This window comes from Arthrobacter sp. 10T44 (assembly GCF_056393885.1).
In genome coordinates, this window is the sequence record NZ_JBFTGT010000001.1 from 677,552 (window position 1) to 731,871 (window position 54,320).

The window sequence follows — 54,320 nt, forward strand, 5'->3', positions numbered from 1 at the left end:
TGAAGAACCCGGCATCCTACCTGCTGGGGCCGTCCAAATCGCGCCCCGACCCCGTCGAGCTCGACTGGCCGCGGCTCCGGTCAGGCTTCGGCATGGGCGGCTGGGTGGATCTGACCAACCGCTGCCAGTCGCTCGTGATCAAGGGCCTGCGCGTGGACTTCTCCGGCGTCGACGACCCGCACCTTCGCCTCGAGCGCTACGCCGGCTGGCCGCGCGGCACCAAGGGCCAGGACGCCAAACCGCACCTGCGGATCGCCGTCGCGCATGCCCCCTACCAGCGGGTGCTGGACCACTTCACCGAGGACGCCGCGGACCTGCTGCTGGCCGGCCACACTCATGGCGGCCAGATCTGCGTCCCCGGCTACGGCGCCCTCGTGGCCAACTGCGACCTGCCCACCTGGCGTGCCAAGGGACTGCACGACTGGGAAAGCAACGGACGCACGACGCCGGTCAACGTCTCCGGCGGAATCGGCACCTCACGCTTCGCCCCGGTCCGGATCGCCTGCAAGCCCGAGGCCGTGCTGCTCACCCTCACCGCCCGGCCCTGAGCCCGTCGGCCCCTCCCCCGCGCCAGCTCCGGAGGGACATGCCCAATGTTCGCGCCCTGACTCTCCGCGGGACATGCCCAATCCCGGCACTTGCTCCCCGTGGGACATGCCCTGTCTTCCCGCCCAGGGATGGACATAACGGCATCTTGCCCACTCCCGGCGTCCAGGGATGGACATGTCCCCCAGGGGCGGTCGCGAAGAATGAGCATGCTCGACTGAGCGGCCGCGGAATGGGCATGTCCCGAACCCGTGTGCTCGAGGAGCGGGCATGCCTCGAACTCGTGCCATCGAAAAACGGGCATGTCCCGCCGAGCCGCCGAGGAATGGGCATGTCCCGCTGGCATGCCGAGCGATGAGCATGTCCCCAGGGAAAGCCCGCACCTCCCCGTGCCATTGCGGAACATAATTACTGGGACAGATTCCGGAACGGCCCGATATCCTGTGAACCGGGTCACGCGATGGCCTAGGGTAGTTGCTACAGGAAACTACATCCAGTTGCGTAATCCATTTCGCAGTTGCAGTTAAGAAGCAGGCATGGCCAAGCAGACTCCGTTTTTCTCATCAATCAGCCGTCTCTATCCGCACGTCAGACCGATCATGCCGCGGCTGGTCATGGGCCTGCTGTCCGCCCTGCTGGCCAGCGTCGTCGCCCTGGCCATCCCCCAGGTGCTGCGCGTACTCATCAACGACTGGCTGAGGCCCGGCGGCAGCAGCCAGGCCGTCTGGATCGCCTCGACCGTGATCCTGCTGCTGGGCATCGCCGAAGCCGGGCTGGTGGCACTGCGCCGCCAATTCGTCATCAACCCGGCCACCACGGTGGAAACCCGGATGCGGGTGTCGCTCTACGACCATCTGCAGGACCTGACCGTCTCCTTCCATGACCGCTGGGGTTCCGGTCAGCTGCTCTCGCGCGCCATGACAGACCTGAACTTCCTCCGGCGCTGGATGGCGTTCGGGGCGATCATGCTCGTGGTCACCACGCTGACCGTGGTGATCGGCGTCGTCGTGATGTTCTCCATGAGCTGGCAGCTGGCCCTGATCTTCCTGGCCGCCGCCGTGCCGATCATGATCTACGGCTTCCGGTTCCGGACCCGCTTCAGCAAGGTGGCCCGCCGCAGCCAGGACCAGGCCGGAGACCTCGCCACCACGGTCGAGGAGTCCGTCCACGGCATCCGCGTGCTCAAAGCCTTCGGACGCAGCCGCGAGGCGCTCGAAAATTTCAATGAACAGGCCGAGGAACTGCGCCAGACCGAGATCGCGAAGGCCAAGCACCTGGCCGCCTTTAGCCTCGTCGTCACCTTGCTGCCAGAACTCGCCCTCGGTGCCGGGCTCGTCGTCGGCGTCATGCTCGCGGCCGACGGGCAGCTGAGCATCGGCTCGCTCGTGGCCTTTTTCGCCACCGCCGCCGTGATCGCCGCACCGGTGGAGTTCTGCGGCATGCTGCTGGCGATGGCGCTCACCGCCAAGTCCGCCGTGGACCGGCACTTTGAGGTAATGGACTCGGTCAACACCATCACCAGCCCGCCGCAGCCGCGCCGGCCTGCCGAGCTCAAGGGCGCCCTGGGCTTCCACAACGCCACCTTCGCCTTCGAGGACGCACCGGACAAGCCGATCCTCAAGGACATCAGCCTTGACATCCGCCCCGGCGAGACCATGGCCCTGGTGGGCATCACCGGCAGCGGCAAGAGTGCCCTGCTGCAGCTGGTGCCGCGCCTGTTCGAGGTCACGGCGGGCTCCGTCACGATCGACGGCGTGGACCTGCGCGACTTCAGCGTGGAGGAGCTGCGCACCGTCGTCGCCGTCGCCTTCGAGGACACCACCCTGTTTTCCAACTCCGTCCGGGACAACGTGCTCCTCGGCGTGCAGGGGCACGAGACGGAGGAGCGCCGGGAGCAGATTCTGGCCGAGGCGCTGGACACCGCCCAGGCCCACTTCGCCTACTCCCTGCCGGAGGGACTGGACACCCTGATCGGCGAGGAGGGCCTCAGCCTCTCCGGCGGCCAGCGGCAGCGCATCGCCCTGGCACGGGCCGTCGCGGCCCAGCCGAAGGTGCTGGTCCTGGACGATCCGCTCTCCGCGCTGGACGTGAACACCGAGGAACTCGTCGAGGCAAGGCTCCGTGAGGTGCTCGCTGACACCACCACCCTGATCGTGGCCCACCGTCCCTCCACCGTGGCCCTGGCCGACCGCGTGGCCCTGCTGCAGGACGGCCGGATCTCCGCCGTCGGCACCCACACCGAACTGCTCGCGGAGAACAGCCACTACCGCTACGTGATCGCCAGCCTGGACCCGGAACCTAGGGACCTGGACTCCGAATTGTCCGCCCTCGAGGCCGAGGAGGTGTCGCGATGAGCACGGCCACCTTCGGCACCGCCAACGAGGACAACGCCCACCTTTCCAAATCCGAGAGCAAGGCCGTCCGGCGCCGCTCCCTGGCCCTGCTCGGCTCGCTGATCCGTCCCGTCCGCCTGCGTTTCTGGCTGACCATCGCCGCCGTCGTGCTGTCCCAGGCCGCCCGCGTCGCCGGGCCGGCCCTGATTGCCTTCGGCATTGACCACGCCCTGCCTGCCCTGCGCGCCGGGGACAACCTCCCGCTGGTGCTGGCCGGCGTCGCGTACCTCGCCGCGGCCGTCGCGACCGCCGGGCTCACCGCCCTGTACGTGACCTCGACGGCGCGCCTGAGCCAGGCGATGCTGCTGGACCTGCGCGTGCGGGTCTTCCGGCAGACCCAGCGGCTGAGCCTGGAATTCCACGAGAAGTACACCTCGGGACGCATCATCGCCCGGCAGACCTCGGATCTTGAGGCCCTGCGCGAACTCCTCGACTCGGGGGTCAGCTCGCTCGCCTCCGGGATGCTGTTCATGATCTTCACCGCCGTCACGGTGTTTGCCCTGGACTGGCGCAGCGGGCTGCTGGTGCTCGCGGCCGGCGTGCCGATGTACTTCCTGGCCCGCTGGTACCAGAAGCACTCGCAGATAGCGTTCCGCGAATCCCGCGTCGTCTCGGCCCGGCTGATTGTGCACTTCGTCGAGACCATGACCGGTATCCGTGCGGTCAAGGCCTTCCGCAAGGAGCGCCAGAACGCCGAGCGCTACGCCGAACTCTCCGAGGAGTACCGCAAGGTCACCGTCCGCTCCATCAACCTCAACGGCGTCTTCCAGCCCGGCCTGGTGCTGATCGGGAACGTCTGCGTCGCGGTCGTGCTGCTTTCCGGCGGCTTCCGCGTCCTCAGCGGCGAGCTCGCCGTCGGCGTGCTGCTGGCCCTGATCCTGTCCACCAAGCGGTTCTTCCAGCCGGTGGACCAGATGGCGATGTTCTACAACTCCTTCCAGAGCGCCCAGGCGGCGCTGGAAAAGGTCTCCGGGCTGCTGGAGGAAATACCCACCGTCCGGCCGCCGAAAAACCCCGTGGCCCTGCCCGAGGCGAAGGGCAGCATCGATTTCGAGAACGTCGAGTTCCGCTACGGCGACGGCCCGGTCATCATCCCGGCCATGGACCTGCATATTCCCGCGGGCCAGACGGTCGCGCTGGTGGGCCAGACCGGGGCCGGTAAGTCGACGCTGGCCAAGCTGATCGCCCGCTTCTACGACGTCTCCTCCGGCTCGCTCACGCTCGACGGCGTGGACCTGCGGCAGCTGACGACGGCGGACCTGCGCCGGAACGTCGTCATGGTCACCCAGGAGGCCTTCCTGTTCAGCGGATCGGTGGCGGACAACATCGCCCTGGGCCGGCCCGAGGCCTCCCGGCAGGAGATCGAGGACGCCGCAAAGGCCGTCGGCGCCCACGAGTTCATCTCGGCTCTCCCGGAGGGCTACGACACCGACGTCAACAAGCGCGGCGGCCGGGTCTCGGCCGGGCAGCGCCAGCTGATCAGCTTTGCCCGGGCCTTCCTGGCCCGGCCCGCCGTCCTGATCCTCGACGAGGCGACGTCCTCGCTGGACATCCCGTCCGAGCGGATGGTCCAGGCCGGGCTGGCGAGCCTGCTGCAGGGCGTCAGCTCCGGCGAGGCGGGCCGCACGGCGTTGATCATCGCGCATCGGCTCTCCACCGTGGAGACCGCGGACCGGGTGCTCGTGGTCCATGACGGCCGGGTGGTGGAGGACGGCACACCGGCGGAGCTGATCGGCGGCGGCGGGCGCTTCGCCAAGCTGCACGGCGCTTGGAAGGACTCGCTCGTCTGATTCCTCCGCTCCGGTGGCGCTTCGGCGAAGCTCGGGCGGCGCTTCGACGGCGCCGATTTCGCATCCGGGGCCGGAATCGGATACTCTTGTGAAGTTGCTTTTGAAGTAACGGATCGGGATGTGGCGCAGCTTGGTAGCGCGCGTCGTTCGGGACGACGAGGTCGCAGGTTCAAATCCTGTCATCCCGACCAATCTAAAGAGGGTCTTCCAATCGGAAGGCCCTCTTTTGTGTGCCGGCGATATTTGCGCCCTTCCGACGGCGCCCGCACCGTCCACCGCCGCCGTACCCCATCGACTGCTCCGCAACCGCCGTTTAGACCCGTCATAAGGGTCCGCTTCGGAGCAATCGACGGAGGGACCGGGGCAAAGAACAGCCCCGGGACACACCTTGGGTGTCCCGGGGCTGCCTGGAGCGTTGGTTACATCGGGTCCGGCCAGTTGCCGATGTTGGTGGAGTTGGACATCGGGTCCGGCCAGTTGCCGATGGCCGAGAGGGTGCCATTGCTCGAGCTCATGGGATCGGGCCAGTTGCCGATCGCCAGGGTGCTGTTGCTCATGGGGTCCGGCCAGTTACCGATGGCACTTACTGACAGCACTGCGGGAGCCGCTGCGGAGAACGCCAGAGCCCCAGCCAAGGCGACAGAGGCAGCAATCTTCTTAAACATGTGGGTTCCTCAATACGAGTCGGAAATACGATTCGGAAAGTTACAAAGCCAGCACCAGCCCTTGTTGACATACATTGTAAAATTACTTGCACAGAGACTGTCAAGCATTTAGTACATCGACTGTCCGGAATTAGGAGGATCCCGTGGGGAACGGATTCGGGGAAAAACTCCGAGCGGAACGGCTGGAACGCGGCCTCACCCAGGCCGAACTGGGTAAGGACCTGTTTTCACCCAGCTACATCTCGCTACTGGAGACCGGCCGCCGTGAACCGACCGCGGATGTCATCGAAGAGCTCGCCCGCCGGCTGGAGCTCGCCCCCAAGGCGCTGGAGGCCTGGAGCCAGCCCGTGTCCGTCAGCGACGCCGAATACGTGCTCGCCGGGCTGTATGCGCGGCAGGCCTGGGATCTGCGCGACTATCCGCTGGCCGCCAGCCACGCCGCCACGGCCGCCCAGATCGCGCTGGAGGGGAAGAACACCAGCGCCTGGTGGAACATGACCTACATGCAGGCCGAATGCCTGATGAAGCAGGGCCAGCTCAAGGAATGCCAGAACCTGGTACAGCGGCTGCTGGACCACCCGATGGCTGCCGAATCGGCCGGCCTCGGGGTGCGCGCCCGGCAGATGCTTGCCGCCGTGTGCCACGGCCAGGGCCAGCTGGCGGTCGCCGTCGAGCACGCCCAGGAAGCGGTGCGGCTCTGCGCCCAGCTGCCTAAGGGCTCCACCCTGATCATCGGCGCGCTGCGCGCCCTGATCGGCGCCCTCGCCGAAAGCGGCCGGCTCGATGAGGCGTGGCAGTACTGCCAGGACATGAACGACCAGATGGATGACCAGTCCATCTCCCAGCTGGCCGGAGAGGTCGCCTGGGTGATCGGGAACGTCGCGTTCATGCGGCATGACTACGCCGAAGGCATCAAGTACCACGAGAAGGCGGCCAAGCTGCTCTCCCCGGCGAACGACATCGACCTCTGGGCCCGGTTTAACAAGGCTTCCGCCGCGGTCCGTCTGTCCTCCGGGATCGTCGAACCGGAAACCCTGTCCTCGATCGAGCGCGCCGAGCTGGCCCTCTCGATCGTGGGCGGCAACAAGACCGACCGGCTCGAGGTGGCCTTCATCCGGGCACGCTGGCTGTACCTCACCGGGGACATCGTCGGCGCGGTACAGAAGCTGCGGGAAATCCACGCCGAACGGGATTCGCTGGCCAAACACGTCGCCGGCGAGGTGGCCCTGCTGCTCGGCAAGGCGCTCAAGGCCGCCGGCGAGTCCGAGGAAGCCCTCGTCTATCTCGAGGAAGCGCAAAAGGAGTTCAGCGCGGCCGGGGCCTCGGACCGGGTCCAGCAGGCCATGGACGCCGTGCTGGAAATCCGGCTGGCCCAGCGCCGCGCCGAAGCCGCCGCCGCCGGAAGCTAGGCGGACGGCCGGGCGCCAGGCGAAGGCGGACGGCTAGGCGAAGGCCCGGCCCGTCAGCAACTCGTAAGCTTCCACGTAGCGGCTGCGGGTGCGGGCGACGACGTCGGCCGGCAGCGCCGGCGGCGGCGTGTCGGAGGACTTGTCCCAGCCCGATTCGGCCGACGTCAGCCAGTCGCGCACGTATTGCTTGTCATATGACGGCTGTGCCTTGCCCGGCTCATAGGTGGCGGCATCCCAGAACCGCGAGGAGTCGGGGGTCAGGACCTCGTCGCCGAGCGTGATGACGCCGGTCGCGGCGTCGATGCCGAATTCGACCTTGGTGTCGGCCAGGATGATGCCGCGGCCGCGGGCGATCTCCTCGGCCTTGGTGTAGATCTCCAGGGTCAGCTCGCGGAGCCGGCCAGCGATGTCCGGGCCCACCAGCGCGACCACGGCGTCGTAGGTGATGTTCTCGTCGTGCTCGCCCACCTCGGCCTTCGCGGAGGGGGTGAAGATGGCCTCGGCAAGCCGGGACCCGTCCACCAGGCCGGCCGGCAGCGGAATGCTGCACACGGTCCCGGAGTGCCGGTATTCGGCCAGCCCGGAGCCGGTCAGGTAGCCGCGGGCGATGCATTCCACCGGGAACATGTCCAGCTTCTTGCAGATCATCGCGCGGCCCTCGACCGCCGCGGGAACGCCGCCGTCGACCGTGGACGCGAGCACGTGGTGCTCCACGCCCAGCTGCTCGAACCACCACAGGCTCAGCTGGGTGAGGATGCGCCCCTTGTCCGGGATCTCGCTCGCGAGGACATGGTCGTAGGCGCTGATGCGGTCGCTCGCGACAACCAGGACGCACTCGTGGCCGACGCGTTCGGTGATGGACGCGTCCGCCGGGACGTAGAGGTCGCGGACCTTGCCGGAGTAGACGTGCTTCCAGCCGGGCAGGTCCAGCGTCTCGGTGTGCAGGCCGCCGGTGGGCATCGCGGATTCAGTTGCGTTCATGCTCAGGCCTTCGCTTTCGCCGCGGCGGCCGCGGCAGCCGCTGTGCCGGGCGCCGTCACCTTGATTTCGCCGCGGGCGGCTTTGCCGCCGATGTCGGTACGGAACTGGCCGCCGTCGAGCTGGACGAGTTCGACGCCGTCGTACGCCCGTTCGCGGGCCTCCACGAGGTCCGTCCCGAGCGCCACCACGGCGAGGACGCGGCCGCCCGCGGAGACGACCTTGCCCTCGTCGTCGAGCTTGGTGCCGGCATGGATCACGTGCACGCCCTCAATGGCTTCGACCTTCTTCAGGCCGCGGATCCGGTCCCCGGTCCGGGGCGTGCCGGGATAGTTTTCGGCGGCGACGACGACGGCGACCGCTGACTCCTTGGACCAGCGCAGCGGCTGGACCTTGTCCAGTTCGCCCTTGGCGGCGGCCATCAGCAGGCCGCCGAGCGGCGTCTTGAGCCGGGCCAGGACGGCCTGGGTTTCCGGGTCGCCGAACCGGACGTTGAACTCGATGACGCGGGTGCCGCGGGAGGTCAGGGCGAGGCCGACGAAGAGCACGCCGACGAACGGGGTGCCGCGGTGGGCCATCTGGTTGACGGTGGGCTGCGCGACCCGGTCGATGACCTCCTGGACGAGGCCTTCGGGGGCCCAATCGAGCGGGCTGTAGGCGCCCATGCCGCCCGTGTTGGGGCCTTCGTCGTTGTCGAAGATGCGCTTGAAATCCTGTGCCGGGGAGAGCGCCACGGTGGTGCTGCCGTCGCAGAGGACAAACACGGAGACCTCGGGGCCGTCAAGGAATTCCTCGATCACCACGGTGCCGCCGGCGTCGAAGCAGCTCTGCGCGTGCGCCAGCGCCTCGTCCCGGTTGCGGGTGACGACGACGCCCTTGCCGGCGGCGAGCCCGTCATCCTTCACGACGTAGGGGGCGCCGAAGGTGTCGAGCGCGTCGGCGGCTTCCTCGGCGTTGGAGGCCACCCGGGCCATCGCGGTGGGCACGCCGGCCTCGGCCATGACTTCCTTGGCGAACGCCTTGGAGGCCTCAAGCTGGGCGGCGGCCTTGCTGGGGCCGAACACCGGGATCCCGGCGTCGCGGACGGCATCGGAGACACCCGCGGCCAGCGGGGCTTCCGGACCGACCACCACGAGGTCGACGGCGAGCTTGGTAGCCAGCGCGGCGACGGCGTCGGGGTTGTTCGCGTCGATGGCGTGTGTGGGGACCAGCTTGCTGATACCGGCGTTGCCCGGGGCCGCGTGGACCTCGGAAACATTGGGGTCGGCGAGCAAGGATCGGACAATGGCGTGTTCGCGGCCGCCGGGGCCGATGACAAGTACCTTCACAGTTCCCAAGGGTACTTTGTGGACCCTGCAGGCTCCTAAGCTGTGACTGCCACCGGACATGCCCACTCCTCACGCCGGATTTGCGCACAGGCCACGGTTGCAGCGGACATGCCCACTCCACGGGCCCGGGTTCCAGCGGACATGCCCACTCCACGCCGCAGCCACTGGACATAATGCGCATATGCCCATCCCTCACGCCCAAGGATGGGCATGCCCGTCCCTGGAAGCCGCCCAGTCCACACGACGTGCCATTCCGGACCCGAGCTCCACGGGACATGCCCACTCCACGCCGGAACCACTGGACATAATGCGCATATGCCCATCCCTCACGCCCAAGGATGGGCATGTGCGTCGCCGGGGAAGCCGCCCCGTCCACCAGGCATGCCCATCCCACGCCCCGGCCGGACAATCCGCGGGCTCCGCCGCTCCGAACATCCTGTATGAAGACGCCCAGCACCCCGCAGCCCGGCACTACCCCCCAGCCCGGGAACCAGAGAAGGAAGCGGCCCGCACTCTTCTCCGGCCCCACCGCCCTGGCCGCGCTGGCCGGGGTAGTCTCGGCCGCCGTCGTGCTGGCCGTCGCGGAGCTGATCGGCGCCTTCTTCACGGCCCGCGCGACGCCGCTGATCGCCCTGGGCTCGACCTTCATCGATTTCACTCCGCCGTGGATGAAGGACTTCGCCATCGCAACCTTCGGCACGAATGACAAGGCCGCCCTGTTCGTGGGGATGGGCCTGACCATCCTGCTGCTGGCCTGCGTGCTGGGCATTGTCGCCTTCCGCAAGTGGGCTCTGGGCGTGGCCGGCGTGTTGCTGCTGGGCGCGGTGATCGTGGCCAGTGTGGTGACCCGGGCCAGTGTGGAACCGCTGGACGCCATCCCTTCGCTGATCGGCACCGTGGCCGGCCTGGTTGTGCTCCGGTTCCTGATCAGCAAGCTGTGGCGGACCCGGGAATGGCCGGAGGTGGCGTCGGACCTCGGCGCCAAGGAGCCGGACCGTCCCGCCACCAGCCGCCGCGCCTTCTTCACCGCCAGCGGAATCACCGCCGTCGCTGCCGCCGCAGCTGCAACGGGCGGACGGCTCCTGAGCGCCGCCCGCAGCAACGTGGCCCAGGCCCGCGAAGCCCTGCAGCTGCCCGCCCCCGCCAAGGCCGCCGCCGCCGTGCCCGCCGGCGTCCAGTCCAAGGCCCCCGGCGTCACCCCGTGGCTCACGCCGAACAAGGATTTCTACCGGATCGACACCGCGCTCAGCGTGCCGGAAATCGACGCCCGGTCCTGGGAATTGCGGATCCACGGCCTGGTGGAACAGGAAGTGCGGCTCAGCTTCCAGGACCTGCTGGACGCGCAGCTGATCGAATCCCACGTCTCGCTGACTTGCGTCTCCAACCCCGTCGGCGGGAACTTGGCCGGCAACGCCAAATGGCTGGGCATGCCCATTCGTGACGTGCTGAAGATGGCCCGGCCCAAGGACGGCGCGGACATGGTGCTCTCCACGTCCGTCGACGGGTTCAGCGCCTCCACTCCGCTGGAGGTCCTGCAGGATGACCGCGACGCGATGCTGGCGATCGGCATGAACGGCGAGCCCCTTCCGCTGGAGCACGGCTACCCGGTCCGCATGGTGGTCCCCGGGCTGTACGGCTTCGTCTCGGCCACCAAATGGGTGGTTGACCTGGAAGTGACCCGCTTCGCGGACAACAAGGCCTACTGGACGCAGCGCGGCTGGTCCGAGCGCGGCCCGATCAAGACCATGGCCCGGGTGGAGGTCCCCAAGTCCTTCGCCAAGGTCGCCGCCGGAAAGGTCGCAATCGGCGGCACCGCCTGGGCGCAGACCCGCGGCATCACCAAGGTGGAGGTCCAGATCGACAACGGCCCGTGGACGGCGGCCGTGCTCTCGGCGGAGGCCTCCGTGGTGACCTGGCGGCAGTGGTCCTTCGACTGGGAGGCAACCCCGGGACCGCACTACATCAAGGTCCGCGCCACCGACGGCACCGGCGAGGTCCAGACGGACAAGCGCGCCGATCCCGTGCCCGACGGCGCTTCCGGCTGGCAGTCTGTCATGGTCACCGTGGAGTAACCGGGCTGGGCCCGCAACGCACCATAGACTTGCAGCATGCCCTTGAACCCGCATGCCACCTTCACTGTTGAGTCCGCCGTCGAACTGGCAGTTGTTGAACGCAGCGGTTTCATCGAGTCCCGCCACATCGGCTCCGCCGTCGTGATGGCCGCGGACGGCAACGTGGTCACCGAACTCGGCGACATAACGACGCCGATCTACGCGCGCTCCACGCTCAAACCCCTGCAGGCGCTCGCCTCGATGCAGTCCGGCGTTCCGCTGCGCGGCGCCCAGGTGGCGATCGCCTGCGGCAGCCACGTCGGCTCGCTCGACCACATGGACGTGGTGGAGGGCATGCTGAAGGCTGCCGGCGTCAAGGAGGACCAACTCCAGTGCCCCGCCGCCTGGCCCGAGGACGAGACGGCCCGGACCTGGCTGGTTCAGACGGAGCGCGGAAAATCCCGGCTGGCTTTCAACTGTTCCGGGAAGCACGCGGCTTTTCTGTGGGCCTGCACGGAGAACGGCTGGGACACGCACAGCTACCTGGAACCCAACCACCCCCTGCAGCAGCGCATCCGTTCCGTGATCGAGGAGTACTGCGGCGAGCGGATCGCCCACCTCGGCATCGACGGCTGCGGCGCCCCGGTGGCCGCGGTGTCGCTCACCGGCCTGGCCCGTGCCTTCTCGCGGCTGGCCAAGGCTCCGGGGGACAACAACTCCAACGCCCGCGCCGCCACGATCGCGACGTCCATGCTGGACTACCCGTGGGCCGTGCAGGGCCGGGGCCAGGCCAACACGATCGTGATGGACGAGCTCGGAATCATCGCCAAGATCGGCGCCGAGGGCGTGCTGGTCATGGCCACCCCGCAGGGCGTCTCGGTGGCGATCAAGGTCCTGGACGGCAACGTCCGCGCCACGACGCTCGTGGGCCTGACCCTGCTCGCCGCCGCGGGCGCCGTCGAGATCCCGGAGGTTTCTTCCGTGCTGGAAAAGGTGGTTGACCCGGTGCTGGGCGGCGGCCGGCCGGTCGGCAAGATCCGGCTCGGCCACGCCGTCTCGGCGCTGCTGGACTAGGCCGTGGCTGTGTCACGGCGCCGGATCCCGGTGGATGAGGGCCGCGCCGCGCTGGCCGCCTGGCGGAACGCCGCCGCGCCCGAGCCCTCCGACGCTGCGGCGCCCGAGCCCTCCGGCGCCGCTGCGCCTGAGGTCCCGGCAGTACCCCGCGATACGCTCGCGACGGCGGTGCGCTACTCCCTCGAGGAAGTCACCGCCCGGGCCCCCGGCAACTCGGTGGAGGTCCGCGTGCCGCCCTTCGGCGTCACCCAGTGCGTCGAGGGCCCGCGCCACACCCGCGGCACTCCCCCTAACGTCATTGAATGCGACGCCGCCACCTGGCTTGCCATGGTCACCGGCCGACTCAGCTGGGCCGACGCCGTCGAATCCAGCCGGGTGGCCGCCTCGGGCCTGCGGGCCGACCTGTCCGGGCTGCTGCCGCTCTAGGCACGCCGGTAGGCCAGGCGCCAGCGGCACGAGGCCCGCCCTAACGAGTCAGCCGCGGCCGATGAACGGCATCCCGGCGGCCGTGATGACGAGGGATCCCACACTGGCGGAGGCAGGCATGCCGGCCATCAGCAGCACGGCGCGGGCCGCGTCCTCGACGGGGAACGTCGGCTCCGGCCGGCGGCTGCCGTCGGCCTGGAGCGCGCCGTCGCCTACGCCAATCTCGTCCATTAGCTCCGTCGCGGCGTTGCCGATGTCGATCTGCCCGCAGCTGATGCCGAAGCCGCGGCCGTCGAGGTCAATGCTCTTGGTCAGCCCGGTAATGGCGTGCTTGGTGACCGTGTAGGCCACGGTGCGGGGGCGGGGTGAGTGCGCCGCGATGGAGCCGTTGTTGATGATCCGGCCGCCCTGCGGCGACTGCGCCTTCATGGCCCGGACTGCGGCGGCGGCGCACAGCATGGAGCCGGTCAGGTTCACGGCCACCGTGGCCTCCCAGTCCTCGACGCTGATCTCGTCCACCGAGGCCGCGGGGCCGAACACGCCGGCGTTGTTGAACAGCACGTCCACCCTGCCCCACTGCTCAAGCGCTACGGCGAAGAGCCGTTCGACGTCGCCGGGCCGGGAGATGTCGCAGGGAAACGCGAGCGCCTGCGCGTGCCCGGCCGCGGTCTCCAGCAGCGGTTTCTCCCGCCGGCCGGCCAGCACCACGCGGTAGCCGTCGGCCAGCATGAGCCGAGCCACCGCCCGCCCGATCCCGGAACCCGCTCCGGTGACGACGGCGACCCGGCCGAGGTGGCGCTGGTGTGTCATGCGGGGCTCCTAGGGTGGCGTGGTCGATTCCGGTCCCGGACAGCCTATGCCGAGATGGCACGTCGCGGCAGTGCCCGGGACAAACATTGCCGCGATCTGCCATCTCTCGGCCCTGCAGGGGCTTGCGCCAAGACGTAGAGTGAAGCGTGGCAACCACCGCGGGCGAAGCCTTGCTGGCCTATCTTGGACAGCAGCTCGCTGAACTGCGCCAGCATGCGCCCGGAGTCCGGTCGAAGCAACCCGAAGCCGTCCATCAGATGCGTGTTGCGGCGCGCCGCCTCCGCTCGCTGCTGGCTTCGGGCCGGCCGTTGTTCGACGACGACGCGGTGGAACCGCTCCGCGCCGAACTGCGGTGGCTCTCGGGACTGCTCGGGGCGGCCCGAGACCCTGGCGTGGTCCACGAAAGGCTGGCCACGCTGCTCGCCCAGGAGCCCGAGGCGCTGCGCTCGCTGTCCGGGCCGCAGGGCCCGGCCGCCATCCGGATCGACGAGGAGCTCGACGCACTTGAGGCCGCCGGGTTCGAAGCGGTCCTCGAGGCGCTCGGGAACGAGCGCTACCCCCGTCTGCTGGCGGCCCTGGACCAATTCCTGGCCGACGCGCCCCTGTCGCCGAAGGCCGCCGGCGCTCCCGGGACGAGGTTCGGCAAGCTGGTAGCCAAGGACCGGCGTCGTTTGAAGCGCGCGGTGAAGGCCCTTCCACCCACGGCCGACGACGGCGGCGCCGCCCGGAATGCGGGCCTGCATGAGGTCCGCAAAGCGGCAAAACGGCTGCGGTACTCCGCGGAGCTGGCCTTGTCACTGCCGAAGGTGGCCCCCGATGGATTGGCGCCGGACAGGAAGAAGCGCCGCGGCGCGAGGCGGTTGGCCAAGTCGGCCCGGCGGATCCAGCAGCTCCTGGGCCTGCACCAGGACAGCGTCGTGGCCCGCGAACGGCTGGCCGAGCTGGGCGGCCGGGCGCTGCGCAGCGGGGAGAACGGCTTCAGCTACGGCAGGCTGCACGCCAAGGAAGAGCACCTGGCGGCCGCCTCGGAGCGGGCCTTCCTGAAGCTCTGGAGGAAGTTTCCCGCCCGCTGAGGCGGCCGCGGGGCTCACCGCCAGGTCCGGTCAGGGCTTCAGCACCACCTTGATGCAGCCGTCCTGCTTCTTCTGGAACTTCTCGTACATCGCGGGGGCCTCATCCAGGCTGGCCTGGTGGGTCACGAGGTCCATGACACCCAGCGGGTCCGCGTCCGACTCCACCAGCGGCAGCAGGTCCTCGGTCCAGCGCCGGACGTTGCACTGGCCCATTCGCAGCTGGATCTGCTTGTCGAACATGTGCATCAGCGGCATCGGGGAGGCCGTTCCGCCGTACACGCCGCTGAGGGAGACGGTGCCGCCGCGCCGGACTGCGTCCAGCGCTGTGTGGAGCGCGGAGAGCCGGTCCACCCCGACGGTCTCGAAGGCCTTCTGGGCCAGCTTCTCCGGCAGCAGCCCGGCCGCGTGCTGGGCGAACGAGGCCACGGGCGAGTCATGGGCTTCCATCCCGACGGCGTCCACCACCGAATCGGCACCCCGGCCCTGCGTCATGGAGCGCAGTTCGTCGGCGACGCCCTTGGAGTAATCCAGGGTCTCGATGCCGTGCCGTTCCGCCATCGCCCGGCGCTCGGGCACCGGGTCGACGCCGATGACGCGCAGGCCGAAGTGCTTGCCGATCCGGGACGCGAACTGTCCCACCGGCCCCAGGCCCATCACCGCGAGGGTGCCTCCCTCGGGCACGTCGGCGTACTTCACGCCCTGCCAGGCGGTCGGCAGGATGTCCGAGAGGAAGAGGTAGCGTTCGTCCGGGAGTTCCGCCCCCACCTTGATGGGTCCGTAGTCAGCGTGCGGCACCCGCAGGTACTCCGCCTGCCCGCCCGGCACGGAGCCGTACAGCTCGGAGAAGCCGAAGAGCGAGGCTCCGGAGCCCTTTTCCTTGACCTGCGTCGTCTCGCACTGGGACTGCAGGCCCTGGCTGCACATAAAGCAGTGGCCGCAGGAGATGTTGAACGGGATGACCACGCGGTCGCCCTTGGCCAGGTTGGTGACGGCGCTGCCCACTTCCACGACGACGCCCATCGGCTCGTGGCCGATGATGTCGCCCTTGTGCATGTAGGGGCTGAGGACTTCGTAGAGGTGCAGGTCGGAGCCGCAGATCGCCGTCGACGTGATGCGTACGATCGCGTCGGTGGGTTCCTGGATCACCGGGTCGGGAACTTCTTCAACGCTCACAGAACGTTTGCCCTGCCAAGTAAGTGCCTTCATGTGCTTGCCTTTCGGTCGCGGTCTGGAGGGAAAAATTTGGAAGGAAGAGTCGGAGCGCAGCCCGGCAGGGCCGGTGGGTCAGCTGCCGCGGACGCGCGCGGCCAGCTTGCCGATGGCACTGCCGGCGAGGTTGTCCAGCAGCGCGCGCGGGCTTTCATAGACCTCCACGGCGCCGGCTTCGCGGAGTTCGGCTTCGCTGGTGCCCCCGCAGGTGAGCCCGATCGCCGGGATGTCCAGCTTCCCGGCAGCGTAAATATCCCAGACGGCGTCCCCCACGTATACGGCGTTGCCGGCGGGGACGCCGACGGCCTTGAGCGCCGCGACGAGGATGTCCGGCGCGGGCTTGCTTTCCTTCGCGTCAGCCGAGCTGGTGGCGGCGTGGATGTAGGCGTCGGCGTCGATGGTGGTGCGGAGAATCTCCAGGTCGCGGTCCCTTGCCGAGGACGCGAGGGCGACGGCGAGGCCGGCGTCGAAGCATTGCGCCAGCAGGTCCCGGGCGCCGTCGAGCCGCCGGAGCGAGGGCCAGAAGGTGGAGAACACCGCGGCGTGGGAGGTCATGATGTCGGCGTCGCCGTCGGGATCGCGGTCTTCCGGCAGCAGGCGGTCAAGGATCCTGTCCCCGCCCATTCCCACCGAGCGGTGGATGCTGGCCATCGGCACGTCGTAGCCGGCCTGCCGGAAGGCCTGCCACCACGCGAGCGTGTGGATGTAGGAGGAGTCGACCAAGGTTCCGTCGACGTCGAAGAGGACTGCGGCCTGGTGCTGCCCGGCCGACGACGGGTCAGTGGTGGGCACGGGTGCGCTTCGTGGCCGCCAGGGTGCCGCCGGAGAGCGAGGAGCCGCGTCCAGTGCCGCCGCCGGTCCGCCGCTTCGCCAGCGAGGCCATCACTGCGGACTGGCCGTCGCCGCTGCGGTCACGGATCAGGCCGGTTCCGGCGATCTCCCGCGCCTGGGCAATCCCTGCCACGGCCGCGCGTTTGGTGGGGAACGTGACCGAGACGGCCATCAGGCCGCCGGCAGCGTCCATCATCCGAATCCGGTAGCCGCCGTCGGGCGCATCCACGAGCTCGAAATATCCAGCCATTGCATACTCCTTCAATCCTGCACCCCGTGCGGGGATATTAGTAAGTATACTTATCTAAGCTCTGGAAGAAAGTCCGGCGGCCGGTCCCGGTCCGGCGGATTTCGCCGCCGTCAGCCGGTGCCAGGGCACCGTTGGAGCATGCCGTCAGTGGCCGTCGGCCTGCAGTTCGAGTGCGCTGCGCACCAGTGCGAAGTGGCTGAAGGCCTGCGGGGTGTTCCCCAGTTGGCGCGCCTCCTGAACGTCCCATTCCTCGCTCAGCAGCCCGACGTCGTTGCGCAGCGCCAGCAGCCGTTCGAACAGCTCCCTTGCCTCGCGGCGCCGACCCGCACCCAGCAGCGCCTCCACCAGCCAGAACGAACACGCGAGGAAGACGCCTTCGCCGCCCGGCACGCCGTCGTCGCTCTGTTCCTGCCGGTAGCGCAGCACAAAGCCGTCATGGGTGAGCTCCCGCTGCACCGCCTCGATGGTGCCGACCACCCGCGGATCATCCGGAGCCAGGAACCCCACGCGCGGGATCAGCAGCAGGCTGGCGTCCAGTTCGGGCCGGCCGTAGGACTGGACGAAGGTGTTGCGTTCGGCGTCGAAACCGTTGGCCATCACGTCGGCGTGGATCGTGTCGCGGAGCGCTTCCCAGCGATCCGCCGGGCCGGGGAGGCCGGAATCCCGGACGCCCTTGACCATGCGGTCCGCCGCCACCCAGGCCATCACCTTGGAGTGGGTGAAATGCCGGCGCGGTCCGCGCATCTCCCAGAGACCGTTGTCCGGCCGGGTCCAGGCGGTCTCCAGATGCTCCATCAGCGCCACCTGGACGTCCCAGGAGTCATCGCCGTCGTGCAGCAGTGAACTCCGGGTCAGGGCCAGGCAGTCCAGGACCTCGCCCCAGACGTCCAGCTGCAGTTGCCCGGCTGCGGCATTGCCGATCCGCACCGGCGCCGACCCCTCATAGCCGGCCAGCCAGTCCAGCGTCATTTCCGGCAGCCTTCGCTCGCCGTGCAGGCCGTACATGATCTGCAGATCGGCCGGATCCCCCGCCACCGCGCGCAGCAGCCAGTTACGCCACGCGGCGGCCTCCTCCGAGTAGCCCGAGGCGAGCAGGGCCTGCAGCGTCAGGGTCGCGTCCCGCAGCCAGCAGTAGCGGTAGTCCCAGTTGCGTTCCCCGCCGAGCTCCTCCGGCAGCGACGTGGTCACGGCGGCCACGATGCCGCCGGTCGGGGCGAAGGTCAGGGCCTTGAGGGTGATCAGCGAGCGCAGCACGGCATCGCGGTACGGGCCGGTGACCCGGCACTTGGCCGACCACTGCTGCCAGAACGATTCGGTGGCTTCAAGCACGCCTTCCGGATCCACCTTGCGCGGGCGGCCGAGGTGGCTGGGTGCCCAGGTCAGCACGAAGGGAATGCGCTGGCCAGCCTTGACGGTGAAGTCGCTGGCGGTCTGCATGTGCTCGCCCCGGAGCGGGGCCTCGGTGACCAGGTATGCGGCGTCGGGGCCGGCCACGGCGTGGATCCCGTGCTCGTCGCGGCGCACCCAGGGGACGATGTGGCCGTAGTCGAAGCGCAGGGCCAGCTCGCCGCGCATCCGTACCGTGCCGCGGATCCCCACCACGATCCGCACGATGTCCGCCGCGCCGTCGCGGGGCGACATGAAGTCGATCACCTTGACCTTGCCCTCGCCGGTTTCCCATTCGGTTTCCAGGATGAGGGTGTTCTTGCGGTAGTGCCGCCGGGTGCATTCGCCGCCGGACGCGGGCGCGAGCAGCCAGCGGCCGGCCTTGGGGCTGTCCAGCAGGGCGTTGAAGCAGGCCGGCGAGTCGAAGCGGGGCAGGCACAGCCAGTCGATGGAGCCTTCCGTGCTGATCAATGCGGCGGTGTGCAGATCGCCGACCATTGCGTAATCCTCGATACGTGCCATGGGTCTTACAGTGCCACACGCCGTGCTGGCGGCCGAGGACGACGTGGCAGATTGCGGGGCGGATTGCGGGGCGGATGTCGCTGCGCGGGCACCGGATGTCGCTGCGCGGGGCAACGGGTTCCGCTGCGTGGGGGCTGGGACGGGCGGCCTGCCGGCACTAGGATCCCAACATGCCGGAACAGGACTACGGGGTACACCGCCACGGCGTGGCGCACATCGGAACCAGCGGCTGGAGCTACGACCACTGGGAGAACGTGCTCTATCCGCCCGGGCTGCCGGCACGGGACCGGCTGGCCCATTACGCATCGCGCTTCACCACGGTGGAGCTGAATGCGAGTTTCTACCGCTGGCCGCGGGAGAGCTCCTTCGCCGGGTGGCAGCGCCGCCTGCCGGAGGGCTTCACCATGTCCGTCAAGGCGCCGCGGGGCCTGACCCACGGCAAGAAACTCTACGGCCCGGAGGTCTGGGCGGAGCGGATCACCCGCTGCTGGCACGAACTCGGTGACAAGCGGGCCGTGCTGCTGGTCCAGCTGCCGCCGGATTTCGCGCGCGACGACGCCCGTCTGGGCTACTTCCTGGCCGCCCTGCCGGAGTGGATCCGCGTGAGCGTGGAGTTCCGCCACCCCAGCTGGGACCACCCGGCGGTCTATGAGCTGCTCGAACGGCACGGCGCTGCCTACTGCGTCATGAGCGGCGCGCAGCTGCCGTGCATCCTGCGTGCTACCGCCGGGTTCGTCTACGTCCGGCTGCACGGGCCCGACCGGGACCACCTCTACGCCGGCTCCTACTCCGACCAGGAACTTGGCTGGTGGGCGGAACGGACCCGCGAGTGGCTGGCGTCGGGCAAGGACGTCTACGCCTATTTCAACAACGACGGCGGCGGCAACGCCGTGCGCAACGCCACCAGGCTGCGTGAACTGCTGGGCGACGCCTGACCGGCGGACCAATCGCCGGCAGGACGCGCCGCTGTGGGAGAGTGGAGTTATGGAATTGGCCTCGCAGGAACCAGCGCAGCAACCGCAGCCGGACAGGAAAGTCTCGGGCAGCCAGGCCTTCCGGCTGGCCCACTGGGTCTCGGACTCGGTCAACCACCTCCGCCTGAAGGCAGCCAGGCGCTGGAAGTTCAGCCCGCAAACCATCGCCTACCAGGGCTACGGCTCCACCGAGTGGGTCCGGGTACTGGGCCGCGTCCTGCTCACGAGCAAGCCCACACCCGGCAGCCGGGCGGAGCAGGCGGCGCAGAACGGCAACCAGAATGTCCGCGGCTGGCGCGCGTTTACGTCTGTCCCGATCCAGTTCATTGAGGTGGAGATCGAGATCGGCGGCATCACCACCCGGGTGCATGCCGACCGCGGTGGCATCGTGGACACCGTGGTCCCGGTTTCACTTACGCCCGGCTGGCACCGCGCCGTGCTGCGGGCCGAAGGGACCGAGCCTGCGGAGGCGATGATCTATGTCATCTCCCCGGACACCACCCTTGGCATCGTCTCGGACATTGACGACACGATCATGGTCACGGCACTCCCCCGGCCGTTCCTGGCCCTGTGGAACACCTTTGTGCTCAACGAACGGGCCCGGATGGCGACCCCGGGCATGGCCGTCCTGATGGACCGGCTGCTGGTGGAACACCCCGAGGCGCCGGTGATCTACCTGTCCACCGGCCCTTGGAACGCCGCCCCGACGCTGGCCCGCTTCATCACGCGCAACATGTACCCCTCCGGAACCCTGCTGCTGACCGACTGGGGCCTCACCCACGACCGCTGGTTCCGCAGCGGCCAGGAACACAAGCGCCGGAACCTGGAACTGCTGGCCAAGGAGTTCCCCAACATGCGCTGGCTCCTCTTCGGCGACAACGGCCAGCACGACGAGGCCATCTATTCGCAGTTCGCCCGGGAGCACGGAGACCGGGTCGCCGCGATCGGCATCCGCCAGCTCTCCACCGGCGAGGCCGTGCTGGCGGGCGGACATTCCGAGACCGGCGACCACACGGGCTCCAGCGTCCCGTGGGTCTACTCGCCCGACGGCGCCGGCATGGCCAAGCGCCTGCAGGAGCTGGAGATCCTCTAGCCGGCCGCCGGGGCTTCGGCCGCGGTTCCTGCTTCGGGGGTTTCGACGTCGGCGGTGGCGCTGTCCGCCGTGCCGCCGTCGCCCGCGACCATCGCAGCTGCCCCGGCGTCCCTCTTCCGGGCCGCCATGAGCTCCCGGATCCAGTAGTAGGAGGCCTTCGGCGTGCGGATCATGGTGTCACGGTCCACGTGCAGCAGGCCGAACTGCTGCTTGTAGCCGGCGGACCATTCAAAGTTGTCCAGCAGCGACCACACGTAGTAGCCGCGCAGCTCGATCGACTCTGCGGAGCCGCCGGGTGAGGTCGCCTCGATGGCCGCCCCGATGTGCTCGGCAAGGTACCGCACGCGGCGCTCATCCGGGACGATGAGGCGGCCTTCGGCGTCGTGGATCTCCAGATCCTCGAAACTTGCGCCGCCCTCGGTGATGTAGACCGGCGGCAGTTCCGGGTAGCGTTCGGCCATTTCCGCGAGCGCCACGGCCATGTAGTCGGGCTTGATCGGCCAGCCGTAGGCGGTGATCTCGGTGTCCGGGAAGCTCTCGATGTGGAACGGGGTTCCGGACCCGCCGCCGTTGAGGTCATTGCCCATGGCCTCGGCCATGCCCTGGGGCACGGTGCCCTCGCCGGGTCCGGCCGCCACCCGGGTGGGCATGTAGTAGTTCAGCCCGTAGAAGTCCAGCGGCTGCGAAATCAGTTCCATGTCCTCGCTGGACGGGCTGAAGGAGGAGAAGAAAGTGGCGGCCCTGATGGCGTCCGGATACTTGCCCAGCAGCACCGGGTCCGCGTACAGGCGGTTCTGGGCCATGTCCATCAGCCCGGCGCTGACCTTGTCCAGCGGGTTGGCCGAGGCCGGGACCATCGGTGAATAGACATTGGTGAGGCCGATTTCACCGGGCACCTTCGCCGCCCGCAGCGCCTGCATCGCGAGCCCGTGGCCCAGCAGCTGGTGGTGGACGCTCGGCAGCGCCTTGAGCATGTGCGCTTCGCCCGGGGAGTGCACGCCCAGCATGTAGCCGTTGGCACTCACCGTGGCCGGTTCGTTGATGGTCACCCAGCGGGCCACCCGGTCCCCGTAGGCCGCGGCGGCGATGGCGGCGAATTCCCCCAGCCGGTAGGCGGTGTCCCGGTTCATCCAGCCGCCGGCCTCGTCCAGCTCCAGCGGCGTGTCCCAGTGGTACAGGGTGGCCATCGGCGAGATCCCGTTGGCCAGCAGCAGGTCGATCAGGCGGTCATAGAAGTCCAGGCCCTTGGGATTCACCGGACCGCTGCCGCCGGGCTGGATGCGGGGCCAGGACAGCGAGAACCGGTAGGAATCGATCCCCAGCTCCTTCATCAGCGCCACATCTTCGGGCATCCGGTGGTAATGGTCGCAGGCCATGGCGGGGCTGTGATCATTGACGATCGAGCCCGGGGTAGCCGCAAAGACATCCCATCCCGAAGGTCCGCGCCCGTCCTCGTCCAGCGCCCCCTCGATCTGGAAGGCGGCGGTCGCCACGCCCATGGTGAAATCGGCCGGCAGCAGAGCGGCCAGATCGTGGGCGGAAGCATTCATTGGCGGATCCCCTATGCAGTTGCGCTGGTGGTTGATTGATTTTAGGCCCCGGCGGGCGCCCACGCCACAACCGGCGCCGGCACCTCCGCCGGTGTGTCCGGCGCCTCCGCCCCCTGAGCCCGGCGCCCTAGTAGGTGGACTCCTCCGGCCCGAAGAGGAACTCCTTGGCATGGGCGACGGCCTTCTTGAACGCGTCATTCCGCAGGCTCAGGAGTTGCTCCGCCTCGTCCGCCGCGGGCTCAAGGTAGCCGGTAAACCCGGGCCGGAGCACCCAGATGTCCCCGGCGGGCGGTAGATAGAACACCCCGAAGGAGCGGTGCTGGCTGTCCTCGGCGGCCCAGATGGGCACCACCGCCAGCGCGGCGCCGGTGTCCACATTGATCCACTGTGCGCGCGGAAGGGGCAGTTCGTGGGCCTCCGGGTCAAGGAAGGGCGCGGTTCCTTCGCCCCACCTCTCCTCGAACCGCTCGTGGAACGCGGGCATCAGGTGCGAATCGTAACGCCGCCATGCGCTCATGGCTATCCTCCATTTTCTTGTATTCCTGCCTGCTGCTTCCTGCCTGGTGCTTCCTGCCTGGTGCGGCACGCGGCACCGCCCCTGGTTCCCGCGTCACTCCGGCCCCCGCTCCCACCGCACCGGGGTCACGCGCAGCACCGGCTGCCCGCCTCGGTGGTGCCGCACCGGAATGTCCCGGCCGACGGCGGTGCGGCCGGCGGCGGTGCCCCCGGTGTCTGCCACGCGGGCCGGGCGGGCCGGCCGGGCCGCGGAACCGGCGGCGTCATAGGCGGCCCGCGCGTCAGGATTCCGCAGCACCGAGAACGACTCAAGGATGCGGCGCGCCTCCTCCCCGCCGTCAGACCCGGCGCCGGGCCGGGCATCCGGGCCGCCTCCGGACGCCGCACCGGCGGCCGCTTCGACGTCGGGATGGCGGCGGCGCATCAGCGCGCGGAAGGAGCGCTGGATCTCGGCCGGAGACGCATCCGGCGCGACGTGCAACGCGGCGTAGAAGCCGCGCGGGTCGCGGTTCATCGGCTCACCTCCTGGCTGGCCGGACGGGGCTCGGGCCGATCAGGCGGGGATCCGGCCGCACGTTCCGGCCGGCCGGATCCCCGCACCGCCAGCGGTCCGAAGCGTCCGCCGCCGGCGCTGTTACTTCCCGATCTCCTGCATCTTGTCCTGCGTGTGCGTGATTTCAATCTTCCGCGGCTTGGCCTGCTCCAACACCGGAATCCGGAGCGTCAGGACGCCGTCGGCGTAGCTCGCCTTGACCTTGTCGGTGTCCAGCGTGTCGCCCAGGATCAGCTGGCGGCTGAATACTCCGCGCGGCCGTTCCGAGGCGATCAATTCAACGTTGGGCTGCGTCGGGTCGCGCCGTTCGGCCCTGACGGTCAGGACGTTGCGCTCGATGTCGAGATCCACCGAGTCAACATTGACGCCGGGAAGATCGAACGCGACGACGAATTCGCCGTCCTCCTGCCACGCGTCCATCGGCATGGCGGCGGGCCGCGCCGCCGTTCCGAAGACTTGCTGGGTCAGCCGGTCCAATTCACGGAACGGGTCCGTACGCATCAACATCATTTCCCACTCCTTCATACGAGAGTCTTGAATCTTCCTGCCTATCCAGCCCACTCGGTTATCTGTGGTGGTGGATATAGATTTTTTATAGCACCAGTGCCAAACTGATGCAACAGGAAATTTTTCGACCACACGAAGGGACGTGAGCCATGGCGGAACGTGAAGCGGACGTCGGGGTGTACGCGATCTCCGTGGTGGCTCAGCTGGTCGGGACCGGGCCGCAGAACATCCGGCTTTACGAGCGCAGGGGACTCCTGACCCCGGACCGCACGGCGGGCGGAACGCGGCAGTACAGCGAGACGGATCTGGTGGTGCTGCGGCGGATCAGTGAGCTGCTGGACGAGGGGCTGAACCTCGCCGGCGTCGCCAAGGTGCTGGAACTGGAAACGGCTAATGCCAAGCTCCGTGCGGAGCTTAAACGACGCGGGGCGCGCTGACCGGCAGCGCGCCCCGTCTTCGCCGGCGCCTACTCCGCGCCGGTCTCCTGCTTGGAGAGTTCACCGGTGATCCGCTCCCCCGGGATCCTGGCGGTCCGCCAGGTGTCCAGCAGGATCACGGCGCCCAGGATCACGAACGAGATGGACAGCGAGGCAAGGGCATCGGTGGTCCAGTGGTAGCCGAGGTACAGCCGGCTGAGCGCGGCGAAGAAGATCCCGATGCCGGCTACGGCGAAGCCCGCGACGGCGGCTTTCGGGTTCTTGCGGCGGGAAAAGATCAGGAACGTGGTGATCAGCAGGAAGTCACAGGCGCCCAGGACGTGGCCTGACGGGAACGAGAACGTGGAGTCAGCCCCGAAGAGCATAAGGTCCACCGGCGGGCGCTGCCGGCCGACCGACCGGCCGATGATCTGGGCCAGGATGACCCCGGTCAGCATGCCACCGGCCAGCACCATCGGCCGCCAGGCGTGCTTGGCCAGCAGCCCCCACGCCACCGTGAACACCAGGATGATGATCGGCAGGCCGATGGGTCCGAAGACAATGGCCAGGATGATCATGATGGTCGTGGCCGGCTCCCCGCGCAGGGCCACGAGCCCGGAGCGCACCGGCTCGTCAACGGCGGTGATACCGCCGTGCTGCAGCACGCTAACCAGGATGGCAATGAACGCCACGACGCCGACGACCATAAGCCCGACGGCGATCCGGTACAGATTCCGCCGCGCATCCACGCTCATGTAGCGCTCCTCCACCACAAACTTGTCATGGAAGACCCGCCACCAGCCGGATTGCCCGGTTTTCTGCTCTGCCATTGCCGTATCCGCCTCTGCGCCGTGTGTGGACATTCCCAACGTGAAGAATATCCCGGTTCCCGCGCCGCGGGCGCGTCGGACCGGCAGCCGGTCCCGCGCCGTTCCCGCCGGTAGCCTGAACCCATGGGTGTCATGAACGAACTGATCAACCCCGGGGTGGTCGGCTCGCTGGGACGGATCCTTGCCGCTGCTTCCCCCGGCCGCCGCTTCCCGCAACTGGCCGGCACGGCCGGGCAGCTGGACGGGCTGGGCCTGCGCGAACGCACCGACCTGCTCAGCAGCGCCCTGCTCACCGATCTGCCCGCCGACTACACCGCTGCGGCGGCGGTCTTCCGCCAGGCGCTGAAGGACCCGGACTTCACCGGCTGGATGATCTGGCCGGTCAGCGAGGCGGCCGCCACCCTCGCCCTTGCCCGGAGGGGCCCCGCCGATTTCGAGGACTGCTTGTCGCTGCTCGCCGAGCTGACTCCGCGGCTCACGGGTGAATTCGCCATCCGGCGGCTCCTGGATGCGGACCTCGACCGGGCCCTGACGGTCATCCAGCGCTGGACCAGCCACCCCGACTGGCAGGTCCGACGGCTCGCCAGCGAGGGCACCCGGGCGTACCTGCCGTGGGCAATCCGTGTTCCCGGACTCACGGCCCGGCCGGCGGCAACCCTCCCGATCCTGGACGCCCTGTACCGCGACCCGGTCGAGGACGTCCGGCGGTCGGTGGCCAACCACCTGAACGACCTGGCCCGGCATGCCCCCGACGAAGTGGTCGCCGCCGCAGCGCGCTGGCTGGCGGAGCCGGACGCGAACACCGCCAGGGTGGTCCGCCACGGCCTGCGGACCCTGGTCAAGAAGGCCCACCCCGGCGCGCTGGAGCTGCTCGGCTTCGCGCCGGCGTCGCTCGCCGTGACGCCTCCCCGGCTCGACCGCACCGTCGTGGAACTGCCGGGAGACCTGGGATTCGATTTCGACGTCGCCAACACCGGCCCGGCGGAGGCCCGCATCGCCGTCGACTACGTGGTGCACTACGCCAAAGCCAACGGCGTCCTCGCGGACAAAGTGTTCAAGCTCGGCACGGCCGTCCTCGGGCCGGGTGAATCCAGGACATTTTCGAAGCGCCATGCCTTCCGCCAGATGACCACCCGGGTCCACCACCCCGGCGACCACGCGCTGCAGCCGCAGGTCAACGGGGTGCGCTATCCGGGGGCCGGTTTCACGGTGCTGACCTAGGCTCCGGAAACGGACGGCGGCGTGCCCGCGTGGTGATTTGACTCACATTTAAATCAGACGTTATCCTCGCTTCAGCCGTTGGCCCCGCGGCGACCACCTCCCGGAAAGACAGTGCGATGACGACAGCAAGCGAATGCATCGAGATCCAGGTCGACAATCGCCAACTCTTGGACGACCGGCTCAACGACGCCGTCCAGGGGCTGCAGCGGCTCGCCATGCTCACCGGCACCCACGGCATCCTGCTGACCCGGCACAAGCCGGGGCACTACACGGCCGCACTTTCGGACCAGGTCCCCTTCGGGATGACCCGGGAAGTCGTCCGCTAGGCCGCGGGCGCGGCGGGCCGGGGACGACGCGCCCCGGCCGCTAACCAGACCAGGTCCCGGGCGGCTGAGCTGCGAATCGCCGCCCGGGACCTTTTGGCTTCAGCGGCGGTTCACCAGCCGTGGCCGACTACCAGTCATGGACGGTGCCGTCGACGAGGCGGTTGTAGGGCAGGTAGGCCTGCTGGTACGGGTAGGCCGCGGCGGCCTCCTCGTTGAACTCGACGCCGATGCCGGGGGTCTCCCCCGGGTGCAGGTAGCCGTCAACGAAGGTCATGGACTGCTCGAAGACCTCGTTGGTTGCATCCGAGTGCTGCATGTATTCCTGGATCCCGTAGTTGTGGATGGCCAGGCCCACGTGCAGCTGCGCGGCGAACCCGACCGGGGAGATGTCCGTGGGGCCGTGGAAGCCGGACTTGATCTGGTACTGCGCGGCGAAGTCCATGACTTTCTTCAGCGGCGAGATACCGCCGAAGTGCGTGGAGGCGGCCCGGACGTAATCGATCAGCTGTTCCTTGATGATGGTCTGGTAGTCGTACACGGTGTTGAAGATTTCACCGATGGCCAGCGGCGTGGTGGTGTGCTGTCGGACCAGGCGCAGCGCCTCCTGGTTTTCCGCCGGGGTGCAGTCCTCCAGCCAGAACAGGTCGTAGGGTTCCAGCGCCTTGCCCAGCTTCGCGGCCTGGATCGGCGTCATCCGGTGGTGCCCGTCGTGCAGCAGTGGGATTTCCGGTCCGAACTCGTTCCGGACCGCCTCGAACACCGTCGGCAGGTGCCGCAGGTAGGCGCGGGTGTCCCAGTCCTCCTCCTGCGGGAACGCACCGCGCCCGGCGGGTTCGTAGTCGTACCGCTCCCCCGATGCCTGGGCCTGCGCCGCGACCCCGTACACGGCCTTGATGCCGGGCACGGCGGTCTGGATCCGGATCGACTTGTAGCCCAGCTCCAGGTGTTCGCGGACCGAGTCGAACAGCGATTCCAGGTCCGAGCCGGAGGCGTGGCCGTACGCGCGCAGGCCGTTCCGGGACGCCCCGCCCAGCAGCTGGTAGACCGGCATGCCGGCCAGCTTGCCCTTGATGTCCCAGAGCGCCATGTCGACGGCGGCGATCGCGGCCATTGTGACGGGGCCGCGGCGCCAGTACGAGGACCGGTAGAGGAACTGCCAGGTGTCCTCGATCCGGTGCGGGTCCTTGCCGATCAGCAGCTGCGCAACATGCTCCTTCAGGTACGCGGCGACGGCCAGCTCACGGCCGTTGAGGGTGGCGTCGCCGATACCGGTGACACCGTCCTCGGTGGTGATCCGCAACGTGACGAAGTTGCGGGAGGGGCTGGTCACAAAGACTTCGGCGGCAATGATTTTCACGGCTGGTCCAGGCTTTCGGTGTCGGTCGGGAGGGATTCCGGGATGGTTCCGGGAGGGTGGGGGTCTTAGCGCTGGGTGCTTCCGTCCGGGGCGGTATCCAGCAGCGCCAGTTCCGCGGCGCTGGGGAGGCCCTCGCAGTCACCGGCGGTGCTGACCGCAAAGGCGCCGGCGAGGGTGCCGCGCTTGAGGCGGGCGGCGACGTCGCCGCCGTCGAGCAGGGCGGAAAGATAGCCCGCGGTGAAGGCGTCCCCCGCTCCGACGGTGTCGATACTGGTCACCGGCACGGCGGGGGCCTCCCAGCGGCCGGCTGCGGTGTGGACCCCGGCGCCGGCGGCGCCGCGCTTGACCACGACCTCCCGGACACCGCGGTCCAGGAGCTCGGCGGCCATGGCCAGTTCGGCGGCTTCGGGACATGCCCCGCTGCCGGCGTCCCCCAGGCCTGCGACCCCCATGCCGGCGACCAGCCCGAGTTCGTCGTCGGAGGCGACCAGGACGGTCGCGTGCCGGGCGATCGGGGTGAGGACGGCGCGGGCCTCGTCACGGGACCACAGTTTGCTGCGGTAGTTGACGTCGAGGGAGACCACCAGGCCTTCGGCTGCGCCGCGCGCGGCCGCGTATTCGACGGCACGCCGGGCATCCGGGCTCAGGGCGGCGGTGATACCTGTCAGGTGCAGGACGCGCGGGCCGGCGGCGAAGGCCCGGTCCACGTCCTCGCGGCTGATCGTGGACCCGGCGGAACCGGCCCGGTAGTAGTAGGCCCGGCTGATGTCCGCCGTGCGCCGTTCCAGGAACATCACCCCGGTGGCCCGGGCCGCATCCACCCGGTGCTGCACCGCGATGCCCTCGGAGCGCAGCTGCCGGAGGATGAACTCACCATGCGGGTCCGCGCCGACGACGCCGGCCCAGGCAACACTGTGGCCCAGCCGGGCGACGCCGACGGCGACGTTGGACTCCGCCCCGGCCACGTGCATGCCGAGGCTGCCGCCGGCGGACAGCGGCCCCGCGGAGCGCAGCGAGACCATCGATTCGCCCAGGGTGAGCAGGTCGACGGTCACCGCGCAGGCTCCGCGGCCATCCGCCGGCCGTATCCGGACGCCAGGTCGACGAAGGCGCGGGCCCGTTCGCGCATCGGGGCAAGGTTCCCGCCCGAGCCGGCGTCGCCGAACAGCGGGCCGCCGAGTCCGACGGCGATAGCGCCGGCGTCCCAGTACCCGGCTGCCTCGTCGAGCCCGACGCCGCCCACGGCGATGAACGGGATGCCGGGGAAGGGGTCGCGGAGTGCCTTGAGGTAGCCGGGACCGCCGATGGAGGCGGGGAAGAGCTTCACGGCGGTGGCACCGCGGTTCATCGCCTCGTAGGCCTCGCTGGGGGTGAGGGCCCCGGCCAGAACGGGGATCCGCAGGCGGGCGGCTTCCTGGATGGAGCTAGCGAGCGAAGGCGTCACCATGAACTGTCCGCCGGCGCCGGCGACGTCTTCCACGTCCGCGGCGGTGAGGACGGTGCCGGCCCCGACGAAGCAGCCGGCGGGTGCGGCGGCGCGGACCGTGCGGATCGCGGCCAGCGCGTCAGGGGTGGTCAGGGCGATCTCGACGTAGCGGAAGCCTTCCTCCATGGCCGCGAGGGCAGCCTTGGCGGCGGCCCCGCCGTCGGTGCCGCGCACGATCGCCACGAGGCGGGTCTCACGGATTCCGGCCAGCAGGTTCTCGGGGGTGGGTTCGGAGGTCATGTCATTCACCATTCTGCGAAGGCGCCGTCGGGGTGGCGCCAGACCGGTCCGCGCCAGGCGTGGCCGCGCTTGTCCGCTGCACGGACCACGGCCTCATCGATCTCGATGCCCAGGCCAGGCCCGGTCAGCCGTTCGATGTGGCCGTCGACGAATTTCAGCGGACTCTTGTCCACCACGTAGTCAAGGACCTCGGCGCCCTGGTTGTAGTGGATGCCGATGCTTTGCTCCTGGATCAGGAAGTTGGGCGTCGCGAAGCCCACCTGCAGGCAGGCAGCGAGCGCCAGCGGGCCGAGCGGGCAGTGCGGGGCCAGCTGGACCTCGTAGATTTCGGCAAGCGAGGCGATTTTGCGGACCTCGGTGATGCCGCCGGCGTGTGAGAGGTCCGGCTGGGCCACGGCGATGCCGGCCTGCAGCGCGGGCAGGAATTCCTGCCGGCTGTAGAGCCGCTCGCCGGTGGAGACCGGCGTCGTGGTCGATGAGGTGAACTCCCGGAGCAGGTGGGTGTTTTCCGGGACCACGGGTTCTTCGAGGAAGAAGGGCCGGTACGGTTCCAGCAGCGGCGCCACGCGCCGGGCGTTGGCCAGGCTAAAGCGGCCGTGGAAGTCGACGGCGACGTCGCGGTGGTCACCGAGCACCTCGCGGGCGGCGGCGACCCGGCGGACGACGCCGTCGAGTTCGGCGACGGAGGCGATCGGGCTCATCCGGCCGCTGGCGTTCATCTTCACCGCGGTGAGACCTACCTCCAGCTGGGCGCTGATCTGGTCCGCCACCTCGTTCGGCTCGTCCCCGCCCACCCAGCCGTACATCCGGATCCGGTCGCGGACGTGGCCGCCCAGGAGCTGGTGCACGGGGGTGTTGAAGTGCTTCCCCGCGATGTCCCACAGCGCCTGGTCCAGACCGGAGACAGCGCTGGCCAGGATGGGCCCGCCCCGGTAGAAGGAGCCCTTGGTCATGACCTGCCAGTGGTCCTCGATCCGGAGTGCGTCGTTGCCGATCAGCAGCTCGGAGAGCTGGTCGACGGCGGTGCGCACCGTTTCGCTGCGGCCCTCGCAGCTGGCCTCGCCCCAGCCGACGATCCCGCTGTCGGTTTCGATCCGGACGAAGAGCCAGCGCGGCGCGACGAGGAAGGTTTCAATCCTGCTGATGCGTGTCATGTGCTGCCTAGCCCTTGGTCGCACCGGCGGTCAGACCGGAGACGATGTACTTCTGCGTGAAGAGCGCAATGATCATGATCGGGATGGTGACCACCGTGGCGGCCGCCATCAGCCCGCCCCAGTCGATGCTGGCGTAGGAGACGAAGTCGAAGATCGCCACCGGCAGGGTCTTGGTCTTGGAGCCGGAGAGCACCAGGGCGAACATGAAGTTGTTCCACGAGAAGATGAAGGACAGGATGCCGGCGGTGGCGATGCCGGAGACGGACAGCGGCAGCGTGATGCGGCGGAACGCGCCGATCGGGGTGAGGCCGTCAACCTGGGCCGATTCCTCCAGCTCCAGCGGCAGCGAATCGAAGTAGCTCATCATGATGTAGACGATCAGCGGCAGCGCGACGAACATGTGGCTGAGGATCAGCACCTCGAAGCCGCCCACCATCTTCAGGTTGGAGAAGACGTAGTACCAGGGCACCAGCAGCGAGACGCCCGGGATGACGCGGGCCATCAGGACCACCAGGGCCGAGCGGTGCATGGTGAAGCGGCTCATCGCGTAGGCCGCCGGGACGCCAAGGACCAGCGACAGTGCGGTGGAGACGAACGCCACCCAGAAGCTGTTGAAGATGAAGACGAAGTAGTTGTTCCGCTGCAGCACGTTGGCGTAGTTCTCGCCAGTGGGAGTGAAGACGAACGACTTGGCCGTGTCGTAAATGTCCACGTTGGTCTTGAAGGACGCCAGCAGCATCCAGATCAGCGGCGCGACCAGGAACAGCACCACCGCGACCAGGGCGGCAACACGGAACACCTTGTAGGCGCGGGTGGCCAGCGGCTTGCGGCGGCGCGGGGCCGGTGCCTGCCGGGCGGCTGCGGTCCGGGATTGAGTGTCTTGGGTCTGGACGGTCATTTGCTTACCGCTTTCTTGCGCATGGTCAGCAGCCACATGGTGCCGATGATGATCATGAAGAACAGGATCAGCACCGCGGAGGAGAGCCCGTACTGGTTGTAGTCGAAGCTCAGGCCGTAGGCGTAGACGTTGAGGGTCTCCACCTCGTGGAAGGAGCCGCCGCCCTTGCCCTTGGTGGCGTAGAGGATGTCGAAGGTCTTCAGGGCGTCGATGCCGCGCAGCAGGATGGCGACGATTACGGTCGGCATCATCAGCGGCAGGGTGATGAAGAAGAAGCGCTGGGCGGCGTTGGCGCCGTCCATCCGGGCGGCCTCGTCCGGTTCCTCGGAGAGCGAGGTCAGGCCGGCGAGCAGGATCAGCACGACCATCGGGGTCCACTGCCAGATGTCCATGAAGATCGTGGTGCCCAGGGCGGTGTCCTGGCCGGACAGCCACGGCTGCGGCGGGATGCCGATCATGCCGAGCAGCTGGTTGACGAAGCCGATGTTCGGGTCGAAGATCAGCCGCCACATCATGCCGACGGCCACCGGGGTGGCGACGAGCGGCAGCAGGATGGCGACCCGCACCCATTTTTCGCCGCGGAAGGGCCGCCACAGCAGCAGGGCGATGCCCATGCCCAGAACGACCTCGCAGACCAGGGCGACGCCGGTGAAGGACAGCGTGCGGCCGACGGCGGGCCAGAACCGTTCGACGTCGGAGAGTACCGTTACGTAGTTCTCCAGGCCGATGAACTCGGATGCGGCGCGGACCGACCCCTGCGAGTCGGTCAGGCTCAGGTACAGCGTCCAGGCCAGCGGGAAGATGATCAGGACGCCCACGAAGATCATGGCGGGCGCGGCGAAAAGCCACTTGCGGTGCCGGTTGGCCCAGGCGGAGAAGTTCTCCCCCGGGCCGGGCGTGCGGGCCGCGCTGCGGCCGGCGCCGCGGGTGGTGCCGCCGCGGGAGGTGTTCAGTACAGACATGGTTCACCTAAGGAGTTGGGGGTGAAGTGAAGAGCGTTGCCGCGGCGGGACGGCGGCTGGGCAGCCGTCCCGCCGGGCAGTGTTGCGTCAGGCAGTTCGCGTCACAGTTTGTGACGCAGTTTGCGAAGCAGTTGCGTAGGCGCGGTGCGCCGGAGCGCTACTTCTTTTCGCTGTCCAGGAACTTCTGGAAGGCGTCGTTGGCGGTGTCAGCCGCTGCCGAGGCGTCGCCCCCGGTGATGGTGGCGACGATCGGGGCACCGACGATCTCGCGGGCCTTGCCCACGGTGACAACCTGGGGACGGTCGTGGCCCACACCGGCCTTGGCGCTGGCGGCGATGGCCTCGGCCAGGTCCTTCGGGTAGGTGGAGGTTCCGGCCGGGTCGGCCCAGACCGAGGCACGCGGACCGGGGACGCCGGCCTTCTGTGCTGCCAGCGTGCGTTCCTTGCTGGTGGCCCACTGGATGAACTTCCAGGCGTTGTCCTGGTTGCCGGACGCCTGGTTGACGGCCAGGCCCCACGACGGGATGTTGTACGGCTTGGAACCGGCGGGGCCGGCGGGCAGCTGGGCAAAGCCGACCTTGTCCGCGACCTTGGACTTGGCCGGATCGGTGGCGTTCTTGTAGAGCGAGTCCGCTTCGGTGTAGAAGGCGGCCTTGCCCTGGGTGAAGATTGCCATCGCCTCGGGCCAGCTCATGTCGGTGCTGACGTTCTTGGGGCCGTAGTTCTTGATCAGGCCGCCGTAGAAGGAGTAGGCCTTCTTCGCTGCGTCACTGCCGACGGCGGACTTGCCGTCGGCGTCGGTGAAGTCACCGCCGAAGCTGTAGAGGAAGCTGGAGAACTGGGTCACGGCCGCGGACTTGCCGGTGCGGGCCACGAAGCCGGCGGTGTCCGGGTTGGCGGCGGAAATCTTCTTGGCGGCGGCCTCGAGCTCGTCCATGGTCTTGGGGACCTGGATGCCGGCGGCCTGCAGCAGGTCCTTGCGGTAGTAAAGGACTTCGCGTTCGGTGATGATCGGGACGCCGACGACCTTGCCGTCCACCGTGGTGGCCTTGACGGGTCCTTCCTGGTAGTCCTTCCAGTCCCAGTTCGCGTCCGAGGAGACCTTGGACGTCAGGTCAGCGAGGTAGCCGTTCTTGGCGAACGCCTTGCCCTCCTGCAGCGGACGGTACATCATCACGTCGATCTCGTCGCTGCCGGCGTTGAGCTTGACGTTGTACTGGTCCGAAAGCTGGTCTTCGCCGAGCTGGGTGAGTTCGACCTTGAGGCCGGTCGCCTTTTCGAATTCCGGAATGGCGGCCTTGATGCCCTCGGTCCATACGTGGTTGGCCAGCGTGACCCGGACCGTGCCGGCGGCCTTGGCGTCGCCGCCACCGCCGCCGCAGGCGGTCAGCCCGAGCGACAGCGCCGCGGCTACGGCCGCGTACTTCACAATTGAACGTCGCTTCATTACGACTCCCTTGTCTTCAGGGCCGGATCAGGCTCCAGCCACCCGCGGATGCATCTTTACATCTGCTCTGGAGCGATCTTAGAGAAATAAAGCAGACTTAAACAACCCCTTGCGCCCACCCGTATGATTTATTCATGCAAACCCCAAAGGCGGAGTCTTCAGCAGACCTGCACTCCGTGCTCGTCCAGACCCTGGGGCTGGCTATTGCCGAGGGGAGCCTGGCGCCGCACTCGATCCTCCGCCTGGACGAGCTGGAGGCGCAGCACAGCGTGTCGCGCTCGGTGGTGCGGGAGGCCACCCGGGTGCTCTCCTCGATGGGCATGCTGGAATCCCGGCGCCGGCTGGGCACGGTGGTGCAGCCGGAGGAGTCCTGGAACCTTTACGACCCGCAGGTGATCCGCTGGCGGCTGGCCTCATCCAGGCGGGTGGACCAGTTGCGGGCGCTGAACGAACTCCGCGGCGCGATCGAGCCGCAGGCGGCCCGGCTGGCGGCCGAACGGGCTTCCTGGGACACCGGCAGCGATCTCGTCGCCCAGGCCGCGCGGCTCTGGGCGGCCGGGCAGCGCGGGAACCAGGACGAGTTCCTGCGGCTCGACATCGAGTTCCATGCCTCCGTGCTCCGGGCCTCGGGCAACCCGATGTTTTCGCAGCTGCACAACCTGGTTGCCGAGGTCCTCACCGGCCGCACCGAGCACGGCCTGATGCCGCACCTGCCCCAGCACGAGGCGCTCCAGCTGCACGTGGACGTGGCCAGCGCCATCCAGCGCGGCGAGATGGACACCGCGCACGCGGCGATGCGACGGATCGTGGAGCAGTCCACCGAGGAGATCGGCGACATCTGGTCCAGCCACCAGGGCGGTCCGGCCTAAGAACCACGACGCGGGGTCAGATACGGCCCATGTTGGGGCCCGGCGGATTCCAGGGCTCGAGCTGGCCCCGCGCTGATCCTTTAGCGACCGCCCTCGAGCTTTCGGCGGCGCTGCTCCTGCGCCATGGGCCCGTAGGGATAGACGCCGACGCGGGGCTGGCTGACCTCGGTCAGCCGATCCGTCTCAGCGTCGGTAAGCCGGAGCTCCGCTGCCGCCAGGTTGTCCGCGAGCTGCTCGGTGCTCCGCGCCCCCAGGATCACCGAGGTGACCGCCGGCCGGTCCGCCAGCCACGCGAGCGCCACCTGGGACGGGCTCACGCCGTGCCGCCCCGCCGTTTCCTGCACCTCGGCAATTACGTCCCAGGTCCGCGGGTCACCGTTGCGGGCCTCCCACGCCTCCATCCCGCGTTTGGGATTTTCGCCGAGCCGGGTGGCGCCGGCGGGCGGCTGGTCGCGCTTGTACTTGCCGGACAGCCAGCCGCCGCCCAAAGGCGACCAGGGCAGCAGGCCGATGCCGGCGTCGAGCGCTGCCGGGACGATTTCCGACTCGATCTCGCGGACCAGCAGGCTGTACTGCGGCTGCAGTGTCACGGGCGCGCTCCAGCCCTGGGCCCTGGCCACGTGGACGGCCTTGGTCAGCTGCCAGCCCAGGAAGTTGGAGAAGCCGTAGTAGGCGATCTTGCCGCTGCTGACGGCGTCGTGCAGGAACCGGAGGGTCTCCTCCAGCGGGGTCACCGGATCCCACGCGTGCAGCTGGTAAAGGTCGATCTGCTCGACGCCGAGCCGGCGCAGCGAGTCATCCAACGCCCGGGCCAGGTGACGGCGGGAGGTCCCGACGTCGTTGGGTGCCTGGCCCATCGGGAAGCGTCCCTTCGTCGCCACGACGGCCCGGTCCCGGAGCTCGGGCCGTTCGGCCAGCCACCGGCCGATGATTTCCTCCGACACCCCCGAGCTGTAAACGTCGGCAGTGTCGATGAAGTTGCCGCCGGCCTCGAAGTAGGCGTCCAGGATGGCGCGGGACTGCTCCTCACTGGCCTCGGCGCCGAAGGTCATGGTGCCCAGCGCATAGTTGGAGACAACGGCGCCGCTGTTGCCCAGGGTGCGGTATTGCATGGAACTCCTCAGTGGTCGGTGGGGGTCAGGCCGCGCTTCAGTCCTCGGTGGGCGTGGTGCGCAGCGAGTGGTAGTTCCGCCAGCTGTGCTCCGGGGCGTAGCCCAGGAGCCGTTTGGCCTTGTCGATCGAGAGCATCGTCTCGTGCTCGCCGAGTTCCTTGACCACCTTGACGTTGGGGAACACCTCGGCGGCCAACTCGCTGCTGGGGCGGCTCATCACGGTGTCCTCGTTGGCGATGATGAAGGCCTCGAAGCCCGGCTTGCCGTGCTCCAGCGCCCGAGCCACGGCCTGCGCGCCGTCGCGGCCATCAATGTAGCCCCAGAGGTTCCATTTGCGCAGCGAGGCATCGGCGTCGAACGACGGGAACTCCTCGTAGTCCTCCGGGTCCATCACGTTGGAGAACCGCAGGCCGGTAATGCTCAGCGTGGGGTCCCAGCGGGTCAGCTGGATCGCCATCTGCTCTTCGAGGTGCTTGACCAGCGAGTAGGTGCTTTCCGGCCGGGCCGGGTATTCCTCGTCCACCGGGATGTAGGGAGGGTCGACGTCGAACGGCAGTCCCAGCACCGTCTCGCTGGAGGCGTAGACAATCTTCTTGATGCCGGCCCGGCGCGCGGCCTGGAACACGTTGTAGGTGGCCTGCATGTTGTTCTCGAAGGTCGCGGCGTCGGGAGCGAGGCCCGGGGCCGGGATGGCGGCCAGGTGCACGATTGCGTCGAAGCCTTCATGCCGGTCATCCAGGCCGAGGATGACGTCGACGACCTGGCCGTAGTTGCGCAGGTCCACGCGGGTGAATCCGTGCTCCCGCTCGCCCGCTTGGTCCAGGTTGGTGACCTGGTGGCCGTCGTCGGTGAGCCTGCGGACCACGTTCCTGCCGAGCTTTCCGCTTCCTCCGGTAACTGCAATTCTCATCAAGGTCTCCTCGGTCGTCGGGGCGGCTGCCGTCCCCCCCACCCTAGATCGGACGGCGTCCCCGGTGCACGCCGCACCCGCCGGGGCGCGCCGCCGCGGTGACCTTTGGCCCTAGGCACTGCCGCGGTGACGGGGCAGGGTGGGTGCCATGAGCGGAGATCAGCGGATAGTCGTGGGCGTGGACGGCTCCGAGTTTTCAACGACGGCACTCCGGCTCGCCGGGCGCATGGCCACCAGCCTGAACGCCCCGCTGGAGGTCATCACGTGCCTGGGCACCTCGGATTTCTTCCTCGCGTCCCACCTGCCGGAAGAACGCACCGCCTCGCCAGGCGAGCTCGAGGAGACCGCCAAGCGCCTGGTGGAACAGTCGCTGGAACGGGCCTTCGGCAACTCCCGCCCGGAGCAGCTGAGCCGGCAGATCAAGTTCGGGCCGCCAGCCAAGGTGCTGATCGAGGAGAGCAAGGACGCGCAACTGCTTGTGGTGGGACGGCGCGGCCAGGGCGGCTTCCTCGCCCAGGTGATGGGGTCGGTCAGCGGCGCCTGTGCGGCCCACGCCCATTGCCCGGTGCTGGTGGTCGGCCAGGAGGCCGGCGAAGGCCAGCCGACCGAATGAACGCAGGCCGCACGGCTGCGCCCCGCTTGCCCGCCCGGTTGAAAGGGCCGCTCGCGGCGCTGGCTGCCGCGGCGGCGGCCGCAGGCTACGTGCTCGCCGTACGGCCCCGCCTGCTGCACTGGGGAGCGACCGCCCAGGAAGCGGCCGGCCCCCTGCCGGGCGATGAACTGGTACCCACCGCGCGCCTGCAAAGCACACGGGCCGTCAACATCGCCGCGCTGCCCGCCGTGGTGTGGCCGTGGCTCGTCCAGCTGGGGTCCGGCCGCGGCGGGATGTACAGCTATGACGCCCTGGAGAATGCGGTGGGGCTGGGCATGCACAGTGCGGATCGGATCCTGCCCGAATTTCAACAGCTCTCTGTCGGAGACACCATTCCGCTCGCCCCCGGCGCCGGCATCCCGGTCCGGCGGCTCGAACCGGGGGCGGTGCTGGCCCTGGGCGGCACCATGGATCCGCGCACCGGGCACATCACCGGGCACATCACAGATCACATCACCGGGCATCCCGCGGCGGAGGGACGCCGCCTGACCGGACCTCGCCTGGAACTGGGCTGGACCTTCGTGCTGCAGCCGCTCGGTGCCCGCAGCACCCGGTTGCTCTCGCGGACCCGCTATGACTACTCGCCGCTGCCGCTGGGCATCCCGCTGCGCGTCGTGCTTGAACCGCTGCAGTTCCTGATGGAGCGTCGGATGCTGCTGGGAATCCGCTCCCGCGTGGAGCGGCGCCGGCCCCGCAGCAGGCGCCGCCGGGGAGGGCCGCGGTGAAATCGGCAAGGACCAGCATTCTCGCCGGCATTGTCCTGATGACGGTCGGTGTGCTGTGGCTGCTGGATGTGCTCGGCATCGTCGAGAGCGCCGCCTATCTGGCGCCGCTCATCTTCGCCGCGGTGGGCGTGCTGTTCCTGTCCCTCTTTTTCCGGGGCCGGGAGAACTGGTGGGCGGCAATCCCCGGCTCGGTGTTCCTGGGCCTGGCCGCGGTCATCACCGCCACGCAACTCACGGACGGCCGCGCGGGCGGCGCCTTCCTTTTCCTGTTCATGGCGGCCGGATTCGCCGCGGTCTATCTGCGCGAACGGGCCAACTGGTGGGCCCTGATCCCGTGCGGGGTGATGTTCACGCTGGCCATCGTCGTGGCCCTACCGCAGGAACTGCAGGGCACACCTGTGGCCGCCGTCCTGTTCCTCGGGCTGGCGGCCACCTTCGGGCTGCTTTCCCTGGTTCCGGTCCGGACCCCAGACAACACCGGCCGGATGAAGTGGCCCCTGGTCCCGGCGGCAGTCCTCGCCGTACTTGGCGGGGCCTTCGCTCTGCAGGCGACGGCCGTGCTCATCGCCGTGGACTTCGCCCTCCCGTCCGCCATGATCCTGGCCGGGATCGCCTTGCTGGTGTACGCGTTCCGCGCCCGCCACAACGGGCAGCACAAGACCCACGGCGCCTAGGAGCTCCTTCCTCCGACCCCCGTTGACCTTTCATGGCCGGATCCACGTCCGGACGGCTAGGATAATCAGCATGCTTATTAAGCACCCAGAGTTACCGTAACCAGGGAAGGCATAACCATGAGCACGTACCATCCGGAAAATGACCCGGCCAACCCCGATCCGCCAAAACCGGGTGGCGGGTCCGCGCGTCCACAGAGGGTGCCGAACGCGGCGCAGCGCGGCGATCAGGAGCCCCAGGCCGCCGACCAGGGAGCTTCGCCCAATCCCGATCCACTCAGCGGCAAGATTACCGGGCTGGAGCCGGGCGGGGGTGTCCCGCCGGGTGAGACGCCGCCGGCGGAGGGCTCGATGAGCCGCGACCAAGGCCACAGCGAGTAACGCACCCTAACGGGACTGACCGAGGCGTTCCCGCCCGGTTGTTGGCGGCCCGGGCCCCACACGGGCCGCGGTTCCCCGCGGGGGCCGGGCTTCCCCCGGCTGCGGACCGGATGAACCGGGGAGGAACGTCGCCGGCGTCGGACTAGCCGCGGACGGCACCCACCTAGGCGTCCGCCGACAGCTGGGCCAGGGCGGCACGGAGCCGGGCGCCGGCGTCGTCCGCCACCTCACGGACCGCGGGGCTGTCGCTGACTTGCACCATGGTCTGGGGATCGATCACGTCCACCGTCGTATCGGCGGCGCCCGGGCCGCGCCGGACCACCACATTGCACGGCAGCAGGGCGCCCATTTCCGGCTCGGCCGCCAGGGCGCGGCTTGCCAGCTGCGGGTTGCGGGCCCCGAGGATCACGTAGTCGCCCAGGGCCTGCGCGGCGTCCTCCCCAAGCTTGGCGGCAAAGGTGTCGCGGACGTTGATCTCGGAGAGGATCCCAAAGCCTTGGCCCGCGAGGGCGGCCCGGGTCTTCTCGACGGCGTCCGCCCAGCTCAGCGGGAGGACGGCGGTGTACGTGTAGCTCATGGCTCACTCCTGGCTGGTGGGGTCGGTTCGGACACGGGCAGGAGGTACTTGGCGAACCAGTCCCTGGCCAGGATGGCCGCCGCGGCCAGCGTGCCGGGCTCCTCGAACAGGTGCGTGGCGCCCTGGACCACAGCCAGCTGGTTGGGGCACCGCATCATCGCTTTGGCCTTGCGGTTGAGTTCAAGCACCTCATAGTCGAAGCTGCCCACGATCAGCAGGGTCGGCGCGCGGACGGCGGAAAGCCTCGGGCCGGCCAGGTCGGGACGGCCGCCGCGGGAAACGACGGCGGCGATCCGTGCGGAGGGTTCGGAGGCGGACCACAGCGCGGCGCCCGCCCCGGTACTCGCCCCGAAATATCCGACGGCGCAGGAGGCGGTGTCCTCGCGGGTGGCGAGCCAGTCGGTGGCCGAGGACAGCCGGCGCGCCAGCAACTCGATGTCGAAGACGTTGGCGCGGTTGCGCTCCTCCCCCGGCGTGAGCAGGTCCAGCAGCAGGGTGCCCAGCCCGGCGCGCTGGAGCAGGCTGGCCACGAAGCGGTTCCGCGGGCTGTGCCGGCTGCTGCCGCTCCCGTGGGCGAACACCACCACAGCGCGGGCCGGCACGGGCAGGTGCAGATGGCCCTGCAGCCGGACACCCCGGGACGGGATCTCCACCTCTTCGTCGAATTCCACCGGGTCCTCGGAGACCGCCGTCGTCCCGGCCGGACGCGGCGAGTCCTTCAGGCGCCGGGCGGCGGCGTCGAGCAGCTGGATCACCTCGTCGTCCTCGGTGGGCGAGAAGTCGCGGTAGTGGTATCCGACGGCGGCGAAGTGCCGGGGAGTGGCCAGGCAGACCACCTCGTCGGGTTCGCTCAGGCTCGCCAGGGTGTCCGCCGGGGCGACGGGCACGGCCAGGATCACCCGGGCGGCGCCCAGTTTGCGGGCGATGCGGCAGGCGACCCGGGCAGTGGAGCCGGTGGCGATTCCGTCGTCGACGATCACCGCGATGCGGCCGGTCAGGTCCTGGCGCGCGCGCCCCTTCCGGAACCGCGCCACCCGGTTCTCCAGCACGGCCCGTTCGCGGTTCTCGACTGCCTGCAGCTCCTGCTCGCTCACCCTTGCCTGGGCCAGCACATGCTCTTCCAGCACCCTCGCGCCGCCCTCCCCGATCGCCCCCATGGCAAGTTCCGGCTGGTAGGGCAGCCCGAGCTTCCGGACCACAATCACGTCCAGCGGTGCGTCCAGGGCCGCGGCCACCTCGAAGGCGACCGGGACGCCGCCGCGGGGCAGGCCGAGGACCACAATGTCCTTGCCGCGCAGATCCGCGAGCCGCCGCCCCAGTTGCCGCCCGGCATCAACCCTGTCTTCAAAAATGCTCATTGTCTTGGCTTTCCAATCGGGCGCCGGCCGCCGGGCTCATCCGGCGCTGCGCTCCGCAGGCCGGGCATCGGACCAAGTTGGCCGTTTCATCCCACTATCCGTCAGGAGTTCCCGGGATGTGAGGGCCCTTGTACCCGGTTTCGTTTGCGCCGGACCGACCGTCCCCGGCGGGGTGCCAGCGGGGCCCTGCGTGCGTGACGGGTGGCCGGTTCCGTGGTGCTGAAGCGTGCGGCGCGGCGGGCCACATGGTGGTCCTTGCCCCGGCGCCGGACCCTCGGCAACACCGGTGCGGCCGGTTGCTGCGCCGCCCGGGAGAAGAACCACTGCTTGGCCAGCTCCACCAGCACCAGGTACACCACGGTCATGCCCAGCAGGGCCAGGAAGAACGGAACCGGCAGCGGATCGAAGCCCAGGACCGCCGCCAGCGGGGACAGCGGAAGGAAGACCCCCAGGGCCACCACGCCCAGCGACGCGCCGAGCAGTCCGAGCGACGGCCGGCTGCGCAGGAAGGGCACTCGGCGGGTCCGGATCGCAAAGATGATCAGCGTCTGGGTCGCGATCGACTCGATGAACCAGCCGGCCCGGAACTCCCCCGGCACCGCATCGAAGACAAAGAGCATCAGGGCGAACGTCGCGAAGTCGAACACCGAGCTGATCGGGCCGAAGAGGAACATGAAGCGCCGGATGAAGGATATGTTCCAGTGCGCCGGTGCCAGCAGCTGCTCCTTGTCCACCCGGTCCCCCGGGATGGCCAGCTGGCCGGTGTCGTAGAGCAGGTTGTTGAGCAGGATCTGCCCCGGCAGCATCGGCAGGAAGCTCAGCACCACGGAGGCTGTTGCGGCGCTGAACATGTTGCCGAAGTTGCTGGAGGTGCCCATCAGCACGTACTTGATGGTGTTGGCGAAGATCCGCCGGCCTTCCATGACGCCGTCGGCCAGCACGCCGAGGTCCTTGTCCAGCAGCACGACGTCGGCGGCGTCCTTGGCGACGTCGGTGGCGCTGTCCACGGAGACGCCGATGTCGGCCTGGTGCAGCGCGAGCGCATCGTTGACGCCGTCGCCCATGAACCCGACCGCGCCGCCGCTCTGGCGCAGCAGCCGGATGATCCGGGCCTTCTGCTCCGGCGAGACGCGGGCGAAAATGCTGGCCTCGCGGGCCGCCGCGCTCAACTCCGGGTCGGACATCGCCTCCGCCTCGGCGCCGGTAATGGTCCCGCCGGAGAGCACACCGAGTTCGTCGCAGACCCGCTCGGCCACCTTCGCGTTGTCCCCGGTGGCAATCTTGACCGTAATTCCCAGCCCCTCCAGCCGGTCCAGGGACTCCCGCGCATTCGCCTTGGGCCGGTCGAGGAAGACCAGGAAGCCGGCCAGGACCAGGTCCTTCTCGTCAGCCGGGGACATGTCCTCCATGCCGGCGGCGTCCCGGGTGGCCACGGCCACCACGCGCGAACCGGCGTCGAACTGTTCGTCCAGCAGGGCCTGCACCTTGGCGGGCGTGGCGCCGCACAGGGCCAGGACGTCCTCCGGCGAGCCCTTGGTGATGATCCAGGCGGGGCCGCCGGCTTCGCGGACCAGCACGCTGGTCCGCCGGCGCTGGTGGTCAAAGTCGATCACGTCGAGCCGTTCATAGCGCGAAGGTTCGAATGCCAACGCCTGCGGGGACTGCCAGAGCGCGGCGTCCAGCGGGTTTTGCCCGACGACGGACCGTTTCGCCTCCGCGTAGTCCGCCTCGGTGGCCAGCAGCCCCAGGCTGAACAGCTTATCCGCGGACACGCCGGCCGCCACCGGCAGGGCCGCCGTGAAGCTGATCCTGCCCTCTGTCAGGGTTCCGGTCTTGTCCGTGACCAGGATGTCCATGTCGCCGAGGTCCTCGATGCAGACCAGCCGCTTGACCAGCACTTTGCGTTTGGCCAGCTGGCGGGTGCCGGTGGCCAGGCTCGTGCTGACGACGGCGGGCAGCAGCTGCGGGGTGATTCCGACGGCGATGGCCAGGGAGAACAGCAGCGACTCGATCACCGGCCGCTGCAGCAGCAGGTTGGCGATGAAGATGAGCGAAGTCAGTGCGATGGCCACCTGCAGCAGCAGGAAGGAGAATCGCTTGAGCCCGAGCTGGAATTCGGTCTGCGGCTGCCGTTCGCCCAGGCCGAGCGCAATCCGGCCGAACTCCGCCCGGCCGCCGGTCGCCACCACCACCCCGGTGCAGCTGCCGGACTGGATGACGGTGCCCATGAACAAGCAGGACGTCAGGTCCCCCAGGGCGACGCCGCCGGCCACCGGCGCGGGATCCTTGCCCACCGGCAGCGACTCCCCGGTCAGGATGCTTTCGTCGCAGAGCAGGTCCTTGACCGTCAGCAGGCGCAGGTCGGCCGGGATGATTGCGCCCAGGCCCAGCTGCACGACGTCGCCAGGCACCAGGGCGGTCACGTCCACCTCGCGCGCGGTGCCGTCGCGGAGCACGACGGCGGTGTGCGTGACCCGTGAATGCAGCGCCTCCGCGGCGCGCTCGGCCCGGAATTCGTTGCTGAAGCCCAGGCCCACACTGACAAGCAGGATCACGCCGATGACGATCGAGTTGGTGGCGTCCCCCAGGAAGAGCGAGAGCCCGGCGGTGACGAGCAGGAGGATCAGGATGGGGCTGCGGAATTGCCGGCCCAGCACGGACCAGCCGCTTGCCTCATGCGTGCGGACCGCATTCGGCCCCAGCATGGCAAGCCGCTCCGCCGCTTCCGCTTCGCTTATGCCACCCGCAGCTGAACCCAGCCGGGCGAGCACTGTGCCCGCCTCGGTGCCGGCGGCGTCCGCGATGGTGAGCGGCGGGGAGGCGGACTCCCTGGTTTCGAGCTGTGACATACAGAATCCGTCCGACTACCTCGAGATACCGCTAAGACTACGTCGGGAGCCGCCGGGAGTCATTTGGGTCGGGGAAGGCTCGCGGCCGGGCTGCCGGCCCCGCGGCGAATCCGCCGAAAGGATCCGGCGAATGTCCCGGCAAAACGGCTGCAAAGTCCTGTATATAATTTTTCCCGGTACGGTTTAGCAGAAGGCCGTTGGATAGTTTCTTCGATCCGGCTTCGCTGCCGCTACCACCGCCCTCTTTCGCTGCTGTGGTGCGTTCCGCCTCGCCGGCTCGATTCGACCCGAGCGAAACGGCATCAAGGAATAGTGGTAAGCGAGTCAACCGCAACATCGATCAACCAGCACTTGCATCAGCTCGTGTTGAACAGCGCCGACGTGGAGGAATTCCTCGGCGAATTAGCCCGCGTCTCGGCGCGCAGCCTATCCGAGCCCGGCGACGAAGTCCTGTGTGGAATTACGCTGCTCCGGCAACGGAAAGCCGCCACCGTGGCCAGCAGCAGTACGGCTGCGCAGGCCATGGACGAAATCCAGTACGGCTTCAGCGACGGCCCCTGCGTGACGGCCTCCCGCGAACAGGAAACGGTATACATTGCCGACCTCGATGATGACACGCGCTGGCCGCAGTGCGCCGCCATGGTCCGGGAGCACGGCATGCGCTCCATCCTCGCCGTACCGTTCCTGCTCGACGGCGAAACCCGCGCCGCGCTGAACCTGTATTCACACCGTCCCCACCGCTTTGACGAACGCGCCCAGGAGCTGGCGAGCATCTTCGTGCGACAAACGACCATGGCTCTGGGGCTGGCAGTGCGTTTCGCGCACTTCAGCGAGACGGCCGACAACCTCAAGGCGACGCTGGAGACGCGCACCGCGATCGACGTCGCGGTCGGCATCATCATGGCGCAGAACCGGTGCAGCCAGGCCGAGGCCTTCGAGCTGCTAAAGACCGCATCAAGCACCCGCAACGTCAAGCTTCACGCCGTCGCCTCCGCCATCGTGGACGGTCTGGGCCAGGGCCCGACGCGGACCCACTTCGAGGACTAGGCCCCGGACCCCTCACACCGGGGCCGGTGCGCCCGCTTCTGCCAGCACGGTGCGGATGGTGTCCTCGTCGGCAAGGATCCGGAAATGGCCGCCGGTATCCAGCTGGACGTTCCGCGCTCCGGGAAGCACGCTGCCCTCCGGGATGTGCGGATCGAAGAGGCCGTAGACGGAGGTGATGCGTTCGTTGACGCTCTGCTCGCGGGACAGCTGCAAGGTGACGGCGTTGCGCGGCGACAACGCCCGCAGGCTCGGCAACAGCATGTAGCTTGCGTATCGGGAACCCAAGAACGGGGAGCACACCGCCACCATCCGGGTGATGCGCCGCGTCTGGTCCAGCGACATCATCGTGTACTTGCCGATCAGCCCGCCCTTGCTGTGCGCCACAATCATCGTGTCCCTGAGGTCCCTCTCGTGGAGGTAGTCGGCGATCAGTGCCGCCGCCTTCGGTACCGCGAGCCGGTTGCGCTGCAGCACGGTCACCACGTGCACCGGGTGCCCTGCCTCGTGCAGCTCCCGGATCAGCGGCAGCATAAACCGCCAGTCCTCGTAGATGCCGGGGATGACGACGACGGGCCGTCCGGTGCCGCTGAGGAATTCGTCGGGACTGACGCGGGAGACCGCACTGCGCAGCTGCCGGCCGACGGCGTAGGCATAGTCCCGGGCCCACCAGCCGGCGATCTGGACGAGCGTGCTCACGCGGTGAATCCTTGCGGCGCTTCGCTTTCATCAGCTGCGATGCCGGCGAAGGCAAGGATGGAGCCGGCAACCTCGACGGCACGGTTGTGCTGGACCACGTGCCCGGTTCCTGGGATCTCTTCGAACTGTCCGGTGGCCGCCCGTCCGGCAAGCCGGCGGCACCAGTCCACCGGGGCCACGGGGTCGTTCGCGCCCCGCAGCACGAGGACGGGGGCGCTCACCGCGCCGATCCGCTCCTCGAGGCGGTAGTCCATCATGATCCGCAGGTTCTTCAGGTACCAGACCGGTCCGCAGCGGAGATAGTCGGTGAAAACCAAGGCGTTGGAGGACGGGCTCTCGAAGAACAGGCAGTCCCGGCCCAGTGCCAGGGCCTGCTGCGCTACGGTCGGCCGCTTGTCATTGACCACCGGACCCATCAGCACCACATGGGGTATCCGCTGCGGCTGCTGCAGGGCGGCTTCCACCGCGAACTGGGTCCCCATCGAGTGCCCCACCACCACGAACTCCAGCACTCCCAGCTGCTCGAGCGCGCCCAGGAGGTAGGTGGCCTGCTCCGCAACGGTGAGCGTGTGCTCCGGCGTGGGCGTGGCCCCGAAGCCCGGCAAGTCGATCGAGAACGTGTCAACGGAGTCAGCTAGCAGCCCGTGCAGGCGGCGCAGGTAGCGGTGTGAGGCCCCGATCCCGTGGAGGAGTACGACGGCGGGTGCAGCCGCCTGCGTTCCGGCCGGCCGCCGGGAGGCAAAGACGTGGCCCAGATGGCCAGCGGCCTCGACCTCGATCCGCACGGGCGTGCTCATGGTGGGTCTCGTTTCTGTTCAGTGTCTAGTAAGCATACTGACAGACTCTCGCTGGCCCCGGGCGCCCCGGACCCATTTCGACGGTTCCCTGCCGGTCCGTATCGCGGAAACGTCGTGTGCGCAGGGAACCGTCGAAACGGCGAAACGGCGAAACGGCGAAAAGGCTGGCGCCGCTAGCTGGGCGCCGGACCGAGGGGCTCTTCGGTGCTTTCCCGCTCCGGGGCAGCCTCCTTGAGCTCGACGAAGATTGTGTGGGTCTCGGTGTCGCCGGTGTTCTCGCCCGAGTGGGACTGCGCGGGCAGCCAGCGCGCCAGCCCGGAGGGAAGTTCGACGTCGACCTCCCGGCCGTGGGCGGAGAGCCGGCGGCGGAAGCTGCTGAGCGTGATCATCACGCTGTCGGGATGAGAATGCTCGACGGTATTTTCCCCGGGCTGGTCCGTGTACTCCAGCACGCGCACCCGTTCATTCTCGAATACCACCCGGTACAAGCCCGGGTTCGTTGCCACCGGATCCTGGTCCATGGCCAGACTCTAGTCCCGGCGGAAGTCGCGCGCCAGAGCGTACTGCGGCCGGCTGTACTAGGGCATGCCTCCACTGTAGTTTGGTGTGACCATCCGGGGGTGAAACCCACGGACCCACCATCGGAGGAACGCATGAGCAACAAGCCAGTCGAGCCCGAGGACATCGTGAATGACGGTGTGGAGGGCGCCCAGAAGCCCGTCCCGCGCGAAGGTAGCGGCATTGACACTCCCCAGACGGCGGCGGGCGCTCCGGAATCCGGCACGTCCGGAACGCACGCACCGGGCAAGAGCGACTCGCAGACGGTGCCTGGACCGGCAGAGGAAGACGACGAAAAGACAGCGGACGACCGCGGCCTCACCACCGACACCACGCCGGACTGAGCAGCCGCCGCCGGCCGGCCTAGCTGGCGGCCGGCGCGATGTTGACGAGCCAGTCCACTCCGAACTTGTCCTTGCACATGCCGAAGGTGTCTCCCCACGGGGCCTTCTCCAGCGGCATCGTCACGGTGCCGCCATCTGACAGCTTGTCCCAGTAGCCGCGCAATTCAGCCTCGTCGGTGCCGCTGAGGGACACCGAGAAGTTGTTGCCGGGGGTGTAGTCCATGCTGTTCGGGGTGTCGGCACCCATCAGCACCAGCCCCTTTTCGCCGGTCAGCATGGCGTGCATGATCTTGTCCTGCTCGGCAGGGTCCTCGCTGGCCTGGAATTCCGCGAAGGTGCTCATATTCAGCTCGCCGCCAAACACAGACTGGTAGAAGGTCATGGCCTCCCGCGCGTTGTCGCGGAAGCCAAGGTAAGGGTTAAGCGTGGTCATATCCGGGACTCCTTGGTAGCGGGTGGCGGCGGTGCGGGCGAAATCAACGCCCGCTCCGCCGCAGCGTACAGGCATATCCTGCCCGAAACCGTGCAGTCTTCATAGGGCCCGCCCGCCGCCAGGGAGCTGTCCCCGGCGGCGGCTCCCGTCGGAGGCCGCCTAGGCGGTCTGGCCGGCGTGCTCCCCTTCGGCGATTTCTTCGAGCAGCTTGTCGTTGAACGCCGGCAGATCGTCCGGGTTCCGGCTCGTCACGAGGCCCTGGTCCACCACCACTTCCTCATCCGTCCAGTTCGCGCCCGCGTTCTTCAGGTCGGTCTGAAGCGTGTGGTACGAGGTGAGGTTCCGACCGCTCACGACGCCGGCGTCGATCAGCAACCAGGGGCCGTGGCAGATCGAGGCCACCGGCTTGTGCTGTTCAAAGAAGCCGCGGGCGAAGGCTTGGGCACCTTTGTCGACGCGGAGGTGGTCGGCGTTTACGACGCCGCCGGGAATCACGAGGGCATGGAAGTCGGAGGCGTTGGCCTGGTCGACGGTCAGGTCGACGTCGAAGGTCTCACCCTTTTCCGTGCCGTCATAGCCCTGCAGCTTTCCGCTCTTGGGCGCCACCAGGGTGGGTTCGCCGCCCGCGTCCTTGACCGCGTTCCACGGGCTGGTCAGCTCGATCTGCTCAACGCCGTCCGTCAGCAGAAACGCGACCTTCTTGCCTGCGATGTTGTGTTCCGACATGTGTCCTCCTCTAGCCAGCGCGAGGGTCCAAGAGCCGTTCGGCCGTTCATGTCCCACGCGGAGAGATTGGTGCCTTACCCAGTCAACTCTAGGAAACAGGAAAATAATAAGCAAGCTGACTATGTGGTTGATTTGTTGCATTTCTATGGACTTCCCGTTGCTGCTGTGGCTATGGTGACGGAAGATGCCGAACTAATCGTCTCGACCTATGCGCCGCACCTGGGGGGTGTTGCACGTGTTGCACGAACGATCTTTCGGGCGCGCCCCGCGCCTGCTTCGACCCGTGTTGCTGGCCGGTGCAGCGACGGCGCTGTGGCTGGCACTTTCCGCAACAGCCGCCAGCGCAGAGACCGGCACGGACCTGGAAATTCCGGGGGGCCTGAACGCAGCATCTTCCTCTCCGTCTACCCCGCCGGAATCCGCGAGCAGGTCAGCGTCCCGAAGTGCCGGGGGCGACAGCTCTGGGCTGTTGTCCCCGGTTTTGGGGCAGGTCGCGGGCTCCGTTGAAAGGGTTATTGCCTCAATTCCCGCAGCGCCAGCGGTTGTTCCCGCGAGCACGGTGACCGACCTGGCTTCCCCCGCCGTCGAACTGGTGGACACCGGTGCCGCCGCCCTGGTGGGGACCATCATCCCCGTCGCGACCGAGGCGCTGCCCGCCACCGCTCCCGCGGTGGAGCCGCTGGGGGATGTGCTGACCGGCGCGCAGGCGCTCCCACTGCCTCCCGTCGCCTCTGCGCCGCCCGCCCCCGCGGGGCCGGAGGCCGCCCGACTTGACGCGACGCCTGCACGAACGGGCGGGGCCGCGACCTCGCACCCGAACGCCACCCGTGCCGACGCCGCAGCAGTCCCCACGCCGGCAGCCGATGAGTACAGCCCCCCACAGTCAGGGACCCTCCCCGTGCCGCCTGCAGTAGGCGGATCCGTCGCCCCACTTCAGCCGGGCGGCGACCTCGGCGGTGAGGAACTCCCTAGCGTTGTCCCCGGGGTGTCTGGTTGGGGGGCGGGCAGTAGCCAGTCTCCGTCCGGACCGAGTGCAGCCACCGTGACCGCACCCTTCCAGCTTCGACCGCCGCCCGGCGTGAGCGAGGCCACCAAACCGCTGCCCCAAGCTTCCAAACCGGCGTCTTTCGACCCCGGATCTTCTCCCGACTAGTTGGAGCCCCTCTGCCCCGCAACGGGCGGACCACGGCTCATCGGACTGCCCATGCAGTCCGCAACACCAACATCTTCAGGAGAAAACATCATGCATACGAACTTGCGCAGAGGGCTGCTTGGCACCCTCTTTGCCGGCGGCCTCCTGGCCCTCGGAACCTCCGTCGCCTGCGCGGCGGATACAACCTCCGGAAGCGACGGCCTCGCCTCCGGCACCCAGGTCATCGCCCCGGTGACGCTCGGGGCGACGTCGATCGGGACCCTCGGCGACTCCGCCGCCACCACCGGCGGGACCACAGCGCCGGCGCCGGCCAGCGCCGGCGGAAACACCACCTCCGGCGAAGACGGAACCCTGTCCGGCACGCAGGTCGCTTCACCTGTCACCGCACCGGTGACGCTCGGGGCGACCCCGATCGGGACCCTCGGCGACTCCGCCGCCACCACCGAGGGGACCACCGGCGGGACCACAGCACCGGCACCGGCCAGCGCCGACGGGAGCACCACCTCCGGCGAAGACGGAACCCTGTCCGGCACCCAGGTCATCGCMCCCGTCACCGCACCGGTGACGCTCGGGGCGACGTCGATCGGGATCCTCGGCGACTCCGCCGCCACCACCGAGGGGACCACCGGCGGGACCACCGCACCGGCACCGGCCGACGCCGGCGGAAACACCACCTCCGGCGAAGACGGAACCCTGTCCGGCACCCAGGTCATCGCACCCGCCACCGCACCGGTGACGCTCGGGGCGGCCTCGATCGGGGTCCTCGGCGACTCCGAGGCCTCTGCGGGAGTCCCAACGGAGGCCGGAACTGAAGAGGCCGTCACGCCGCCGGGCTTGGACGCCGGAGGCGAAGCGGGAGGCAACGCGGACGGTTCCGGCGCTGCCGTCGGAATGCAGGGCACCCTCCCGACGGCGGAGTTCCCGTCGACCGGCCAGGCTGCTCATCCTGCCGGCGTGGCCGCGCGGCTCGAGGCTCCGGCCTCCGGAGCGGGCATGTTGGCTATGACGGGAACCACTGACGGGTTACACCTTGTGGCGCTGGCCCTTCTGTGCGGCGGCGGCCTCCTGCTAGCGCTGCGGCTCGTACTGCAGCGCCGGGACGGCTAGAGCCGGTTCGCATCGGAAGGCTCAGTTCGGAAGGCTCAGCGAGTGGGCCCCGTCGCCGGCGGGGTCCGCTCACTGCGCGCCCTCTGGTCACGACGCACGCCCGTGATTACGCTGGCGTGTATCCACAGCTTCAGGACCGCAGGAAGTAGGACACCATGGACGAACGGGACATCCTCCAGCGCATCACCGCCCTTGTGGACGAGGAACGTGAGCTCCGGGAACAGGCCGAGTCCGCGAGCGCCGACCATGACCACGTGCCGGACCGGCTTCGGCTCAGGCAGCTCGAGGAGGACCTCGACCAGTGCTGGGACCTGCTGCGGCAACGGCGGGCGAAGAGGCAATACGGCGAGAATCCCGACGATGCGGAGGCCCGCCCGGTCACGCAGGTGGAGGGCTACAACGGCTAGTCCCCACAGCCCCGGTCCCCGGCGGCATCGCCTCCTCTAATTCCGGTTACCCGGCGGAGGTCTTAACAGCCCCTGCCGCCGGTGCTCCGACTACTTGAGCAGGTCGACGTCGGACACCATGTCGATGTGGGCCAACATGGCTTCGGCGGCGCCTGCGGCATCCTGCGCCCGGATGGCATCCGCAATCTTCCGGTGTGAGGCAATGGACTGCTCGGGGCGCCCCGGTTGTCCGAGGGATTCGATCCGGGTCTCCAGGATCATTTCAGCGATAAAGGCCATCAGCTGGCCCAGGACCGCGGAGTGGGCGGCGGCCGTGACGGCCTGATGGAAGAGTTCATCCCCGCGCGCACCCTTTGAGCCTGCGGCCACCTCCTCGGCCATGACGTCAATCGCCGCGTCAATCGCCTGCATGTCCTGGTCCGTCCGCCGCGCGGCCGCTAGTTCGGCGAGCTTGACCTCCAACGTGCTGCGGGCCTCGACGATCTCGGGAAGCCTGCTGCGGTGTTCGCGCAGGCCCTTGATCACCGCGGGGACGTTGGGGCGGTACACCAGGACGGCTCCGGTGCCGTGCTGGACGTCAATCACGCCAAGCACCTCCAGCGCCACGAGCGCCTGGGCCAGCGTGGCGCGGGAGACCCCGAGCCGTTCGGCCAGGTCCCGCTCGGCCGGCAGGAGGTCGCCGGGGCCCAGTTGGGCCGACTCGATGAAGTCCAGGAGCTGCGCCACGAGCTGCTCGTACAGACGCGGCCTGGACACACGGGAAATCTCCGGGACCTCAGACTTCTTTGCCATCTCCAACATCCTCCCGACGTAGCGACTCCCCCATCCTATCCCTGAGGCGTATTGACAAACTCACCTAGTGTCTAAGAGGCTAGGCCAGTAGTCCTGTAATCCACATCACACTAGTCCCCGGAGGAACAAAGATGTCCGCTCCCGTGCTTTCCATCATCGTCTTGGCGGTGATGTTCCTGCTGGCCACGGTGCTGCCCCTCAACATGGGTGCGCTGGCCTTTGTCGGCGCCTTCCTGCTTGGCTCGGTTTTCCTTGGCATGTCCACCAACGAGATTCTGGCCAATTTCCCCGGCGGGCTGTTCCTGACGATCGTCGGGGTGACCTACCTCTTCGCCATCGCACAGAACAACGGCACCATTGACCTTCTGGTCCGGGGCGCCGTGCGGATGGTGGGCAGCAAGGTCGCCCTCATTCCGTGGGTCATGTTCGCCATCACCGCGCTGATCACCGCCGTCGGCGCCCTGTCCCCGGCCGCCGTCGCCATCATCGCGCCGATCGCCCTGAGCTTTGCCGCGAAGCACAAGATCAACCCGCTGATGATGGGCATGATGGTGATCCACGGCGCCCAGGCAGGCGGTTTCTCGCCGATCGCCGTCTACGGCGTCACGGTCAACGGCATCATCGCCAAGACGGACCTTGCGGCGAGCCCGATGGCTATCTTCCTGGCGAGCTTCTTCTTCAACCTCGTCATCGCGCTTGTGCTGTTCGTTGTCCTTGGCGGTAACAAGCTGCTCTCCTCCAAGACCGGCCGGCTCATCGAGCAGGCGGCCGAGACCCGCATGAAAGTCAGCGTCGGCGCCCGCACGGCCGGCGTCACCCTGCAGGGCTCAGGTTCGGACATCTCCCCCGCCAGCGTGTCCGCCAAGGGCAGCAGCGCGGGTTCGTCTGCCGACAGTACCGCCGCCACCTCCGCCGGCGCCCGGGCGACCGTTCCGCAGCTGGTCACCGTCCTCGGCCTGATCGCGCTGGCCGTGATCTCACTCGGGTTCAAGGTCGACGTCGGATTCGTCTCCATCACGATCGCCATCATCCTGGCCCTGGTCTCACCCGAGGCCCAGAAGGGGGCAGTGAACAAGATCAGCTGGTCCACCGTCCTGCTCATCTGCGGCATGTTGACCTTCGTCGGCGTGCTCGAAGAGGCCGGCACCATCAAGTTCGTCTCCAACAGCGTCGCCGACCTCGGCATGCCGCTGCTCGCGGCCCTGCTGATCTGCTACATCGGCGGCATCGTCTCCGCCTTCGCCTCCTCCACCGCCATCCTGGCCGCGCTCATCCCGCTGGCAGTCCCGTTCCTGGCCAGCGGCGAAATCGGCGCCATCGGCGTGATCGCCGCGCTGGCCGTCTCCTCCACGATCGTGGACGTCTCGCCGTTCTCCACCAACGGCGCCCTGGTGCTGGCCAACGCTCCGGAGGACGTGGACAAGGACAAGTTCTACAAGCAGATCCTCGCCTACAGCGGCATCGTCGTCGTCGCGGGGCCGGCCATCGCCTGGCTTGTCATGGTTGTCCCCGGCTGGATGTAGCTGCCCCCGGCCGATGCCGGCGCACGCACTGCACACCCTGGAACTGAAAAGAAAAGGATCGATTATGAGCAAGGAATCCGACCTCCCCAACGCTGGCCCGCTGGCCGGCTACCTCGTGGTGGACCTCAGCCGTGCCCTTGCCGGCCCGCACGCCGGGATGATGCTGGCGGATCTCGGCGCTCGGGTAATCAAGGTTGAAAACCCCGGCACCGGGGACGACACCCGCGGCTGGGGACCGCCCTTCGTAGGCCCCGAGGACGACCCGCAGGCCACGTACTTCCTGTCCTGCAACCGCAACAAGGAGTCCATCGCCCTGGATTTGAAGAGCGACGACGGGCGCCAGATCCTGCGGGAACTGCTCA

56 protein-coding genes and 1 tRNA gene (2 of these 57 running past the window's edge) are annotated in these 54,320 nt (G+C 68.6%); 26 read left to right on the forward strand and 31 right to left on the reverse strand.

The features are described 5' to 3' along the window. From AC1DBL_RS03160 to AC1DBL_RS03175, 4 genes are all read left to right on the forward strand, one after another. On the forward strand, positions 1 to 548 hold the 3' portion of the coding sequence (locus AC1DBL_RS03160; RefSeq protein ID WP_441416793.1) for a metallophosphoesterase. It extends 400 nt beyond the left edge of the window; the window shows 548 of its 948 coding nt (coding positions 401-948); its start codon lies beyond the left edge, outside the window; its stop codon occupies positions 546 to 548. A gap of 534 nt (positions 549 to 1,082) precedes the next feature. Continuing rightward, complete coding sequence (locus AC1DBL_RS03165) at positions 1,083 to 2,900, forward strand: ABC transporter ATP-binding protein (RefSeq protein WP_441416792.1); 1,818 nt, start codon at positions 1,083 to 1,085, stop codon at positions 2,898 to 2,900. Further along, complete coding sequence (locus AC1DBL_RS03170) at positions 2,897 to 4,729, forward strand: ABC transporter ATP-binding protein (protein WP_476908370.1); 1,833 nt, start codon at positions 2,897 to 2,899, stop codon at positions 4,727 to 4,729. Before AC1DBL_RS03165 ends, AC1DBL_RS03170 begins: the two co-directional genes overlap by 4 nt. 114 nt (positions 4,730 to 4,843) lie before the next feature. Beyond that, a tRNA-Pro gene (locus tag AC1DBL_RS03175) sits at positions 4,844 to 4,920 on the forward strand. 228 nt (positions 4,921 to 5,148) lie between these two features. On the opposite strand, the gene AC1DBL_RS03180 is transcribed toward AC1DBL_RS03175, so the two are convergent. After that, on the reverse strand, positions 5,149 to 5,394 hold the full coding sequence (locus tag AC1DBL_RS03180) for a hypothetical protein (RefSeq protein ID WP_175321501.1): 246 nt from the start codon (positions 5,392 to 5,394) through the stop codon (positions 5,149 to 5,151). A 143-nt stretch (positions 5,395 to 5,537) separates the two neighbouring features. Here AC1DBL_RS03180 and AC1DBL_RS03185 point away from each other — a divergent pair, with 143 nt between their 5' ends. Further along, a complete protein-coding gene (locus AC1DBL_RS03185) occupies positions 5,538 to 6,803 on the forward strand; it encodes a helix-turn-helix domain-containing protein (RefSeq protein WP_175321502.1) in 1,266 nt (421 codons plus the stop codon). Between the two features lie 33 nt (positions 6,804 to 6,836). Here AC1DBL_RS03185 and AC1DBL_RS03190 read toward each other — a convergent pair whose 3' ends face one another. Then, positions 6,837 to 7,784: a phosphoribosylaminoimidazolesuccinocarboxamide synthase gene (locus AC1DBL_RS03190; protein ID WP_476925448.1), complete on the reverse strand. Its 948-nt coding sequence runs from the start codon at positions 7,782 to 7,784 to the stop codon at positions 6,837 to 6,839. 2 nt (positions 7,785 to 7,786) lie between these two features. Then, positions 7,787 to 9,109, reverse strand: a complete 1,323-nt coding sequence (gene purD / locus AC1DBL_RS03195; RefSeq protein WP_476925449.1) for a phosphoribosylamine--glycine ligase — start codon at positions 9,107 to 9,109, stop codon at positions 7,787 to 7,789. Between the two features lie 440 nt (positions 9,110 to 9,549). Between purD and AC1DBL_RS03200 the strand changes: the two genes are divergently transcribed. The 3 genes from AC1DBL_RS03200 to AC1DBL_RS03210 are packed head-to-tail and all read left to right on the forward strand — an operon-like array spanning position 9,550 to position 12,660. Next, entirely contained in the window at positions 9,550 to 11,181 is a 1,632-nt protein-coding gene (locus AC1DBL_RS03200) for a molybdopterin-dependent oxidoreductase (RefSeq protein ID WP_476925450.1), read from the forward strand. A gap of 36 nt (positions 11,182 to 11,217) precedes the next feature. Next, positions 11,218 to 12,234, forward strand: a complete 1,017-nt coding sequence (locus AC1DBL_RS03205; protein ID WP_441416787.1) for an asparaginase — start codon at positions 11,218 to 11,220, stop codon at positions 12,232 to 12,234. Positions 12,235 to 12,237: 3 nt separating this feature from the next. Then, entirely contained in the window at positions 12,238 to 12,660 is a 423-nt protein-coding gene (locus AC1DBL_RS03210) for a sterol carrier family protein (RefSeq protein ID WP_476925451.1), read from the forward strand. Positions 12,661 to 12,708: 48 nt separating this feature from the next. Here AC1DBL_RS03210 and AC1DBL_RS03215 read toward each other — a convergent pair whose 3' ends face one another. After that, positions 12,709 to 13,470 (reverse strand): SDR family oxidoreductase, encoded by a 762-nt coding sequence (locus AC1DBL_RS03215; RefSeq protein ID WP_441416785.1) that lies wholly within the window; start codon positions 13,468 to 13,470, stop codon positions 12,709 to 12,711. 146 nt (positions 13,471 to 13,616) lie between these two features. Here AC1DBL_RS03215 and AC1DBL_RS03220 point away from each other — a divergent pair, with 146 nt between their 5' ends. Next, positions 13,617 to 14,543: a CHAD domain-containing protein gene (locus AC1DBL_RS03220; protein ID WP_476916980.1), complete on the forward strand. Its 927-nt coding sequence runs from the start codon at positions 13,617 to 13,619 to the stop codon at positions 14,541 to 14,543. A 30-nt stretch (positions 14,544 to 14,573) separates the two neighbouring features. Here AC1DBL_RS03220 and AC1DBL_RS03225 read toward each other — a convergent pair whose 3' ends face one another. The 4 genes from AC1DBL_RS03225 to AC1DBL_RS03240 form a co-directional block, all read right to left on the reverse strand. Further along, complete coding sequence (locus AC1DBL_RS03225; protein WP_476891987.1) at positions 14,574 to 15,749, reverse strand: zinc-dependent alcohol dehydrogenase; 1,176 nt, start codon at positions 15,747 to 15,749, stop codon at positions 14,574 to 14,576. Positions 15,750 to 15,827: 78 nt separating this feature from the next. Then, positions 15,828 to 16,544 (reverse strand): HAD family hydrolase, encoded by a 717-nt coding sequence (locus AC1DBL_RS03230; RefSeq protein WP_476925452.1) that lies wholly within the window; start codon positions 16,542 to 16,544, stop codon positions 15,828 to 15,830. Next, positions 16,531 to 16,833 carry a YegP family protein gene (locus AC1DBL_RS03235; protein ID WP_441416781.1) on the reverse strand — a complete coding sequence of 101 codons (303 nt, stop codon included), beginning with the start codon at positions 16,831 to 16,833 and terminating at the stop codon, positions 16,531 to 16,533. Before AC1DBL_RS03235 ends, AC1DBL_RS03230 begins: the two co-directional genes overlap by 14 nt. A 144-nt stretch (positions 16,834 to 16,977) precedes the next feature. Then, positions 16,978 to 18,741 (reverse strand): glycoside hydrolase family 15 protein, encoded by a 1,764-nt coding sequence (locus AC1DBL_RS03240; RefSeq protein ID WP_476925453.1) that lies wholly within the window; start codon positions 18,739 to 18,741, stop codon positions 16,978 to 16,980. A gap of 170 nt (positions 18,742 to 18,911) precedes the next feature. Here AC1DBL_RS03240 and AC1DBL_RS03245 point away from each other — a divergent pair, with 170 nt between their 5' ends. Next, positions 18,912 to 19,676, forward strand: a complete 765-nt coding sequence (locus AC1DBL_RS03245) for a DUF72 domain-containing protein (RefSeq protein WP_441416779.1) — start codon at positions 18,912 to 18,914, stop codon at positions 19,674 to 19,676. A gap of 49 nt (positions 19,677 to 19,725) precedes the next feature. Beyond that, positions 19,726 to 20,808, forward strand: coding sequence for an App1 family protein (locus AC1DBL_RS03250; protein ID WP_441416778.1), 1,083 nt, complete (start codon positions 19,726 to 19,728; stop codon positions 20,806 to 20,808). Here the strand turns inward: AC1DBL_RS03250 and AC1DBL_RS03255 are convergent. From AC1DBL_RS03255 to AC1DBL_RS03270, 4 genes are all read right to left on the reverse strand, one after another. Then, entirely contained in the window at positions 20,805 to 22,358 is a 1,554-nt protein-coding gene (locus tag AC1DBL_RS03255) for a glycoside hydrolase family 1 protein (RefSeq protein ID WP_441416777.1), read from the reverse strand. The two genes, AC1DBL_RS03250 and AC1DBL_RS03255, sit on opposite strands and share 4 nt — an antisense overlap. 127 nt (positions 22,359 to 22,485) lie before the next feature. Beyond that, positions 22,486 to 22,875 (reverse strand): hypothetical protein, encoded by a 390-nt coding sequence (locus AC1DBL_RS03260; RefSeq protein WP_441416776.1) that lies wholly within the window; start codon positions 22,873 to 22,875, stop codon positions 22,486 to 22,488. Between the two features lie 93 nt (positions 22,876 to 22,968). Then, entirely contained in the window at positions 22,969 to 23,388 is a 420-nt protein-coding gene (locus tag AC1DBL_RS03265) for a DnaJ domain-containing protein (protein ID WP_441416775.1), read from the reverse strand. 120 nt (positions 23,389 to 23,508) lie between these two features. After that, positions 23,509 to 23,934: an Hsp20/alpha crystallin family protein gene (locus AC1DBL_RS03270; protein ID WP_441417825.1), complete on the reverse strand. Its 426-nt coding sequence runs from the start codon at positions 23,932 to 23,934 to the stop codon at positions 23,509 to 23,511. A gap of 149 nt (positions 23,935 to 24,083) precedes the next feature. Between AC1DBL_RS03270 and AC1DBL_RS03275 the strand changes: the two genes are divergently transcribed. Further along, entirely contained in the window at positions 24,084 to 24,371 is a 288-nt protein-coding gene (locus AC1DBL_RS03275; RefSeq protein WP_441416774.1) for a MerR family transcriptional regulator, read from the forward strand. 29 nt (positions 24,372 to 24,400) lie between these two features. Here AC1DBL_RS03275 and AC1DBL_RS03280 read toward each other — a convergent pair whose 3' ends face one another. Further along, positions 24,401 to 25,180 (reverse strand): phosphatase PAP2 family protein, encoded by a 780-nt coding sequence (locus AC1DBL_RS03280; RefSeq protein ID WP_441416773.1) that lies wholly within the window; start codon positions 25,178 to 25,180, stop codon positions 24,401 to 24,403. Between the two features lie 123 nt (positions 25,181 to 25,303). Here AC1DBL_RS03280 and AC1DBL_RS03285 point away from each other — a divergent pair, with 123 nt between their 5' ends. Together AC1DBL_RS03285 and AC1DBL_RS03290 are read left to right on the forward strand one after the other, a co-directional pair. Further along, on the forward strand, positions 25,304 to 26,401 hold the full coding sequence (locus tag AC1DBL_RS03285; protein ID WP_441416772.1) for a DNA alkylation repair protein: 1,098 nt from the start codon (positions 25,304 to 25,306) through the stop codon (positions 26,399 to 26,401). A 116-nt stretch (positions 26,402 to 26,517) separates the two neighbouring features. After that, positions 26,518 to 26,727 carry a hypothetical protein gene (locus AC1DBL_RS03290; protein ID WP_346957867.1) on the forward strand — a complete coding sequence of 70 codons (210 nt, stop codon included), beginning with the start codon at positions 26,518 to 26,520 and terminating at the stop codon, positions 26,725 to 26,727. A gap of 127 nt (positions 26,728 to 26,854) precedes the next feature. On the opposite strand, the gene manD is transcribed toward AC1DBL_RS03290, so the two are convergent. The 7 genes from manD to AC1DBL_RS03325 form a co-directional block, all read right to left on the reverse strand. Next, complete coding sequence (manD, locus tag AC1DBL_RS03295) at positions 26,855 to 28,084, reverse strand: D-mannonate dehydratase ManD (protein WP_346957868.1); 1,230 nt, start codon at positions 28,082 to 28,084, stop codon at positions 26,855 to 26,857. Between the two features lie 65 nt (positions 28,085 to 28,149). Further along, positions 28,150 to 29,139, reverse strand: coding sequence for a sugar kinase (locus AC1DBL_RS03300; RefSeq protein ID WP_476925454.1), 990 nt, complete (start codon positions 29,137 to 29,139; stop codon positions 28,150 to 28,152). Then, on the reverse strand, positions 29,136 to 29,810 hold the full coding sequence (locus AC1DBL_RS03305) for a bifunctional 4-hydroxy-2-oxoglutarate aldolase/2-dehydro-3-deoxy-phosphogluconate aldolase (protein ID WP_476891983.1): 675 nt from the start codon (positions 29,808 to 29,810) through the stop codon (positions 29,136 to 29,138). The genes AC1DBL_RS03300 and AC1DBL_RS03305 overlap by 4 nt, the downstream gene beginning before the upstream one ends. A 5-nt stretch (positions 29,811 to 29,815) precedes the next feature. Next, on the reverse strand, positions 29,816 to 30,964 hold the full coding sequence (gene dgoD / locus AC1DBL_RS03310) for a galactonate dehydratase (protein ID WP_441416769.1): 1,149 nt from the start codon (positions 30,962 to 30,964) through the stop codon (positions 29,816 to 29,818). Positions 30,965 to 30,971: 7 nt separating this feature from the next. After that, entirely contained in the window at positions 30,972 to 31,862 is an 891-nt protein-coding gene (locus tag AC1DBL_RS03315; protein WP_441416768.1) for a carbohydrate ABC transporter permease, read from the reverse strand. Beyond that, entirely contained in the window at positions 31,859 to 32,824 is a 966-nt protein-coding gene (locus AC1DBL_RS03320; protein ID WP_441416767.1) for a carbohydrate ABC transporter permease, read from the reverse strand. The genes AC1DBL_RS03315 and AC1DBL_RS03320 overlap by 4 nt, the downstream gene beginning before the upstream one ends. Before the next feature lie 157 nt (positions 32,825 to 32,981). Further along, complete coding sequence (locus AC1DBL_RS03325; RefSeq protein ID WP_476925455.1) at positions 32,982 to 34,271, reverse strand: ABC transporter substrate-binding protein; 1,290 nt, start codon at positions 34,269 to 34,271, stop codon at positions 32,982 to 32,984. A 134-nt stretch (positions 34,272 to 34,405) separates the two neighbouring features. On the opposite strand from AC1DBL_RS03325, the gene AC1DBL_RS03330 reads away from it, so the two are divergent. Continuing rightward, positions 34,406 to 35,140 (forward strand): FadR/GntR family transcriptional regulator, encoded by a 735-nt coding sequence (locus AC1DBL_RS03330; protein WP_175323859.1) that lies wholly within the window; start codon positions 34,406 to 34,408, stop codon positions 35,138 to 35,140. 80 nt (positions 35,141 to 35,220) lie between these two features. Here the strand turns inward: AC1DBL_RS03330 and AC1DBL_RS03335 are convergent, their stop codons facing one another. Both AC1DBL_RS03335 and AC1DBL_RS03340 read right to left on the reverse strand, forming a co-directional pair. Continuing rightward, positions 35,221 to 36,252 carry an aldo/keto reductase gene (locus AC1DBL_RS03335; protein WP_476925456.1) on the reverse strand — a complete coding sequence of 344 codons (1,032 nt, stop codon included), beginning with the start codon at positions 36,250 to 36,252 and terminating at the stop codon, positions 35,221 to 35,223. Between the two features lie 37 nt (positions 36,253 to 36,289). Further along, positions 36,290 to 37,162, reverse strand: coding sequence for an NAD-dependent epimerase/dehydratase family protein (locus tag AC1DBL_RS03340; RefSeq protein ID WP_441416764.1), 873 nt, complete (start codon positions 37,160 to 37,162; stop codon positions 36,290 to 36,292). Between the two features lie 148 nt (positions 37,163 to 37,310). On the opposite strand from AC1DBL_RS03340, the gene AC1DBL_RS03345 reads away from it, so the two are divergent. From AC1DBL_RS03345 to AC1DBL_RS03360, 4 genes are all read left to right on the forward strand, one after another. Beyond that, on the forward strand, positions 37,311 to 37,775 hold the full coding sequence (locus AC1DBL_RS03345; protein WP_441416763.1) for a universal stress protein: 465 nt from the start codon (positions 37,311 to 37,313) through the stop codon (positions 37,773 to 37,775). Next, the gene (locus AC1DBL_RS03350; protein WP_441416762.1) at positions 37,772 to 38,539 is read left to right on the forward strand and encodes an SRPBCC family protein; all 768 of its coding nucleotides are present in this window, start codon (positions 37,772 to 37,774) and stop codon (positions 38,537 to 38,539) included. Before AC1DBL_RS03345 ends, AC1DBL_RS03350 begins: the two co-directional genes overlap by 4 nt. Next, the gene (locus tag AC1DBL_RS03355; RefSeq protein WP_476925457.1) at positions 38,536 to 39,213 is read left to right on the forward strand and encodes a hypothetical protein; all 678 of its coding nucleotides are present in this window, start codon (positions 38,536 to 38,538) and stop codon (positions 39,211 to 39,213) included. Before AC1DBL_RS03350 ends, AC1DBL_RS03355 begins: the two co-directional genes overlap by 4 nt. 117 nt (positions 39,214 to 39,330) lie before the next feature. Further along, positions 39,331 to 39,591 carry a DUF6480 family protein gene (locus tag AC1DBL_RS03360; protein WP_476925458.1) on the forward strand — a complete coding sequence of 87 codons (261 nt, stop codon included), beginning with the start codon at positions 39,331 to 39,333 and terminating at the stop codon, positions 39,589 to 39,591. Positions 39,592 to 39,754: 163 nt separating this feature from the next. On the opposite strand, the gene AC1DBL_RS03365 is transcribed toward AC1DBL_RS03360, so the two are convergent. The 3 genes from AC1DBL_RS03365 to mgtA all read right to left on the reverse strand — a co-directional run bounded on the left by AC1DBL_RS03365 (position 39,755) and on the right by mgtA (position 44,375). Continuing rightward, complete coding sequence (locus AC1DBL_RS03365; RefSeq protein ID WP_476925459.1) at positions 39,755 to 40,168, reverse strand: DUF302 domain-containing protein; 414 nt, start codon at positions 40,166 to 40,168, stop codon at positions 39,755 to 39,757. Further along, positions 40,165 to 41,526, reverse strand: a complete 1,362-nt coding sequence (locus tag AC1DBL_RS03370) for a phosphoribosyltransferase family protein (RefSeq protein WP_441416758.1) — start codon at positions 41,524 to 41,526, stop codon at positions 40,165 to 40,167. Before AC1DBL_RS03370 ends, AC1DBL_RS03365 begins: the two co-directional genes overlap by 4 nt. Before the next feature lie 101 nt (positions 41,527 to 41,627). After that, positions 41,628 to 44,375, reverse strand: coding sequence for a magnesium-translocating P-type ATPase (gene mgtA, locus AC1DBL_RS03375; protein WP_476925460.1), 2,748 nt, complete (start codon positions 44,373 to 44,375; stop codon positions 41,628 to 41,630). A gap of 312 nt (positions 44,376 to 44,687) precedes the next feature. Between mgtA and AC1DBL_RS03380 the strand changes: the two genes are divergently transcribed. Further along, positions 44,688 to 45,422, forward strand: a complete 735-nt coding sequence (locus AC1DBL_RS03380) for a GAF and ANTAR domain-containing protein (protein WP_441416756.1) — start codon at positions 44,688 to 44,690, stop codon at positions 45,420 to 45,422. Positions 45,423 to 45,434: 12 nt separating this feature from the next. On the opposite strand, the gene AC1DBL_RS03385 is transcribed toward AC1DBL_RS03380, so the two are convergent. The 3 genes from AC1DBL_RS03385 to AC1DBL_RS03395 form a co-directional block, all read right to left on the reverse strand. Continuing rightward, complete coding sequence (locus AC1DBL_RS03385) at positions 45,435 to 46,118, reverse strand: esterase/lipase family protein (protein ID WP_476925461.1); 684 nt, start codon at positions 46,116 to 46,118, stop codon at positions 45,435 to 45,437. Then, positions 46,115 to 46,915 (reverse strand): alpha/beta fold hydrolase, encoded by an 801-nt coding sequence (locus AC1DBL_RS03390; RefSeq protein ID WP_441416754.1) that lies wholly within the window; start codon positions 46,913 to 46,915, stop codon positions 46,115 to 46,117. Before AC1DBL_RS03390 ends, AC1DBL_RS03385 begins: the two co-directional genes overlap by 4 nt. A 173-nt stretch (positions 46,916 to 47,088) precedes the next feature. Continuing rightward, positions 47,089 to 47,436, reverse strand: a complete 348-nt coding sequence (locus AC1DBL_RS03395; protein ID WP_476925462.1) for a cupin domain-containing protein — start codon at positions 47,434 to 47,436, stop codon at positions 47,089 to 47,091. Positions 47,437 to 47,568: 132 nt separating this feature from the next. Here AC1DBL_RS03395 and AC1DBL_RS03400 point away from each other — a divergent pair, with 132 nt between their 5' ends. Next, on the forward strand, positions 47,569 to 47,817 hold the full coding sequence (locus tag AC1DBL_RS03400) for a hypothetical protein (protein WP_441416752.1): 249 nt from the start codon (positions 47,569 to 47,571) through the stop codon (positions 47,815 to 47,817). A gap of 19 nt (positions 47,818 to 47,836) precedes the next feature. Here AC1DBL_RS03400 and AC1DBL_RS03405 read toward each other — a convergent pair whose 3' ends face one another. Then, entirely contained in the window at positions 47,837 to 48,250 is a 414-nt protein-coding gene (locus tag AC1DBL_RS03405; protein WP_441416751.1) for a VOC family protein, read from the reverse strand. 159 nt (positions 48,251 to 48,409) lie between these two features. Then, positions 48,410 to 48,976, reverse strand: a complete 567-nt coding sequence (locus AC1DBL_RS03410) for a type 1 glutamine amidotransferase domain-containing protein (protein ID WP_175323873.1) — start codon at positions 48,974 to 48,976, stop codon at positions 48,410 to 48,412. Positions 48,977 to 49,535: 559 nt separating this feature from the next. On the opposite strand from AC1DBL_RS03410, the gene AC1DBL_RS03415 reads away from it, so the two are divergent. From AC1DBL_RS03415 to AC1DBL_RS03425, 3 genes are all read left to right on the forward strand, one after another. After that, complete coding sequence (locus AC1DBL_RS03415) at positions 49,536 to 50,129, forward strand: hypothetical protein (protein ID WP_476925463.1); 594 nt, start codon at positions 49,536 to 49,538, stop codon at positions 50,127 to 50,129. A 90-nt stretch (positions 50,130 to 50,219) separates the two neighbouring features. Further along, positions 50,220 to 51,236 (forward strand): DUF320 domain-containing protein, encoded by a 1,017-nt coding sequence (locus AC1DBL_RS03420; protein ID WP_476925464.1) that lies wholly within the window; start codon positions 50,220 to 50,222, stop codon positions 51,234 to 51,236. 155 nt (positions 51,237 to 51,391) lie between these two features. Beyond that, on the forward strand, positions 51,392 to 51,643 hold the full coding sequence (locus AC1DBL_RS03425; protein WP_175323874.1) for a DUF2630 family protein: 252 nt from the start codon (positions 51,392 to 51,394) through the stop codon (positions 51,641 to 51,643). A 90-nt stretch (positions 51,644 to 51,733) separates the two neighbouring features. Here AC1DBL_RS03425 and AC1DBL_RS03430 read toward each other — a convergent pair whose 3' ends face one another. Beyond that, positions 51,734 to 52,435: a FadR/GntR family transcriptional regulator gene (locus AC1DBL_RS03430; protein WP_441416747.1), complete on the reverse strand. Its 702-nt coding sequence runs from the start codon at positions 52,433 to 52,435 to the stop codon at positions 51,734 to 51,736. A gap of 131 nt (positions 52,436 to 52,566) precedes the next feature. On the opposite strand from AC1DBL_RS03430, the gene AC1DBL_RS03435 reads away from it, so the two are divergent. Beyond that, positions 52,567 to 53,958 carry an SLC13 family permease gene (locus tag AC1DBL_RS03435; RefSeq protein ID WP_476925465.1) on the forward strand — a complete coding sequence of 464 codons (1,392 nt, stop codon included), beginning with the start codon at positions 52,567 to 52,569 and terminating at the stop codon, positions 53,956 to 53,958. Between the two features lie 64 nt (positions 53,959 to 54,022). Beyond that, positions 54,023 to 54,320, forward strand: the 5' end (the start) of a protein-coding gene (locus tag AC1DBL_RS03440) for a CaiB/BaiF CoA transferase family protein (RefSeq protein WP_476925466.1). Its footprint extends 944 nt past the window's final position; 298 of the gene's 1,242 nt are visible here — the first part of the coding sequence; it begins with the start codon at positions 54,023 to 54,025; its stop codon lies off the right edge, out of view.

Coding starts and splice junctions, on each gene's coding strand:
- AC1DBL_RS03165 (WP_441416792.1), top strand. CDS start 1,083: ATGGCCAAGCAGACTCCGTTTTTCTCATCAATCAGCCGTCTCTATCCG.
- AC1DBL_RS03170 (WP_476908370.1), top strand. CDS start 2,897: ATGAGCACGGCCACCTTCGGCACCGCCAACGAGGACAACGCCCACCTT.
- AC1DBL_RS03180 (WP_175321501.1), bottom strand. CDS start 5,394: ATGTTTAAGAAGATTGCTGCCTCTGTCGCCTTGGCTGGGGCTCTGGCG.
- AC1DBL_RS03190 (WP_476925448.1), bottom strand. CDS start 7,784: ATGAACGCAACTGAATCCGCGATGCCCACCGGCGGCCTGCACACCGAG.
- AC1DBL_RS03200 (WP_476925450.1), top strand. CDS start 9,550: ATGAAGACGCCCAGCACCCCGCAGCCCGGCACTACCCCCCAGCCCGGG.
- AC1DBL_RS03205 (WP_441416787.1), top strand. CDS start 11,218: ATGCCCTTGAACCCGCATGCCACCTTCACTGTTGAGTCCGCCGTCGAA.
- AC1DBL_RS03215 (WP_441416785.1), bottom strand. CDS start 13,470: ATGACACACCAGCGCCACCTCGGCCGGGTCGCCGTCGTCACCGGAGCG.
- AC1DBL_RS03225 (WP_476891987.1), bottom strand. CDS start 15,749: ATGAAGGCACTTACTTGGCAGGGCAAACGTTCTGTGAGCGTTGAAGAA.
- AC1DBL_RS03235 (WP_441416781.1), bottom strand. CDS start 16,833: ATGGCTGGATATTTCGAGCTCGTGGATGCGCCCGACGGCGGCTACCGG.
- AC1DBL_RS03240 (WP_476925453.1), bottom strand. CDS start 18,741: ATGGCACGTATCGAGGATTACGCAATGGTCGGCGATCTGCACACCGCC.
- AC1DBL_RS03245 (WP_441416779.1), top strand. CDS start 18,912: ATGCCGGAACAGGACTACGGGGTACACCGCCACGGCGTGGCGCACATC.
- AC1DBL_RS03250 (WP_441416778.1), top strand. CDS start 19,726: ATGGAATTGGCCTCGCAGGAACCAGCGCAGCAACCGCAGCCGGACAGG.
- AC1DBL_RS03255 (WP_441416777.1), bottom strand. CDS start 22,358: ATGAATGCTTCCGCCCACGATCTGGCCGCTCTGCTGCCGGCCGATTTC.
- AC1DBL_RS03260 (WP_441416776.1), bottom strand. CDS start 22,875: ATGAGCGCATGGCGGCGTTACGATTCGCACCTGATGCCCGCGTTCCAC.
- AC1DBL_RS03265 (WP_441416775.1), bottom strand. CDS start 23,388: ATGAACCGCGACCCGCGCGGCTTCTACGCCGCGTTGCACGTCGCGCCG.
- AC1DBL_RS03270 (WP_441417825.1), bottom strand. CDS start 23,934: ATGTTGATGCGTACGGACCCGTTCCGTGAATTGGACCGGCTGACCCAG.
- AC1DBL_RS03275 (WP_441416774.1), top strand. CDS start 24,084: ATGGCGGAACGTGAAGCGGACGTCGGGGTGTACGCGATCTCCGTGGTG.
- AC1DBL_RS03280 (WP_441416773.1), bottom strand. CDS start 25,180: ATGGCAGAGCAGAAAACCGGGCAATCCGGCTGGTGGCGGGTCTTCCAT.
- AC1DBL_RS03285 (WP_441416772.1), top strand. CDS start 25,304: ATGGGTGTCATGAACGAACTGATCAACCCCGGGGTGGTCGGCTCGCTG.
- AC1DBL_RS03290 (WP_346957867.1), top strand. CDS start 26,518: ATGACGACAGCAAGCGAATGCATCGAGATCCAGGTCGACAATCGCCAA.
- AC1DBL_RS03305 (WP_476891983.1), bottom strand. CDS start 29,810: ATGACCTCCGAACCCACCCCCGAGAACCTGCTGGCCGGAATCCGTGAG.
- dgoD (WP_441416769.1), bottom strand. CDS start 30,964: ATGACACGCATCAGCAGGATTGAAACCTTCCTCGTCGCGCCGCGCTGG.
- AC1DBL_RS03315 (WP_441416768.1), bottom strand. CDS start 31,862: ATGACCGTCCAGACCCAAGACACTCAATCCCGGACCGCAGCCGCCCGG.
- AC1DBL_RS03320 (WP_441416767.1), bottom strand. CDS start 32,824: ATGTCTGTACTGAACACCTCCCGCGGCGGCACCACCCGCGGCGCCGGC.
- AC1DBL_RS03325 (WP_476925455.1), bottom strand. CDS start 34,271: ATGAAGCGACGTTCAATTGTGAAGTACGCGGCCGTAGCCGCGGCGCTG.
- AC1DBL_RS03330 (WP_175323859.1), top strand. CDS start 34,406: ATGCAAACCCCAAAGGCGGAGTCTTCAGCAGACCTGCACTCCGTGCTC.
- AC1DBL_RS03335 (WP_476925456.1), bottom strand. CDS start 36,252: ATGCAATACCGCACCCTGGGCAACAGCGGCGCCGTTGTCTCCAACTAT.
- AC1DBL_RS03340 (WP_441416764.1), bottom strand. CDS start 37,162: ATGAGAATTGCAGTTACCGGAGGAAGCGGAAAGCTCGGCAGGAACGTG.
- AC1DBL_RS03345 (WP_441416763.1), top strand. CDS start 37,311: ATGAGCGGAGATCAGCGGATAGTCGTGGGCGTGGACGGCTCCGAGTTT.
- AC1DBL_RS03350 (WP_441416762.1), top strand. CDS start 37,772: ATGAACGCAGGCCGCACGGCTGCGCCCCGCTTGCCCGCCCGGTTGAAA.
- AC1DBL_RS03360 (WP_476925458.1), top strand. CDS start 39,331: ATGAGCACGTACCATCCGGAAAATGACCCGGCCAACCCCGATCCGCCA.
- AC1DBL_RS03365 (WP_476925459.1), bottom strand. CDS start 40,168: ATGAGCTACACGTACACCGCCGTCCTCCCGCTGAGCTGGGCGGACGCC.
- AC1DBL_RS03370 (WP_441416758.1), bottom strand. CDS start 41,526: ATGAGCATTTTTGAAGACAGGGTTGATGCCGGGCGGCAACTGGGGCGG.
- mgtA (WP_476925460.1), bottom strand. CDS start 44,375: ATGTCACAGCTCGAAACCAGGGAGTCCGCCTCCCCGCCGCTCACCATC.
- AC1DBL_RS03390 (WP_441416754.1), bottom strand. CDS start 46,915: ATGAGCACGCCCGTGCGGATCGAGGTCGAGGCCGCTGGCCATCTGGGC.
- AC1DBL_RS03395 (WP_476925462.1), bottom strand. CDS start 47,436: ATGGACCAGGATCCGGTGGCAACGAACCCGGGCTTGTACCGGGTGGTA.
- AC1DBL_RS03400 (WP_441416752.1), top strand. CDS start 47,569: ATGAGCAACAAGCCAGTCGAGCCCGAGGACATCGTGAATGACGGTGTG.
- AC1DBL_RS03405 (WP_441416751.1), bottom strand. CDS start 48,250: ATGACCACGCTTAACCCTTACCTTGGCTTCCGCGACAACGCGCGGGAG.
- AC1DBL_RS03410 (WP_175323873.1), bottom strand. CDS start 48,976: ATGTCGGAACACAACATCGCAGGCAAGAAGGTCGCGTTTCTGCTGACG.
- AC1DBL_RS03425 (WP_175323874.1), top strand. CDS start 51,392: ATGGACGAACGGGACATCCTCCAGCGCATCACCGCCCTTGTGGACGAG.
- AC1DBL_RS03430 (WP_441416747.1), bottom strand. CDS start 52,435: ATGGCAAAGAAGTCTGAGGTCCCGGAGATTTCCCGTGTGTCCAGGCCG.
- AC1DBL_RS03435 (WP_476925465.1), top strand. CDS start 52,567: ATGTCCGCTCCCGTGCTTTCCATCATCGTCTTGGCGGTGATGTTCCTG.